Source organism: Floridaenema fluviatile BLCC-F154, from assembly GCF_041929135.1.
GTDB classification, from domain to species: Bacteria; Cyanobacteriota; Cyanobacteriia; order Cyanobacteriales; family Aerosakkonemataceae; genus Floridanema; species Floridanema fluviatile.
This window is the reverse complement of the sequence record NZ_JBHFNS010000018.1, coordinates 1-57,671: the sequence shown is the minus strand read 5'-3', so window position 1 is coordinate 57,671 and position 57,671 is coordinate 1. Positions and strand designations below refer to the sequence as shown.

At 39.6% G+C, this 57,671-nt stretch carries 43 protein-coding genes and 1 pseudogene (1 of these 44 running past the window's edge); 22 read left to right on the top strand and 22 right to left on the bottom strand.

Features of this window, described 5'->3' with window-relative positions; genetic code table 11:
- Together cbiD and guaA are read left to right on the top strand one after the other, a co-directional pair.
- Positions 1-1,041, top strand: partial view of a cobalt-precorrin-5B (C(1))-methyltransferase CbiD gene (gene cbiD, locus ACE1B6_RS03100; protein WP_413255769.1) — the 3' portion only. 195 nt of this gene lie to the left of the window's left edge; only the last 1,041 of its 1,236 coding nucleotides appear in the window; its start codon lies off the left edge, out of view; its stop codon occupies positions 1,039-1,041.
- A 268-nt stretch (positions 1,042-1,309) separates the two neighbouring features.
- Positions 1,310-2,857 carry a glutamine-hydrolyzing GMP synthase gene (gene guaA / locus ACE1B6_RS03095; RefSeq protein ID WP_413255973.1) on the top strand — a complete coding sequence of 516 codons (1,548 nt, stop codon included), beginning with the start codon at positions 1,310-1,312 and terminating at the stop codon, positions 2,855-2,857.
- 161 nt (positions 2,858-3,018) lie between these two features.
- On the opposite strand, the gene ACE1B6_RS03090 is transcribed toward guaA, so the two are convergent.
- From ACE1B6_RS03090 to sat, 6 genes are all read right to left on the bottom strand, one after another.
- Positions 3,019-3,255 carry a hypothetical protein gene (locus ACE1B6_RS03090; protein ID WP_413255768.1) on the bottom strand — a complete coding sequence of 79 codons (237 nt, stop codon included), beginning with the start codon at positions 3,253-3,255 and terminating at the stop codon, positions 3,019-3,021.
- Positions 3,256-3,712: 457 nt separating this feature from the next.
- The gene (locus tag ACE1B6_RS03085; RefSeq protein WP_413255767.1) at positions 3,713-4,012 is read right to left on the bottom strand and encodes a P-II family nitrogen regulator; all 300 of its coding nucleotides are present in this window, start codon (positions 4,010-4,012) and stop codon (positions 3,713-3,715) included.
- A gap of 394 nt (positions 4,013-4,406) precedes the next feature.
- Positions 4,407-5,369 (bottom strand): orange carotenoid protein N-terminal domain-containing protein, encoded by a 963-nt coding sequence (locus ACE1B6_RS03080; protein ID WP_413255766.1) that lies wholly within the window; start codon positions 5,367-5,369, stop codon positions 4,407-4,409.
- 546 nt (positions 5,370-5,915) lie between these two features.
- Positions 5,916-6,893, bottom strand: coding sequence for a tetratricopeptide repeat protein (locus tag ACE1B6_RS03075; RefSeq protein ID WP_413255765.1), 978 nt, complete (start codon positions 6,891-6,893; stop codon positions 5,916-5,918).
- A gap of 4 nt (positions 6,894-6,897) precedes the next feature.
- A complete protein-coding gene (locus tag ACE1B6_RS03070) occupies positions 6,898-9,198 on the bottom strand; it encodes a caspase family protein (RefSeq protein ID WP_413255764.1) in 2,301 nt (766 codons plus the stop codon).
- Positions 9,199-9,321: 123 nt separating this feature from the next.
- Positions 9,322-10,500: a sulfate adenylyltransferase gene (gene sat / locus ACE1B6_RS03065; RefSeq protein WP_413255763.1), complete on the bottom strand. Its 1,179-nt coding sequence runs from the start codon at positions 10,498-10,500 to the stop codon at positions 9,322-9,324.
- A gap of 360 nt (positions 10,501-10,860) precedes the next feature.
- Here sat and ACE1B6_RS03060 point away from each other — a divergent pair, with 360 nt between their 5' ends.
- Together ACE1B6_RS03060 and ACE1B6_RS03055 are read left to right on the top strand one after the other, a co-directional pair.
- Positions 10,861-11,169 carry an SH3 domain-containing protein gene (locus tag ACE1B6_RS03060; protein WP_459562963.1) on the top strand — a complete coding sequence of 103 codons (309 nt, stop codon included), beginning with the start codon at positions 10,861-10,863 and terminating at the stop codon, positions 11,167-11,169.
- A 1-nt stretch (position 11,170) separates the two neighbouring features.
- Positions 11,171-12,001 carry an Rpn family recombination-promoting nuclease/putative transposase gene (locus ACE1B6_RS03055; RefSeq protein ID WP_413255761.1) on the top strand — a complete coding sequence of 277 codons (831 nt, stop codon included), beginning with the start codon at positions 11,171-11,173 and terminating at the stop codon, positions 11,999-12,001.
- 213 nt (positions 12,002-12,214) lie between these two features.
- Here the strand turns inward: ACE1B6_RS03055 and mnmA are convergent, their stop codons facing one another.
- Positions 12,215-13,276 (bottom strand): tRNA 2-thiouridine(34) synthase MnmA, encoded by a 1,062-nt coding sequence (gene mnmA, locus ACE1B6_RS03050; RefSeq protein WP_413255760.1) that lies wholly within the window; start codon positions 13,274-13,276, stop codon positions 12,215-12,217.
- 314 nt (positions 13,277-13,590) lie between these two features.
- Between mnmA and ACE1B6_RS03045 the strand changes: the two genes are divergently transcribed.
- Together ACE1B6_RS03045 and ACE1B6_RS03040 are read left to right on the top strand one after the other, a co-directional pair.
- Positions 13,591-14,643, top strand: a complete 1,053-nt coding sequence (locus ACE1B6_RS03045; protein WP_413255759.1) for a hypothetical protein — start codon at positions 13,591-13,593, stop codon at positions 14,641-14,643.
- 36 nt (positions 14,644-14,679) lie between these two features.
- Positions 14,680-16,242 (top strand): NAD(P)H-hydrate dehydratase, encoded by a 1,563-nt coding sequence (locus ACE1B6_RS03040; protein ID WP_413255758.1) that lies wholly within the window; start codon positions 14,680-14,682, stop codon positions 16,240-16,242.
- Between the two features lie 93 nt (positions 16,243-16,335).
- Here the strand turns inward: ACE1B6_RS03040 and ACE1B6_RS03035 are convergent, their stop codons facing one another.
- The 10 genes from ACE1B6_RS03035 to ACE1B6_RS02990 form a co-directional block, all read right to left on the bottom strand.
- Positions 16,336-17,427 (bottom strand): hybrid sensor histidine kinase/response regulator, encoded by a 1,092-nt coding sequence (locus ACE1B6_RS03035; RefSeq protein ID WP_413255757.1) that lies wholly within the window; start codon positions 17,425-17,427, stop codon positions 16,336-16,338.
- A gap of 39 nt (positions 17,428-17,466) precedes the next feature.
- On the bottom strand, positions 17,467-19,263 hold the full coding sequence (locus tag ACE1B6_RS03030; RefSeq protein ID WP_413255756.1) for an EAL domain-containing response regulator: 1,797 nt from the start codon (positions 19,261-19,263) through the stop codon (positions 17,467-17,469).
- A complete protein-coding gene (locus tag ACE1B6_RS03025) occupies positions 19,196-19,936 on the bottom strand; it encodes an ATP-binding response regulator (RefSeq protein ID WP_413255755.1) in 741 nt (246 codons plus the stop codon). The genes ACE1B6_RS03030 and ACE1B6_RS03025 overlap by 68 nt, the downstream gene beginning before the upstream one ends.
- An 87-nt stretch (positions 19,937-20,023) precedes the next feature.
- Positions 20,024-21,121 (bottom strand): hybrid sensor histidine kinase/response regulator, encoded by a 1,098-nt coding sequence (locus ACE1B6_RS03020; protein WP_413255754.1) that lies wholly within the window; start codon positions 21,119-21,121, stop codon positions 20,024-20,026.
- Complete coding sequence (locus tag ACE1B6_RS03015; protein ID WP_413255753.1) at positions 21,118-26,874, bottom strand: PAS domain S-box protein; 5,757 nt, start codon at positions 26,872-26,874, stop codon at positions 21,118-21,120. The genes ACE1B6_RS03020 and ACE1B6_RS03015 overlap by 4 nt, the downstream gene beginning before the upstream one ends.
- A 66-nt stretch (positions 26,875-26,940) precedes the next feature.
- Positions 26,941-28,413, bottom strand: coding sequence for a PAS domain-containing sensor histidine kinase (locus ACE1B6_RS03010; protein WP_413255752.1), 1,473 nt, complete (start codon positions 28,411-28,413; stop codon positions 26,941-26,943).
- A gap of 485 nt (positions 28,414-28,898) precedes the next feature.
- Complete coding sequence (locus ACE1B6_RS03005) at positions 28,899-30,263, bottom strand: NAD(P)/FAD-dependent oxidoreductase (RefSeq protein ID WP_413255751.1); 1,365 nt, start codon at positions 30,261-30,263, stop codon at positions 28,899-28,901.
- A 212-nt stretch (positions 30,264-30,475) separates the two neighbouring features.
- Positions 30,476-31,561, bottom strand: coding sequence for a phosphate ABC transporter substrate-binding protein PstS (gene pstS, locus ACE1B6_RS03000; RefSeq protein ID WP_413255750.1), 1,086 nt, complete (start codon positions 31,559-31,561; stop codon positions 30,476-30,478).
- A gap of 153 nt (positions 31,562-31,714) precedes the next feature.
- The gene (gene ppc / locus ACE1B6_RS02995; RefSeq protein ID WP_413255749.1) at positions 31,715-34,795 is read right to left on the bottom strand and encodes a phosphoenolpyruvate carboxylase; all 3,081 of its coding nucleotides are present in this window, start codon (positions 34,793-34,795) and stop codon (positions 31,715-31,717) included.
- Between the two features lie 210 nt (positions 34,796-35,005).
- Positions 35,006-35,242, bottom strand: coding sequence for a hypothetical protein (locus ACE1B6_RS02990; protein ID WP_413255748.1), 237 nt, complete (start codon positions 35,240-35,242; stop codon positions 35,006-35,008).
- A 285-nt stretch (positions 35,243-35,527) separates the two neighbouring features.
- Between ACE1B6_RS02990 and ACE1B6_RS02985 the strand changes: the two genes are divergently transcribed.
- From ACE1B6_RS02985 to recR, 3 genes are all read left to right on the top strand, one after another.
- Positions 35,528-38,671 carry a hypothetical protein gene (locus ACE1B6_RS02985; RefSeq protein ID WP_413255747.1) on the top strand — a complete coding sequence of 1,048 codons (3,144 nt, stop codon included), beginning with the start codon at positions 35,528-35,530 and terminating at the stop codon, positions 38,669-38,671.
- A gap of 185 nt (positions 38,672-38,856) precedes the next feature.
- A complete protein-coding gene (locus ACE1B6_RS02980; RefSeq protein ID WP_413255746.1) occupies positions 38,857-40,374 on the top strand; it encodes an MBOAT family O-acyltransferase in 1,518 nt (505 codons plus the stop codon).
- Between the two features lie 255 nt (positions 40,375-40,629).
- Positions 40,630-41,226: a recombination mediator RecR gene (gene recR / locus ACE1B6_RS02975; RefSeq protein ID WP_413255745.1), complete on the top strand. Its 597-nt coding sequence runs from the start codon at positions 40,630-40,632 to the stop codon at positions 41,224-41,226.
- A 54-nt stretch (positions 41,227-41,280) separates the two neighbouring features.
- Here the strand turns inward: recR and ACE1B6_RS02970 are convergent, their stop codons facing one another.
- Positions 41,281-42,129: an Npun_R2479 family HD domain-containing metalloprotein gene (locus ACE1B6_RS02970; RefSeq protein ID WP_413255744.1), complete on the bottom strand. Its 849-nt coding sequence runs from the start codon at positions 42,127-42,129 to the stop codon at positions 41,281-41,283.
- 417 nt (positions 42,130-42,546) lie between these two features.
- Here ACE1B6_RS02970 and ACE1B6_RS02965 point away from each other — a divergent pair, with 417 nt between their 5' ends.
- Positions 42,547-44,409: an AAA-like domain-containing protein gene (locus ACE1B6_RS02965; RefSeq protein ID WP_413255743.1), complete on the top strand. Its 1,863-nt coding sequence runs from the start codon at positions 42,547-42,549 to the stop codon at positions 44,407-44,409.
- 94 nt (positions 44,410-44,503) lie between these two features.
- Complete coding sequence (locus ACE1B6_RS02960; RefSeq protein ID WP_413255742.1) at positions 44,504-47,956, top strand: GAF domain-containing protein; 3,453 nt, start codon at positions 44,504-44,506, stop codon at positions 47,954-47,956.
- Between the two features lie 69 nt (positions 47,957-48,025).
- Here ACE1B6_RS02960 and ACE1B6_RS02955 read toward each other — a convergent pair whose 3' ends face one another.
- Both ACE1B6_RS02955 and ACE1B6_RS02950 read right to left on the bottom strand, forming a co-directional pair.
- Complete coding sequence (locus ACE1B6_RS02955) at positions 48,026-48,262, bottom strand: hypothetical protein (protein ID WP_413255741.1); 237 nt, start codon at positions 48,260-48,262, stop codon at positions 48,026-48,028.
- Positions 48,263-48,541: 279 nt separating this feature from the next.
- Complete coding sequence (locus ACE1B6_RS02950) at positions 48,542-49,114, bottom strand: response regulator (protein ID WP_459562962.1); 573 nt, start codon at positions 49,112-49,114, stop codon at positions 48,542-48,544.
- Positions 49,115-49,247: 133 nt separating this feature from the next.
- Between ACE1B6_RS02950 and lipA the strand changes: the two genes are divergently transcribed.
- Together lipA and psaX are read left to right on the top strand one after the other, a co-directional pair.
- Positions 49,248-50,189 carry a lipoyl synthase gene (gene lipA, locus ACE1B6_RS02945; protein ID WP_413255739.1) on the top strand — a complete coding sequence of 314 codons (942 nt, stop codon included), beginning with the start codon at positions 49,248-49,250 and terminating at the stop codon, positions 50,187-50,189.
- A 566-nt stretch (positions 50,190-50,755) separates the two neighbouring features.
- Entirely contained in the window at positions 50,756-50,887 is a 132-nt protein-coding gene (psaX, locus tag ACE1B6_RS02940) for a photosystem I protein PsaX (RefSeq protein WP_413255738.1), read from the top strand.
- 46 nt (positions 50,888-50,933) lie between these two features.
- Here the strand turns inward: psaX and ACE1B6_RS02935 are convergent, their stop codons facing one another.
- Positions 50,934-51,806, bottom strand: a complete 873-nt coding sequence (locus ACE1B6_RS02935; RefSeq protein ID WP_413255737.1) for a branched-chain amino acid ABC transporter permease — start codon at positions 51,804-51,806, stop codon at positions 50,934-50,936.
- Positions 51,807-51,932: 126 nt separating this feature from the next.
- On the opposite strand from ACE1B6_RS02935, the gene cowN reads away from it, so the two are divergent.
- From cowN to ACE1B6_RS02920, 3 genes are read left to right on the top strand one after another with little or no spacing between them, the layout of a single operon-like run.
- On the top strand, positions 51,933-52,232 hold the full coding sequence (cowN, locus tag ACE1B6_RS02930) for a N(2)-fixation sustaining protein CowN (protein WP_413255736.1): 300 nt from the start codon (positions 51,933-51,935) through the stop codon (positions 52,230-52,232).
- 51 nt (positions 52,233-52,283) lie between these two features.
- Entirely contained in the window at positions 52,284-52,562 is a 279-nt protein-coding gene (locus tag ACE1B6_RS02925; protein ID WP_413255735.1) for a DUF305 domain-containing protein, read from the top strand.
- 53 nt (positions 52,563-52,615) lie between these two features.
- Complete coding sequence (locus ACE1B6_RS02920; protein ID WP_413255734.1) at positions 52,616-52,804, top strand: heavy-metal-associated domain-containing protein; 189 nt, start codon at positions 52,616-52,618, stop codon at positions 52,802-52,804.
- Positions 52,805-52,971: 167 nt separating this feature from the next.
- On the opposite strand, the pseudogene ACE1B6_RS02915 reads toward ACE1B6_RS02920, so the two are convergent.
- Positions 52,972-53,263, bottom strand: a pseudogene (locus ACE1B6_RS02915) (acetamidase/formamidase family protein); the annotation flags it as partial.
- 168 nt (positions 53,264-53,431) lie between these two features.
- Here ACE1B6_RS02915 and ACE1B6_RS02910 point away from each other — a divergent pair.
- From ACE1B6_RS02910 to ACE1B6_RS02885, 6 genes are all read left to right on the top strand, one after another.
- Entirely contained in the window at positions 53,432-54,304 is an 873-nt protein-coding gene (locus tag ACE1B6_RS02910; protein ID WP_413255733.1) for an urease accessory protein UreD, read from the top strand.
- Positions 54,305-54,440: 136 nt separating this feature from the next.
- Positions 54,441-54,743: an urease subunit gamma gene (gene ureA / locus ACE1B6_RS02905; RefSeq protein WP_413255732.1), complete on the top strand. Its 303-nt coding sequence runs from the start codon at positions 54,441-54,443 to the stop codon at positions 54,741-54,743.
- 39 nt (positions 54,744-54,782) lie between these two features.
- Positions 54,783-55,766, top strand: a complete 984-nt coding sequence (locus ACE1B6_RS02900) for an FkbM family methyltransferase (RefSeq protein WP_413255731.1) — start codon at positions 54,783-54,785, stop codon at positions 55,764-55,766.
- A 65-nt stretch (positions 55,767-55,831) separates the two neighbouring features.
- Positions 55,832-56,146: an urease subunit beta gene (locus ACE1B6_RS02895; protein WP_413255730.1), complete on the top strand. Its 315-nt coding sequence runs from the start codon at positions 55,832-55,834 to the stop codon at positions 56,144-56,146.
- Between the two features lie 24 nt (positions 56,147-56,170).
- A complete protein-coding gene (locus ACE1B6_RS02890; protein WP_413255729.1) occupies positions 56,171-56,845 on the top strand; it encodes a Coq4 family protein in 675 nt (224 codons plus the stop codon).
- A gap of 111 nt (positions 56,846-56,956) precedes the next feature.
- Positions 56,957-57,469, top strand: a complete 513-nt coding sequence (locus tag ACE1B6_RS02885; protein WP_413255728.1) for a hypothetical protein — start codon at positions 56,957-56,959, stop codon at positions 57,467-57,469.
- The last annotated feature ends 202 nt before the right edge of the window (positions 57,470-57,671 follow it).

Sequence of the window (57,671 nt, the reverse complement as noted above, 5' to 3'; positions counted from 1 at the left end):
ACCCGCAGCGACCCTGGAGATAACCTGGACATGACCAGAAATACACCTGTTTGGGCGCTGGTGGAGTTGAGCACAGGAGTAGGGAAGCAAGAAAACTCCTTAATTCAAAACTCAGTTCCTAACTCAAAACTCACTGGCGAGTTTCCAGCAACCCAGATTACTTTGAAGGGTGGGGAAGGAATTGGCAGAATAATTGAGGCTGAGGGAAAGGCGGCGATTTATGCTTATGCAAGGCAGCTTTTACAGGTGAATTTGACGCAGTTGCTTACACCAGAGGAGAAAATTACAGTTACGATTATTTTGCCAGAAGGAAGACAATTAGCCGATCGCACTTCCAACGCCGCTTTCGGAGTCGTCGAAGGACTCTCCCTACTAGGCACCAGCGGCATCTCTCACCCCCTAAGTGCCTCCAGTCAACTAGACCTTTCTTTAGAAGAACTCCGAGAAAAAATTAAAAAACTGAATAACTCCTCCCTGCCCCCCTGCCCCTCTGCCCCTCTGCCCCCTTGCCCCCCTGCCCTCGTCTTCTGCATTGGGGAAAATGGTTTACACTTTGCAACTAAGCTTGGCGTTTCACCAGAAAGATTAGTTAAGACAGCTAACTGGTTAGGGCCAATGTTGGTAGAAGCGGGAGCACAGGGAGTTAGGGAAATTTTGCTGTTTGGTTATCACGGTAAACTGATCAAGTTGGCAGGAGGAATTTTTCACACCCATCATTATTTGGCAGATGGGAGACAAGAAATTTTTACGGCTCATTGTGCCAAACTAGGTTTACCAACTTCAGAACTGCAAAGGGTTTTTGCTGAGTTAACGGCTGATGCAGCTTTGAATTATCTTCGGGATTGCGATCGCGAAAATGGCAGCAATTGGGTAGAACAGGTTTATCAGTCTCTGGCTCAAGCTATTGACGATCGCACCCAAACTTACATCTATAATCAGATTCAACAACAAGTGAGTGTTGGCTCAGTTTTGTTCGATCGTCAACGGCAAATTATCGTTAAAAGTAAAATTGGGACTAAACAACTCAATCAGCTATGTTAAATTGGTAAGAATATCTCTAAGATATTAGGTAAGATGTAATTTTTTGACATCAAGCTTGTAAAATCTATATACATTTTTAGGAATTTTTAACAAAGGTAAAAGAAGACAAACTTTCAGCTTTGTACCAAGGGAAGGAGGAAAGTTAAATACAAACCTTTTCCCTTTAACCTTTTCCCATCTCAACACTCTATCTTTTTGGATTTATTCAGTGACAGTACAGACATCTCAACCGCTTGCTACCGAATCTTTGGCTGAACTGAACCGCCAAATGATCGTAATTTTGGACTTTGGCTCTCAGTATTCCGAATTAATTGCACGTCGGATTCGTGAAACTCAAGTTTATTCCGAAGTTCTTTCCTATCGCACCAGCGTCGAACAACTCAAACAACTCAACCCCAAAGGGATCATTCTTTCCGGTGGCCCTAATTCAGTTTATGACCCAGGCGCACCTCATTGCGATCCCGGAATTTGGCAGTTAGGCATTCCAATTTTGGGAGTTTGCTACGGAATGCAGTTAATGGTGCAACAACTCGGTGGCGAAGTGAAACGCGCCGAAAGAGGTGAGTACGGCAAAGCATCACTAATTATTGACGATCCCACGGATTTGTTGACCAATGTCGAAGATGGTTCGACAATGTGGATGAGTCACGGAGATTCTTGCACAAGTTTGCCAGAAGGTTTTGAAATTTTGGCACACACGGCGAATACTCCTTGCGCTGCGATCGCCAATCACGAAAAACATCTCTACGGTGTACAATTCCACCCAGAAGTAGTTCACTCAGTTTGCGGTTTAGCTTTAATCCGTAACTTTGTTTATCACATTTGCGACTGCGAACCAACCTGGACAACTGCCGCTTTCGTAGAACAATCTGTGCGGGAAATTAGGGCGAAAGTTGGCGATAAACGAGTATTATTGGCGCTTTCTGGCGGTGTAGATTCTTCTACATTAGCTTTCTTGCTACACAGAGCGATCGAGGATCAGCTAACTTGTATGTTTATCGATCAAGGGTTCATGCGGAAATATGAGCCGGAAAGGTTGGTAAAATTGTTTCACGAACAATTCCACATTCCGGTAGAGTATGTTAACGCACGCGATCGCTTTTTACAAGCAATTGCCGGAGTTACCGATCCTGAAGAAAAACGCCGTCGCATCGGGCACGAATTTATTAGAGTATTTGAGGAAGAATCAAGAAAATTGGGTCCGTTTGATTACCTCGCCCAAGGTACACTTTATCCTGACGTAATCGAATCTGCTGATACTAACGTCGATCCCAAAACTGGGGAACGGGTAGCAGTGAAAATTAAGAGTCACCACAACGTCGGCGGTTTACCGAAAGATTTACGATTTAAGTTAATTGAACCATTGCGGAAACTGTTTAAAGACGAAGTGCGGAAAGTGGGAAGATCGATCGGTCTACCAGAAGAAATCGTCAACAGACATCCTTTCCCAGGTCCCGGACTAGCTATTCGCATTTTAGGCGAAGTTACTGACGAAAGGTTAGATATTCTCCGCGATGCAGATTTAATCGTCCGTCAAGAAATCAACCGTCACGAAATGTACGGCGAGTTATGGCAAGCTTTCGCCGTCCTCCTACCCATCCGTAGTGTCGGCGTAATGGGCGATCAACGGACTTATGCTTATCCGATCGTCCTCCGTTTCGTGAAAAGCGAAGATGGCATGACCGCAGACTGGGCAAGAGTACCTTACGATTTATTAGAACTAATTTCTAATCGGATTGTCAACGAAGTCTCTGGAGTTAACCGCGTAGTTTACGACATTACTTCTAAACCACCTGGGACGATCGAATGGGAATAAGCTAGCAGAGGGGCAGAGGAGCAGAGGGGCAGAGGGGCAGAGGGGCAGGGTAGAAAAATTCACCTTGTCCCCAGTACCCAGTACCCAGTACCCAGTACCCAGTCCCCAGTCCCCAGTCCCCAGTACCCAGTCCCCAGTCCCCAGTACCCAGTCCCCAGTCCCTAATACTCCCACTCCAGTTCCCCTGCACTAATTTTGCTGTAAATCATTGTGCGGCATAACTCCAGTTCTTCTGGGGTAATTTTGCCATCTGCCCACATCATGCCTTTAATTCTTTCGCACTCTGCTTTACTAACTCTGCCATTGGCAATTACTTGTTCGATCGCTTTTTTCAGTTTTTCTAAGTCTTGCAATTCTTCAGCAGTGGGTAGTTTCGAGTTTGGTCGTTCTATTTTCATAAGTAACACCTCCTGTAAATCAATACCAAGTAGCCTTCACAAGGGTTGTAACCGAATAAACAGAGGAGGAGATTTCATACCCAGATAATTATTTTTTGTCCACAACTGCTATTAGTATTTACCTTAAGAGTATCGCTTATAATTATAGTCATCAGTTTCACAATATACAAAATGTAGCCAAAGTTTGATAATTTACAAATAAACTTTAACTATTATTAGGATATTTGAAATAATGGTAAGTTTTGTATAAAAGCCTGCTACCATAAGCTGATAAATCTGGAGATACTTTAGCAATTAGTAATCAGTAAGAGAAGGTGATTTTTCGAGCAAGAAAAGTCAAATTTTTACTTAATAGCTAGGAGAAAGTATTTAGTAAAAATAGCTAAATCAAAAAATAAGATGTAGAGACATTTTATGAAATGTCTCTACGGTCTGCTGAATAAAAGTACAGCTATTTTTAATCAAACAAACCATCTACAGATTGCCGGAAAGCGATTAAAGCGTGGTTAGCCTGAAGTGGCCCCAAATCTAACAGTAATTGGTCTGATGTGGTTGCGGCAACGATAGTTTTGATCTCAATATTGGTGTTATACCCAGCCATATCACCCATTCGTCTGCCATGACTGCCTGAGCCTTGTGCTGGAATAATTGTGTAGCCCGAAACACCCAATTTTGTGAGCAGATGTATTAGCTGATCTTGCAATACAGCTTCACCAATAATAGTAACAAGAACACCGGAACTTAAGGAAAAAGACATACAAACTCCAACGTTATATTTAAAGTATTCAAAGAAACGGAATGGCTTAATAAGCTGTTTTGAATTTAAATTTGATGATTTGGGAACAGAAAAAATTGCTCTCACCCTTTCCCCTGCTCCCCGGCAACCTCAATAAGTAATTAAATGGTTGATAGCCTATTACCTATCATGTCTTTTGGGGTCTTTCTTTTGTTTCTTAGTTCCATCAGAAACTGCCTTTGGCTTTTTAGTTTCTCTATTGCCTTTTTGTTCCTTGGACATAACAATTCCTCAATTATTTTTGGAAAAAACTGGTTAAAAATGTTGTTGATTAACAGCCTAGACCCCTGCTTTGATAGTCCAGAAATTAAATATCAGTGCAAAGGTCTAGAGTTACAGGTCAGAAATTAACTTACTAACGGCGTACTAGGTTCAACAGTTCTTTTGGGGAAGCTAATAGATCGATCGCCACAAAGAAAATCTTACCTTCAGAATCAAGCAAAAACCGCCATGCAATGTTCATACCGACACTGCTACCAAACCAGGGAGTTTGAACTTTGCCTGTCACTTTGACGGGGGTGTAATCTTTTTCTGCTGTCTCAACAATGCCTCTTTCTGGCATCAGCTTAAGTCCCTGGCATTCTTCTCGCATATAGGCAAGAATTGCTTCACGACCAACGATCGCTTTTTGGAAGGGGGGTTGTAGAGCACCATTGGGTACAAAGAGGTTAACCGCCGCTTCAAAATCGTTGGCATTCATGTTGTTGATGTAGCTTAAAACCGTTTGATCGCTCACTCCTTCAATTTTGACTTGAGTTCGATTTGCCATCTCAGTAGGAACAACCACAGGATCTGCAACTTTTTTAGGTTGGTCTGAATCTTTGGAGTTAAACCCCATGTTCAGTACTATATTGCGGAGGATAGTGATTTGCTGTCCTGAATCGGCTTTTTTGATGGATGTTAGCACTGCACTGGCATCGGGAGAAAGCTGATAGCCGCTAGGAATGGGGGCGACAATTCCCTGTTCCATCCATTCTCCCAGCTGATTCCAGAAGCCGAGCTTGATATTCATGCTCAAGGAGGCATAGGATCGGCAAATCGGTGTGTCAGTATGATTTGCTAAATCGCACATGACTTGGGTTTGATCCCCAGGAGACATCTGTTTAATTTCGTTGAGAATGCCTTGAGCAAAGATCATATTGGCGGCTCCTGGCGCTGCAATAGTAATGGTTTTGCCCATTTCAGTAAAGGCAAACCAGATTAACGCCAGTTGATCTTCGGCTGTAAGTTTGTTGAATTGTTCGATCGTGTTTGGAACAATCGTAGCAATCTGAGTATCAGGAAAGATAGACTGAGCAGATTCGGTAGTAAAAGACATAGATAAGAAAACTCCTAAGTTTGAATTGTTTTGAATTACTCAGCAGCGACAGATTGATGCGATTTTCCTAGAACAGAAAATATAATTGCATCAATGTCAAACTCGATTGCTGATAGTTAAAGCTGTCTCGATCGCAATTAGCAAAACTGTATTGTTCAATTGAACAGCTTGTATTCCTTAACAATGAAGGCAAAAGTATTAGTGCGACAAGAAACTATCCTAGTTTCTGTCACCAGGAAAACATATTGCTGTTGTTGTTTTGGTAAAGGATACTCTGATGGATATATATCAGGCTGAATTGCGTTTTTATTGATAAGTCCTTGTTGATCTATGGTGTAGCTAACTGCCTTTGCAGTGTCAATCCATTAACCCCGATCGTGGGGAATATGGGCTTGAACTTCACCTGAGATCACTTTGGACTTTTACTTCAAAGGTTTTCATTGACTTTGAGGGTTTTCCCTTGTGTTTTGCTGTAGCTCATGGGATGCCTCATGTAAACTTTATAATTTTATTATAGTCTATTTAAAGAATTAATGGAAGTTTTTGTCAATCATTAATTAATTGTTGAAATTGCTCATCATTGCGAATATAATCAAAAGCTGGGTCAGTTTGGGCAATTTCTTTGTATTGAGGATCGAGATCGATCGCCCATTGCAAATTACCAAGGGCGGGATTTATACTACCTCTTAAAGCATAAGCTTTAGCATTTTGATATCTAATTTCTGGTGAATTACGCTCTATTTTCAAAGCTGCATTGTAAGCATCAATAGCGTCTTGATAGCGACTTTTTGCCAAATAAGTATTACCTAAATTCACATAATACTCAATAGTTAAATCTTGAGTTTGGCTATTGTCTAATTCAGAGGTTACAGTTAGCTCATTTGGATCTATGCTAGAGATTTCCTCTTGATCTTGTGCCATTAAAGTATGAGTTTCACCGGGAATAAAATGGTGATTTTCCGAATTAATAAAATGCGTATTTTCCGGGGTTTCGCTGACATAATTATCGGCAATTCCCGAATGAGAATTTGCCCAAGCTTGCAGCTGCGAGAAATAAGAAACATATTCTCCTTGTAACTGAGTGATTTCCTGTTTGAAAGTAGCAGCTTGCTGGGCAACTTCTGTTTCTAATTCCTGTTTAACTTCGGCAATTAATTGATTTTTGATACTCCGACGCAACCACCAAAGCGCCAAACCAAGAGATAGGGGAAATAAAACGATCGCAAATAAAAGAAAATTGATTAAACTAGTAGTGCGATTAAAAGCGCGATCGACTTCTGCTTGCACCAAGTTGCGAATTTCTTTTTCTCGCTGAATACTTTGCTTTTCCTGCTGAACACTTTGCCTTTCTTGGCGCAATATTTGCAGTTCTCGACGTTCGCGATCGGATAAATTTTGGGCGATAATTTGGGGAGAAGTAACTGTTAGCGAAACTAGCTGTAATTTTGGTTGTGCAGTGGCATCAACTGGAAACAGCGTCATTCCTAGAACAGCGAGTTTAGTGAGAAATAGATGATTTTTCATCTTGTTAAACTACTTGGTAGATAAAGCTGAGAGTTGCCCAATTATTGACATCCAAAACCCAGGTATCTGGTGCCGCAGCGATCGCTTCTGCCATCTTACCACTAGCTTGATGTAAATCTTCTAAAATTGACCGAGCTACATCCAACGAATTTGGTAAAGTAGTTAAACGACCAAAAGCGGAAATTTTCGCATCTTCCAAAGTTGCTAAAGTTTGGGAAAAAGGCGCACGACTGAAGATTAATTGAATTTCTACCACGCCACGAGGCCCTTGAACAACCCATTTAAACGGACTATTATTAGCGGGAATAATGGTAGTTTCGCCAGGGATAATTACTTCAGTAGCAAAAGATTTGCTACCTTCTTCATTAAGATTATTTGTCGATCTAGCAGGAAGGAGAGCGATCGGGCTACCATTAGCATCAATTCCTAACAAAATAAAGTAAATTGGTGCATCGCCGTAATTATGTATTTTGTACTGAATAGAACTGCTAATCGGTAATTGAGCGATTCCTTCTTTGGGTGCAGTTGATGATAAACTAACTTTAGGAGTAGGCCAAGGTGCTCTAACTGTACTTCGCTGCATTAAGACTTCTTGGGTAGGCTCAATTGTTTCTAAAACCGCTTGCACTCCCAAGCGTGAAGAACCCTCATTTGCAGTTAAGCGTAACAACTTCGCTGCCAACAAAGTTTGCAATTTCGGCACCAAACGATTAACCGCTGTTTTGACTGCTTCTCCAGCTTCTCCAGAAGTATTAGGAATTGGCGACAAACCCGGAGAAAATAAACCATAACTACTCTTAGGTAAAGGCAGAGATATTCCCACAACTGACTCTGACTCTGCACGCGCCAACACCGACTCAGTAGTAGAAACTCTACCAAATAAACAATCAGCAGATTGTTCTCCTGCCACAATTGAGGTTACATGAGGAACACCAGAAAAAGCACTAGTAGCATCTACTCTTTCAATCCTTGCCAAACAACTATCTAAAGCCACAGTCAAATTAACATTATGAGGCAAAACTCTGACTACTTCTTGTACTAATTCCCCAACTTGCAGTTTACTAGTTTCATTAACAGTAGAAGAATTAACCCTTGCCTTAGCCTTTAAACCTTCATGAGAACGAATAGCTAGTTGTAAAGGAGGGGTAACTTGATTCGGCAAATTTGGAGTTTTTACCGTAGTAAACAAAGAATTAATGCTATATTGTAAGACTTTGGCAGGTAATCCAGCTAACCATAATTGGGCAGTTTTCCCATACTCTTCGACTGCAATTACTACGCCATCAGCACCTAATACTTCTGGGGATAAAACATGATAAGTGAGTAAACTTTGTTGCGGATTACTGGCAGCACAAATTTCCGGTTGTTGTTTATTTCCGACTAATTGTGCCACAGTTCCTGCCACTCGATTTAAGCTAACTTGGACAGTAGTAGCCGGAGTAGCTTGCCAAAGGTGTTGAGTTAAAGCATAAGTAAAAAATCCACTACTAAAACCATCCAATTGCCCTTCTGTCGCCACTTGTTTTGGTTTCGCTGCGATTAAAACCAGTCCCGGATCTGGGCTAATTATTTCAGAATTTTGTTTAAGTTGGTCTTGCAAAGCCAACTCTTCTGTAGTAATTTCTCCTGTGAGAATTGATGGTCTAGACCTAACGCGGAGATTGCCTTGTAAAATAATCCCACCGTCAGTATAACTAGTATCTAAAACCGAAGTTACTAACTTAGTTGGCAGCGATCGCAACAACAACCACAAAGTATCTTCCATCAAAGCATTAGCCACAGGTTGATTTTTAATTTGAATAATCCCATCAACAGGCAATAACAAATTAGTTACCGAAGATGATTGTTTTTGTTTCTCTAAACTTTCACTTTCCTGTACTACTGCTTTCTGAAAACGACTACCATAACCGCTAAAGTGAAAAACCACTACATCACCGGATTTGGCTTGCTTAGTCAGATGTTCCAAAAAAGCGGTTTCAATATTTTCCCGTGTAGCTTGTTGATCTGTAATAGTGAGGATATCGCTAGGATGGAAACCGAAACGGTGAATTAAAAGTTCCCGTTGTAGTTCCACATCAGTCACACAACCTGTTAATGGTGTACCGAATAAATATTGATTAACCCCAACTAGCAAAGCCAACTTGCGAGGACTAGACTGTGCTAAAGCTTGCGAGTAGCGATCGCTAAACAACGACAATCCAGCCTGACTCAAACCCAACGCAGCCAGCACTATACCAGATTTTTGGAAAAAAGTCCTGCGCTTCATCATGTTATTAATTATTTGATTTGTTACACGCAACGACATTATTTAGTAATTGGTAGTTGGTAATTAGTAATGGGAAAAGATTCAATCCCTGAACCAAAAAGTATTGTACCCACTACCCACTACCCACTACCCACTACCCACTACCGATTACCTAACAACCAATTAAGCTTCTACTGGCACTCGCATTGCCTTTGCCAATTCCGCTGCTACCTCTGGACGGGAAAATTCCGGTGGTGGAAGTTCACCCTTACGCAGTAATTCCCGGACTTTAGTTCCTGAGAGGTGAACCCGCTGTTCCGGCGTACTCGGACTCGTTTTCGTCGTTGCCATACCTTGAGTCACAGTGCAGTAAAAAGCGTGTTCAAACTTCATTGGCACAATGCCCAATTCCCCAGGCTCAAACTCATCAAAGATATACTGAGCATCGTAAGTGCCGTAATAATCGCCCACACCAGCATGATCTCGTCCCACAATAAAGTGAGTACAGCCATAGTTTTTCCGAACTAAGGCGTGAAAAATCGCTTCCCTTGGCCCAGCATAACGCATTGAAGACGGATTAATTGCCAAAATTACGCGGTCTTTCGGGAAATAATGTTCCAGCATAATTTCATAACAGCGCATCCGCACATCAGCCGGAATATCATCTTCTTTAGTTGCGCCCACCAAAGGATGCAAGAATAACCCATCAACTACTTCTAAAGCACATTTTTGAATATACTCATGAGCCCGATGGATGGGGTTACGAGTTTGGAAACCTACTATTGTTTTCCAACCTTTTTCTTGAAACAATCTGCGAGATTCTGCTGGGTCAATTTGGTATTTGGGGAAATTAGGATGGGCATCGCGTTCTAATAACCAAATTGGGCCAGCTAAATTAATCGCTCCTTGATTATAAACAACTTGTACGCCTGGGTGTTTAATATCATCAGTGCGATAAACATTAGTCGCTTCATGGGCTTTGTTGTAGCGATATTTTTGAGTTAATTCCAATACACCCACAAACCGCCCGTTAGGATCGTCCAAACGCACCCAATTTCCTTCTTTCAAAGGTTCTGCGACTGCTTCTGATACGGACAAGGTGACAGGAATTGACCAAGGTAATCCATTTACCAAGCGCATATCAGTAACGACTTGTTCGTAGTCTGCTTGCTGCATGAAACCATTCAGGGGACTAAAACCACCAATGGCAATCATTACTAGGTCGCTGTAGCTACGTTCGTCAAGTTGAACGCGAGGTAAAACATCAGCTTGGGCGAGAAATTCTGCTTTTTCCTGTGCTGTAGCAATGCGATTGATTAAATGACCACCGTGAGGGGCTATGCCATCGGTCGTATGACTCATAATTGATTTAGGTTTTCCGATTGTTGCTCTAAGAATTGATCCTACCAAGGATTGCTCATATTTTGAGCAATTGAGATACTTCTTGCTGGTGGGGAAAATTTTCCGGCTTTCTATACCAATGTGGTTTATTAGTGGCATTGGAACAAGTATAGTCGGCTGATGGTTTTTGTTTTCTGTTAGGAAAAAGCTGGAATTAATAATTTTATTTTTTGTCTCTTTCTCACTCAAATGAAAGTTAAAATTGGGAAATTTGAACTATTTAATTTCTGTAAACCTTTGGGCGTAATTTGGAATTTTTTGTTATAAAATAGGCAAAGATAAACTTAAGTATTATCTCCAGAAAAACAATTAAAATAAAGTTTGAGTTTTATGAAAAGAATAGTACTGGTTTTAGCAACAATTACAGTTTGCCTGTGTAGTTCTACGCTAACGACAAAAGCTGAGACTATTTGTAAAGTTACCGATCCGACTGGGACTCCGCTAAATGTTCGCGATCGCCCAAATGGTAAAGTGATCAACACTTTAAGAAATGGCAGACAAATCCGTATCGATCAACTTGCTGAAGACGAAAAAGGTCGCACCTGGGCTAAGGTAGGCAGCTTTGAAAATGGTAAATATAGAGTGTGGGGTTGGGTAATCAGAGAATTTGTTAGCTGCTATAACCGCTAATATGGCATACGACAATCTTTGTAAATATTTAGCGGAAACTTATGCCGCAAATTTTGTCCGTTGGTTGCTGGATATTAATCCGACTAACGTTCGCGTCCTAAAAACTGAAATCATTCCCGAACCAATTCGTTCTGATGCTTTGATTCTGTTACAAACAGATAATCAAATTTTACACTTAGAATTCCAAACTTTACCCTATTCTGAGCCTCCCCTTCCTTATCGGATGCTCAAATATTGGGTGCTTTTGTATGGACAATACAATTGTGATATTGAGCAAGTGGTAATCTTTCTCAAAGAAACTGCATCAGAACAAGTTTTTCTCGATCGATTTGAGAGGCGTAATACTCGACACAGTTATCGAATAATTCGCTTATGGGAACAAGATCCTACACCTTTTTTATCTGAACCAGCTTTATTACCTTTAGCACCTTTAACCCGCAGCAATAATCCCACCAATTTATTAGAACAAGTTGCCCAACAAGTCGCTATGCTAGAAGAGCCAGCACAAAAGCAAAGTCTAGCAGCGGCAGCTGAAATTCTGGCGGGTTTACGATTTGAAAAAAACTTAATTCGTCGATTATTTCGGGAGGAACTGATGCAAGAATCTGTAATTTACCAAGATATTCTGGAGAAAGGATTACAAAGAGGATTACAGCGAGGGGAAGCGATCGCACTTCTCCGCATCCTAACACGACGCTTTGGAGAAATCCCCCTAGAATTAGCCGAAAAAATTCGCAGTCTATCAATTCCCCAATTAGAATCCTTAATCGATGCCCAAATCGACTTTTCCAGTTTAGATGACTTAATACCTTGGCTAGAAAATCAAACTTAAATAGGACTTACGCAACTAGCATAATTAGTAGGGTGTGTCAGAAGCTAAAACCCTGATGTTGTCAATCAGATTTATGGTCTGACGCACCCTACAACTAGCATAATTAGTAGGGTGCGTCAGAAGCTAAAACCCTGATGTTGTCAATCAGATTTATGGTCTGACGCACCCTACAACTCAAAACTCAAAACTCAAACCTCCCCCAGTCCCCAATCCCTAGTCCCCAATACCCTTCTCAATAACTCCCCCGCCTAACACCATATCTCCGTCGTACCAAACCGCAGCTTGTCCGGGAGTGATGCTAAATTGAGGTTCGTCAAAAACTAATTTGACGCGGGAATTTTCCAGGGGAATTACTGTTACTGGAGTTGCCGAAGAACGGTAACGAATTTGCACTTCGGCGCGAATCGGTGCAGAGGGTTCAGTAATCGAAACCCAATTGACTTTTTGTACAGTGCATTCTGTTTTGTGAGCACTGTCACGAGTACCGACAATTACCCGATTTCGTACTGCATCTAAACCGATAACATACAAAGGTTCTGCCGCTGCAATTCCTAAACCTCGGCGTTGTCCAATTGTATAGTGATGTACGCCATCATGCTGTCCTAAAACTTTGCCGGATTCGTCAACAATTTCTCCTTTTTGGGGTGTAATGTACTTATCCAAAAATGCCCGCATGGAACCATTGCTTTCTACTAAGCATAAGTCCATACTTTCCGGTTTACTAGCAGTTTTTAAACCGTATTCTGCGGCAATTTTTCTGGTTTCTGTTTTCAGTTTGTCGCCCAAAGGAAAAATAACAGCTGCTAACAATTCTTGGGGTAGGTCATACAAAAAGTATGATTGATCTTTGCTTAAATCAACTGCCCTTCGTAACTGATAGCGATCGATTTTTTCATCGTAAGTAATCCTGGCATAGTGACCTGTGGCAACTTTATTAATGCCCAACTTTTCTTGAGCATATTGCAACATCGGGCCAAACTTCACTGCTTTGTTGCACTGAGAACAGGGTAGAGGGGTAATCCCGTCGCTGTACCCTGTTACCAAATAATCAACAATATAGGCTTGAAAAACTTCGCGACTATCGACAATATGGTGAGGAATGCCTAGCTGTTCGCAGATGAAAGCAGCATCGACCATCCCCTCAGAACAACATTGACCCTTACCTTTCATTAACCACAGGGTCAACCCTGCTACTTCATATCCTTGATTATGAAGCAGGGTTGCTGCAACAGAACTATCTACACCACCGGAGAGGCCAACTACTACTTTGTTCATAAGCATACTAAAACTTTGCCCAAATTTTTCGGGGCTTTCTCTAAGGTAACATTCAAACAAAAATCTTTCTATTACGGATTTCAGGGGAGGCAGAGGGGCCCTGGGGCAGAGGGGCAGGGGGGCAGGGGGGCAGGGGAGAATATTTATTAGGTTTGGTTGTTCATGAAAAGTTTAATGGTTATTGTTGGTGTAATTTAACAAATTTGTTAATAACTATTTTAGTTAGTAATAAATGTTATATCCTCAAAGTGAGATTAATTATTATGTTTTCGGCTAGGGTGCGGTAAAGCAAAGCAAGAGGAGTAAAAACTGGTATGAAGGGAAGTCGGAGAAATAAGTTTTGGTCTTTGGGTAATCTGAGGTTGAGCAATTTTTCGGCGCTGTTATCTCTTTTACCTTTGTTGATTGGGGGATTTTTGGTGGTAGTTACTGAAGGGAAAGCTGAAGGAAGCCACAGACCAAGATATACTGAAGAATGTTGTGTGGTGGCGCAAACTTTTCCGCCTGGTTATGAGTATGAGGGGCCATTTCCTGATAGGTTTTCCGATCGCACTTCCGAAGTATACGAAGTATTTGTTCCTACCTATAGCCCCGATTTACTAGATTTTGTGCGAAACAATATAGATGGCAGAGCACGATTCGATCGGAGAGGACAAAGAGCAGTAATTACACTGGGTACTTATGATTTAAATGGGGCAAGGCGACGAGTTAGACAACTGACACGCCAAGGTATTACCGCAGAAATGGTTGCTAGGAATCGCGGTTCTAATAATTCGGATTTTTCTTGGGAAAACTCTCGTTATGTTGTCTATCTGTCAGTGGGAAGAAGAACTTATATAGAAGATACTTTATACAGAGTTCAGGGGGTTGTGCCTGATGCTTCGGTTTGGCAATATCAAGGCAGAAATGTGATTCTTTTGGGGCAATTTGCCGATCGATCGGAAGCATTAGCGTTTCGGAATGAATTAAGAAGACAGGGCATTTGGGCACTTTTTGCTCGGAATCCAATTACACCTGTAGTTCCGCGAATTTCTAGCAATGAAACTAATTTGGTTTCTTTAGAAAATCCTCGCGAAAATCGCTTTGCTGCTTTGGAAAATCCAGTGGTAGTAGACAATAATAATGTGCCGGAAAATTCTTATAGGGTGGTAATTCCGACGCGGCGAGAAGAGTTAGCGGCAATTGAAGGGCAAGTGAGACAAATGGCGATCGATCTGGGTATGCAAGATGATGTTTTGATTGAAATAGATCGAGAGCGATCGCAATTAATTGTCGGCCCATTCTCCGAATCACAAACAGCCCAAGATTGGCGCAGTTATTTGGCAGAATATGGCATGATTAACGCCAGAGTTATTAATAGCAGATAACATTTTTTGTGGGTGTCGATTTCAAAGTTAAAGCCAATGAACAGGAATCAAAAAATTCAGCAAATCGCTGTTACCGCTGCCCAAATGCGGGAAATTGAAGGGCGCATTTTTGCGGCAGGAATGCCTGTTGCGGCTTTAATGGAAAAAGTGGCTGGGTTAATTTCTCACAGAATTAAGTCACTTTTTCCTATTTCTTCTTTTTCGGGAAAAGTTGGTGTTTTAGTTGGGCCAGGTCATAATGGTGGAGATGCGCTAGTTGTGGCGCGAGAGTTACATTTTAGCGGTTATCAAGTTAAGATTTATCGGGTTTTTCCTAAGTTAAAAGAGTTGACGGCGCAACACGATTTATATGCCCAAAGTTTAGGGATTTGTTATGTAAATGAACTTGCTGATTTAGAAGATTGCGAGCTAATTATTGATGGGTTATTTGGGTTTGGGTTAGAAAGGGAAATTAAAGACGATCTGGCAGCGAAAATTAATCAGTTAAATCAATGGTGTAAAACTGTTGTCAGTATCGATTTACCTTCGGGTTTACATACAGATTCGGGAGAGGTTCTAGGCACAGCAATTAAAGCTAATTATACTCTTTGTTTGGGTTTGTGGAAGTTAGGATTATTGCAAGATCTAGCTTTAGAATATGTGGGGAAGGCAGAGTTAATTGATTTTGAGATTCCTTTAACAGATATTACGGCAATTTTGGGAGAAATGCCGTTAATTCAGCGAGTAACTAAAGAGTTTGTTCAGCAACATTTGCCGCTACCTCGTCCGGCAGTTACGCATAAGTATAAACAAGGACATTTGTTGTTAATTTGTGGTTCGCGGAAGTATTCTGGGGGGGCAATTTTAACTGGTTTAGGTGCTAGAGGAAGTGGTGTAGGAATGCTTTCGATCGCTGTTCCTGAGTCTTTAAAACCTTTGTTGGTTTCCCATTTGCCGGAAGCGTTAATTATTGGTTGTGAGGAAACGGAAAATGGAGCTATTGCTAGTTTACCAGATGCGGTGGATTTGGGGGGGTATGATGCGATCGCCTGTGGCCCCGGTATCACTACGGAAGCAACTAACATTTTAGAGGGAATTTTAGCTAACAATAAACCTGTAATTTTAGATGCTGATGGTTTAAATATTTTAGCACAATTGGGAACTATTTCTACTTTGAAAAATCGTCAAGAAATAACTGTTTTAACTCCTCATGCTGGGGAATTTAAAAGGTTGTTTCCTGACATTGAAAATGTGCAACAAAGTCGAGTTGAGGCGGTGAAAAAAGCAGCGGAATTAACCCAAGCAATTGTATTATTGAAAGGAGCTAGAACGGCGATCGCAAATGCTACGAGTAAGGTTTGGATTGTGCCTGAAAGTACGCCAGCTTTGGCGCGTGGTGGCAGCGGAGATGTGTTAACTGGGTTGATTGGTGGATTGTTGGCGCAAGGGGTTGCTGCTAATATTAATTCTCTGGTTGAAAGGGTGGTAATTGCGGCTTGGTGGCACGCACAAGCTGGTATTTTGGCAGCGAAAGAAAGGACGGAATTAGGTGTTGATGCTTTTACTTTGACGCAATTTTTAAGTTCTGTATTGTTACATCATTTCTCTAGTTCGTTGTGAGGACTTTAGTCCTGCTGTGTGAAAAGGAAACGACTAAAGTCGCTACTACGAACTTTACGACTGAAGTCGCTACTACGAACTTAATTAGCGGAATTAGCTGGTGGGGAGGGTAATTTGAATTTTGGTTTGTCGATCGGGAATACTTTCAATAGTTAAACTTCCTCCGTGTAGTTCAATTATTCGTTTAGCTATTACTAAACCTAATCCCGATCCTTGTTGTTCATAAAGTCTACGTTCAAACTGCATATAAGCACCCAAATTTTCAATTTGTTCGGGTTTCATTCCTCTACCTTTGTCAGTTATAGATAAAATAAATGAGTTGTTTTTTACCTGACTGATGATATTAATTGGAGTTCCCGGAACCGAGAATTTACAAGCGTTATCTACTAATTCTTCCACGACTTTTTTCAAGCGTGCGGGAGAAATATTTAGTTGAGCATCTTCTAGCTGCAAGTGTAAATCAGCTTCCCTTTGCAATTGTTTTGCTTGCTGAGTTGCTTGTTCGGAAATTAAAGAATTAACAAGATCTGTCTGGTGACTTCTTAGTGCTTTGATTCGTTCGGGATTAGTGGCGATTAGTTCTAATTCGGCATATAATAAAAAGTTTTGAATTAGCCGATATAAGCGTTTACCTGATGTTTGAATTTGCTCGACCATTTCCTTAATTTCTTCTGGTTCTAGGGTGTCTAGTTCGGTTAACAGAAGTTCGGAAAAGCCTAAAATTCCATTCAGAGGGGTTCTGAGTTCGTGAGGTAAGGAGAAGGTAATGCTACTGCGTAATTCTTCTAATTTTTGGCTTTGTTGTTGATGAATAGCTGCTTGTTTTTTTAGGCGGGTGTCGATCGCATTTAACAATTCAACAGGTCTGCAAGGTTTAGTAATATAATCATCTGCGCCTAGTTCCATTCCCTTTCTATTATTAGCTTTGTCGGCTAAAGCTGTGAGGAAAATGAAGGGAATCATTGCTGTAGTTGGTTCGCTTCTTAATGCTTGTAAAACACCGTAGCCATCTAATTCTGGCATGGATATATCACAAATAATTAAATCGGGGGTTTTTTCTTTAGCTAGTTGTACGCCTTTGCAACCATTTTCTACAGCAATGGCTTCAAAATTTTCTCCGTTTAGGAGTTCTAAAATATTCTCTCTGATTCCTTCTTCGTCTTCAATAATTAAAATCTTAGTCATGGCTAATCCATCCTATTTAAACTGTACTTTATTTCCGAACTATTGAGGTAAAGTTAAGGTTTTTTCCGATTTTAACAAATTGGTAAAATCTTTAACGCTGAGAGGTTGGCTAAAGAAAAATCCTTGGATTTGATCGCACTTAGTTTGACATAAAAAATCTAATTCTGTTTTGGTTTCAACTCCCTCTGCTACTAAGTTTAATTTAAGATCGTGTCCCATTTGAATAATAGAGTTAGTAATGGTTTTAGTTTTGGGGTTCTTGTTTAATTGACGAATAAAAGATTTGTCAATTTTTAAAGTATCAAAGGGGAACTGTTGCAGATAGCTTAAGGAAGAATAGCCTGTTCCGAAATCATCGATCGCAATTTGCACACCCAACTCTCGAAAAGCAGTTAATCTCTGATTACAGATTTCTATATTCTCCATGAGTACGGTTTCAGTTAACTCTAATTCCAAATACTCCGCAGCCAAGTCAGTTTCTTCTAATGTTTGAACTAGTCGAGAGTGAAAGTTACTGTGATTGAACTGGCGACCTGATAAGTTGACGGCTATTTTTAATTCGGGGAAATCGGAATTTTGCCAGAGTTTTGTTTGCTGACAAGCCGTTTTTAAAACCCATTCACCCAACGGAATAATTAAGTTTGTTTCTTCAGCTATGGGAATAAATTTAATGGGGGAAATTATTCCTTGTTCTGGATGAAACCATCTTAAAAGAGCTTCTGCACCAACTATTTTACCAGTTTTTAGGCTGACTTTTGGTTGGTAATAAATCTCAAATTCTTTTCTTTCTAAAGCATAGCTTAAACTGGTTTCTAAAGTTAAGCGATCGCAACTTGTAACATTAAGAGTTGGTTGATAAAAAGCATAACTATTTCCTCCCTGTTGTTTAACATAGTTCATTGCTTTATGAGCTAAGTGCAGCATTTTTTCGAGTTCACTACCATCCCCAGGACATAAAGAAATTCCGATACTAGCTGTAATCAAAACTTCATTATTGTTTTCTAAAATAATCGGTTTTGCCAAAGTATCTAAAAGCTGTTCTACAAATTCAATAACATTTTTTTTCTGATTATCCGTCACCATAATTAGGGCGAATTCCTCAGTTCCTAACCTAGCTATAGTATGGTAACTGCTGCTGTAAGTTTGTAAACGTTCAGCTACAGTTTGAAGTAAATTATCCGCTTGATAAAGTCCTAAAACTTCCACAATGCGGTTGAATCTATCTAAACTGAGATACAGAATTGATAGCAGTTGCTCTAAGTTAGATTTGCGCTTATTTAAAGCTAAATAATTCAGAGTTTGTTTGAACTTTTCTTTTAACAATAACCGATTGGGTAAATTAGTTAGACTGTCATAGTGCAATGATTTATTCAGTTGTTGAGATGCTTGTTTTAAAGCGATAGTGTAAGGGGCAGTAATAGCTGTTTTTTTATTTAATCTTACAGCGATCGCCTTTAACAATTCTATAGGTTTGCAAGGCTTAGTAATATAGTCATCTGCGCCTAATTCCATGCCTTTGCGATGGCGATCGCGATCGGCTAAAGCCGTCAGAAAAATAAAAGGAATTACAGCTGTTAAAGGATCTTGGCGTAACTCTTCCAGCACAGCATAACCATCTAATTCCGGCATCATAATGTCGCAAATAATTAAATCAGGAATAACTTTTTGCGCCAAACGGATACCCAAGCGACCATTTTTTGCACCGATCGCTCTAATGTTTTGTCCTGTTAAAATTTCTAAAATGTTTTCGCGAATATTTTCATCATCTTCAATTACTAGAATTTTCGTCTGGGGTTCGATCGAGGGAAGATTTAAAACGTTGTAAGAGTTTGGCATTTTCTGGTACTAAAAATTCTTGGAGGTTAGATATTTGATTAATAATCGCTATTTCACGAGCACATTCCTGTTGCAAAATTTTCAGATAATGAGCGCGTGCTGCTTCTGTAGGTGCTAGCTTCAGCATTTGAATTGCCATCGTGATATTAGACAAAGGATCGCGCAATTCTTGAGTAAGTCTTTGCAACAAATCGGCGCGATTTTTGCTTAAATTTTGCAGTTCTTTAACTCTGGCTTGTAATCCTTTAGCTTTGCTACGCTCAGTTTGAAACTGCTGATTATAAGTAGCTTGTTTTTTCAATCTACTGGCAATTGCACTGAGTAACTCAGTCACCGTACAGGGTTTAGTAATATAGTCATCTGCGCCTAATTCCATAGCTAAACGTAAGTCGTCTCGATCGGCTTTGGCTGTCAAAAAAATGAATGGAATAATAGCAGTTAAAGAGTCTTCTTGTAATTCGCTCAACACAGTATAACCATCCATGTCAGGCATCATAATGTCGCACAGGATCAGATCGGGAAGTTGATTTTTCGCCTCTTGAATTCCTGTTTGACCATTATTTGCGCCGATCGCTTCAAAATCTTCAGATTCTAAGATTTCTAGGATATTAGCTCGGACAGACTCTTCATCCTCAATTACCAGAATTTTTATTTGTGAATTGTTTAATTGCATAAGTAACCAAACCTAAATTTATGTAAGCTACTTGATTTTACTTCACTCCTTCCAGATATTTTTCACTCGGATCTCTGTTAAACTTTGTTACTCCAATTTCATTGGTAAAACCACAGTAAATGTAGTTCCTACTCTTATTTCGCTATGTACTGTAATTGTCCCTCCATGTAAATCTACAGACCTTTTCACAATTGCTAAACCTAGTCCAGTTCCGGGAATTGAACCGACATTAGTTGCGCGATGAAAAGCATCAAATAGCCGTTGTTGGTCTTCTACAGGAATGCCAATTCCTGAATCTTTAATCTCGAAGATAATTTTATTTTCTTGGCAGGCAACAGAAAAACTAACTGGGGTATTTTCGGGAGAATATTTAGTAGCGTTGGTGAGTAAATTAACTAGGATGTGACGCAGCAATTTATCATCTATGTTAACTTCGCTCAATGCACCCTGGATATTGAAGTTTAGGGGATGCTGATTTTTATCAGCGGTTTGGATATCTTCTATTAATTCCCGGCAGAATTTTTCCAGATCGAGTGGATGGGGGTTGAAATCTAGTTTTCCGGCTTCGGCTTTGCCAATTACTAATATATCATCTAACATTTCAATCATGCGTTGAATAGCTGATTGAATTCTCCGTAAATGGAGCATTTTTTTCTCTTCGGGCCATTGATTAATATACATTTCTAAGAGGTCAGTTGAGAATAAAATTGTGGACATTGGGGTGCGAAATTCATGGGAAACCATTGAGACAAAACGAGATTTTAGTTCGTTGAGTTCTCGTTCTTTTTCTAAAGCTTTACGGATTTCTGATTCGGCTTTACACCTAGCCAAAGCAATTTCTACTGTGGTGTGTAAATCTTTTTCTTGGAAAGGTTTAACAATATAACCAAAAGGCTGTGTTTCTTTAGCACGTTGTAAGGTAGTGTGGTCGGTATGAGCAGTGAGGAAGACTACAGGTAAATTCAGCTGAGTGCGAATTTTTTCGGCGGCTTCTACACCATCGATCGCACCTTTTAACATAATATCCATCAAAATTAAATCAGGTTTAATTGTGGCAGCTTTTTCAATGGCTTTTTCGCCAGTAGCCACAACCGCAGGGACGTTATAGCCTAATTTTTTTAAGCTGTTTTTAATATCCATACCAATAATTACTTCATCTTCAACAACTAAAATTGTCGCTGTCATTTTTCTTTCACGCTCCGATTAGTAAATGTAATTGTAAATTTAGCACCTCGATCGGAATTAATCTCCATTTCCCCATTTAATTGTTCGGTTAAATTGTAGACTAGTTGCAATCCTAATGATTCCAGTTCTGTAATATCAAAATTTGGTGGTAAACCAATTCCGTTATCACTGATTAATAAAGTAACTTTGCTAGTTCCTTCTTGATAAAATAGATTAATATATAACTCTCCTTTTCCTTGGTTAACAAAAGCATATTTTAGGGAATTAGAAACTAATTCGTTAATAATTAATCCGCAAGGAATTGCTGTATCAATATCCAATTCTATATGTTCAACTCGCAGATGTAATTCAATTGTATTTGTTGCTACATTATAAGAGCGAAATAAGTTATCTGTAAGGTCACGAATGTAATCAACAGCATCAATTCTCGCTAAACCTTTGGATTGATATAATTTTTCGTGAATTAGTGCCATTGACCTGACACGGTTGTAACTTTCTGTGAACAAAGCTAAGGCTTCTTCATCTTTAATGTAGCTAGATTGCAGTTTAAGTAAGCTAGAAATTACCTGCAAGTTATTTTTAACTCGGTGGTGAATTTCTTTGAGTAAAAGTTCCTTTTCTTTAAGTGATGTTATCATTTCAGTTTCGGCTGTTTTACGCTCGGTGATATCTCGATACATCCATAAATAACCTTTGTAGTTTCCTTGGACAAAAATTGGCGCATAATCTCGTTCTAAAATTCGACCATCTGCCATTGTAATTTCTTCGTTCGTTGTTGCTGTTTGGGATTCTAAGATCTCGTTATGGCGTTGAATAACTTGTGCGGGATTAGTAAAACAATGCTGATAAGTTTCTAAAAAATCGGAAAAATCAGCGCCGATTAAAGCAGCAGGGACAATGGGAATATTGAATATATCGCAGAATGCTTGATTGAGTAAAACAACTAGATCGGATTCATCTTTTACTAAGATACCGAGTTGTAAATTTTCGATCAATGTTGAGAGGCGGGAAGTTGTTGCACGCAGTTCTTCTTCTGCTTGCTTGCGTTCAGTAATATCAATTTGAATCCCAATAAAGTGAGTTAGAACACCACGATCGTCGTAAATTGGTGAAATGCTTAATTCATTCCAGAATAAGCTACCATCTTTGCGATAGTTACGTATGACAACTGTACAATTTTCTCCTTGACGAATTGCCGTCCGCAGTCGTTCTAATTCTCCTTGTTTAGTTTCCTTACCTTGGAGAAAACGACAATTTTTTCCTAATACTTCAGCAGCCGAGTATCCCGTCATTTGCTCGAAAGCTGGATTAACATAAATAATTGGTTTATTAGGTATTCTCGCATCGGTAATAATAATGCCGTTGTTGCTCGCTGCGATCGCTCGATTTCTTAATCTTAAACTTTCTTCTATTCCCTTGCGTTCGGTAATATCACGACATACACAAATTAATCCGCCATCTGGAGTTAAAGTCAAAGAAAGTTCTTCAGTAAAAGTTGTGCCATCGCGCTTTTTAGCAGTTGCTTCTCCTTGCCATTTTCCTTTTTGTCCAACAATGGGAATTACTTCCTGTTCGATTCGTTTAAGCTCTTCGTCATTGTACAAAACTTGCCAAGTTTTCCCGATTAATTCATCGGCGTTTTCGTAGCCGAAAATCTTCACATGAGATTCATTAATATAAATATATTCTCCGGCGGCGTTAACAATAGCAATGCCATCAGTTGCGGCTTCTACAGCAGCGATTTGTCGCCGCATTTTTTGTTCTATTTCTTTACTTTCGGTGATGTCACGGCAAACTCCAACTAAGCCTATTGGTTCGCCTTCGGATGAAAGATATGGTGATTTAGTAGAAAGAAACGTATATTTTTTGCCCTTAACTTCTCCTAACTCTTCAAAAGTCCAAGCAATTCCACTCATCATAATTTTGTGATCAAGTTCCCAAATTTTACTACCTAATTCTGGAGTGAATAATTCATCATCTCGCTTACCTAAAATTTCTTCTACTGAACGCTCTAAAATTTCGGCTCCAACACGATTAATAAATAGATAACGACCTTCTTTATCTTTCAAAAATATGGAATCATTACTGCTTTCGACAATGGTGCGGAGTTTATATTCACTGTCGCGCAATGCTACTTCTGCTTGTCTGCGTTCAGTGATGTCCATTACTACACCACTCATACCGAGAGTTTGTCCTAATTGATTACAAATTACATCACCTTTACCAGCAATCCAACGAATTGAGCCGTCAGACAAAATTATGCGATGTTCAACGTTATATGGAATTTTTTGTTCTATGGCGCGAGAAATTTCTGTGGTGAGATAGTGACGATCGCTAGGGTGAATCAAATTAAGATAAGCTTGATAATTCCCTGGAAAAGTGCCAGGAGTATGACCAAAAATTATTTCCGTTTGCTCAGACCAAGTTATTTTACTAGTTGGAATTTCCCAATCCCAAGTACCCATATTCGCAGCATTCAGAGCGATTCTTAACCGTCTTTCACTTTCGCTTAAGGCTGCTTCTGTGAGTTTGCGATCGCTAATATCAATAAACAAACCATCCCATAAAATATCGCCATTCTCTTGTTTTTCAGGACGAGAAATTCCTTGCACCCATTTCAATTTACCTGATGGTGTAATCAGCCGTCCTTCCCATTGCCAAGGTTGTAAACTTTGAGCCGAAATTTTCGTTGACTCAACGATAGATGGTAAATCTTCAGGATGAATAATATCAAAAGCAAGCTGAGGATTTGATTGCATTTCTTCCGGTTCTAATTCCCAAATTTTACTGCAACCAGGGCTAACATAAGGAAAGGCATGGGAACCATCAGGATGGAGAATATACTGATAAATCATTCCTGGTACACTGGCAGCTAATTTTTGTAATTTGGCTTGACTTTCTTGCAGTGCTTTTTCGGCTTGTTTGCGATCGGTAATATCAGTAGAAATTCCACAAACAGCATAAATTTTACCATTGGTATTTCTTAAAGGGAATTTAACAGTAATGTAAGTATGTAACCCATCTTCATGAGGAGCAATTTCTTCAGTATGTACCGATATTCCTTGTTCCCTTACTAGGCGATTATTCGTGGAAAATATATCGGCAATTTCTTTAGGCCAAAAATCATATACAGTTTGACTGATAATTTCTTCTTTCGTCACATTAAATAAAGTTTCATACTGACGATTAATTAGTAAATATCTGTCTTCAGTATCGTATACATACATAACTGCTGGTAAATTATCCAAAATAGCTTGTAATTGTGATTGACTTTCTCGTAATGAAGCTTCTGCAAGTTTGCGTTCTGTAATATCTCGATCGATCCCCCGATAACCTTTAAATAATCCCCTTTCATCGAAAATGGGAACTCCACTAGTTTCTAATACAACCGAATTACCATTTTTGTGAACGTGAGCATTCTCCAAACAGTTAAATGGTTGTTGCATCGCCACCAAAGATGCAAAGATCTTAGTAATACGCTGGACTTCTTCAGCTGGTACGAAATCAAAAATTGATTTGCCTAAAACTTCTTCTGGCTCATAACCTAAAATTTCTTTGATTTGCGGACTAACATAAGTGTAAAAAGCATTTTCATTGACCTCCCAAACTAAATCGCTGCTAGTTTCAACTAAGTTACGGAATCGTTTTTCACTTTCTTTAAGTGCAGCTTCTGTGTTTTTGTGCTGGACAATTTCCTTTGCTAGTCCCCTAATAATTTGATTTAATTGTTCGGTGCGTTCTGCTACTTTAACTTCTAATAAAGAGTTAAGTTTTTGCAATGCTGTTTCAGCAACTTTGCGTTCGGTAATATCAGTTGCTACACCCAATACTTGAATATTTTGACCATCTGAAGATAATATGGGTTTTTTTACTGTTTGCAACCAGCGCACTTCACCTGTAACTTTAGTCAGCGATTCTTCGGGAATAAATTTAGTTTTGCGGGTGGTTATCACTTCTCGATCGTCATAATTAAATTGCTCAGCTTCCCCTGATTCGGGATTTAATTCTGCATCAGTTTTACCAAGCATTTGCTCAACATTTATGCCTAAAATATCTGCACAAGCTTGATTAGCTAAAACGAATTTACCTTGGCAATCTTTAACAAAAATCAAATTGGGATTAGTATCAATAATATCTTGGAGAAATTGCTTTTGTTCTCTTAAGGCTACTTCGGCTTTTTGCCTTTCTTGCAGTTCAGTTTGTAATTGTTGGTATAGTTTGGCTTGATGAATAGCGATCGCACAATGGTCAGCAATTGCTTTCACAAAAGCTACTTCATCTTCTGTCCATTCTCTTTGGCGATCGCATTGATGTAAACTAATTCCGCCAATATAATTTTGCTGATAAATCAATGGCATAATCATAATGGCGCGAATTTTACACCCTTGAGCAGCTTCCTGAATTTCCGTGGGAGTAGCAGAATTTATTTCCGATAAAATTAGCGGTTTACCTTGACTTAATTGCGCGTCATAAAGTTGGTAAAAATTGCAGGTTACACCAATTAAACTGTTACCTTCGGAAGTAGCTTCGGAAACATGATGAATTGCTAATCGATAGTCACTATTTGGGCGAAAAATTAAGCAGCGACTAACCTTTAAAGCTTCATGTAATTGATTAACTGTAGTTTGAAATATTTCATCTAATACCAAAGTTCCCCGCATGGCTTGGGTAATTTGGTTAATTAGTTTTGCTTGCTGCACTTGTTGCTTTAGTTTTTCCGATTCTTGGCGCAGTTGTTCGGTTTGTTGTTGTACTTGTGCAGTTAATTCCGCATTACGACGAGACAAAAGTTGTGCTTTTTCAACTTGTAGTTGTTGCACAAATTGTTGAGTACGTTTGAGCCGTCGATAAATCTGTATTGGTTCTAGCGATCGCAATAATTCCATTGTCGTAATTATTCCCCATTGCCCACCAGAAAATTCGCTTTGACTCGGAGAAACTAAGAGTGTATCCATGCGATCGCTTTGCATTTGTTGATAAGCATAAAGCAGCGAATTTGTCGGATTTAATTCCTCTCCCATCCTCCGCATAATTAACGATGCTGGAGTTTGCTTTATATCCATTCCTAGCGCCCAAGCTTGGGCAATTTGGCGTTCGGTAACTACTCCGATCGGAACTATATTTTCTGATTTTCTGACATCAGTAATTACTAGAGAATTTACTTGATTTTCTCTCATTAATTGGGCAAGTTTTTCGACGGATGTAGTGCGATCGGTACTGAGTATTTCTGTATTCATCACCTCTCCCACTGTGCCGAGTTTAAATAAGTTCGTTAGTTTTAACCCTTGCAGAATCGTCGTAGGAGTAACAATTCCTAACAACTCTTGTTCGTCATTAACTATTGGCAAATAACAAGTTTGATATCGCTGAAAAAACGATAGCGGAGTAAAAATATTTTCTGACTCACAAAAGCGCAAAGTAACGGGTGGTTTAGTAATTAAATTAGCAATTGTAATTTGACGATCTAATTGAAATCCAGATGCAATTAACTCTACCAGATTGCGTTCAGTAAACACGCCCAAAATCCGGTTATTTTCCATAACTACAACATAATTACAACTGAGATTTCGTAAACCCTCAGCTTGTTCATTTTCTTCTACCCACTCGCCACCAGTAACAACACTTTGATTGCCTGATAAGCCCATCAGAGATAACACATCTACCAACAGCGTATCAGCAGCTATCAGCGTAGGACGACGGTTAATAGCCTGCTCTAATTTAGGTAAGTTTAAACATGAATCGTTAAATTGCATAAGTTAGTTTATCTATAAAAAGGCTCGATCCTAATCAAAAGGATAGCAAGCAATTTCTCAGTCAGGCTAGGAACTGAAAAAAACGTTACTTTTCTGAGGGAAAGTAATGCGGAAAAGTATTCCAGATTGGGAATCAATTTCTATATTTCCTTCTAACTGATCGATCAGATTATTTACTAGTTGTAAACCTAAAGTTTCGCTTCCTTCAATATCGAAATTTGCTGGTAATCCAATGCCGTTATCAGCAACTTCTAACAAAATAAGTTGATTTTTAACCACTGCTAACTTAATAGCGATTTTTCCTAATGCTCGATCGGGAAAAGCATATTTTAAAGCATTGCAAATTAACTCGTTAATAATTAATCCGCAGGGAATAGCCGTATCTAAATCAAAAAATATTGGCTCAATCTGGATATCTAAATCTATTCTTTCTGAGACTTGCCCAGAGGAAGAAACTAAGTTATGGGCTAAACTCTTAATATAATCCGCGGCATCAATTCGATCGAGCCCTTGAGATTGGTAAAGTTTTTCATGAATTAATGCCATTGACCTAACTCGGTTGTAACTATCACTCAAAAGTGAAACTATTTCCCCCTCCTTATCCCTCATATATTCAGATTGCAATTTTAATAAACTAGAAATAACTTGGAGATTATTTTTAACTCGGTGGTGAATTTCCTTTAGTAATACTTCCTTTTCTCGTAAGGAAGCTTTGAGTTGTTGTTCCGCTTGCTTTTGTTCAGTAATATCAATTCCTACGGCTACAGCAGCTTGACCTTGCTGATACTTTTGGGCAGCAATTAAGTAATTCCGAGTTGTTTCATTGATTGTTGTGTCAATGACTCGACGAGCAAATTCTTGAGAACTACACATAAAAGATCTCATAAAATCAGCAAAATCAAAACTACTTTTTAAAAAACCTAATTCTTGACCAATAAAAGTTTCTTGAGGTTGGTTAAAAGTAGTACACAGATGTTGATTGACACCGATATATTTTAAATCAGAATTAATCCAAGAAACTAAGCCAGGGACAGCATCCAAAACTGCTTGTAGTTGATCGTTGGTTTGTTGTAACGCCGCCTCTGCTTGTTGCCGTTCTTGGATTTCTCCTAGCGTCTTATCTCTCATTTTGCGGTAGTCTTGAACTCTTTGGGTAAGCTTAGTAACATCTTGAATAGAGAGTAAAGCATAGTAACCTCCATCCGGTGCAGGTTCAGCAGTAACGGTGGTATGTTCAACTCGCAATTTTCCGTTAGGTAAGTAAGCTGGAATTAGATGTTTGTGGAGTTGTGAGGAGAAAATTGTTGACGATTTCCCGGCAAAAATTTTTTGAAGACGGTTAGCATATTTCGGTTGACCTAAATGAGGAAAATAGGTAGTAATCTTAGTACCAAGAATTTCCTGTTTGGTAATCTTTGTCCACTTTGCTAAACAACTATTCCAATAAATTACGACCAAATCTTCTCGGAGTACGCAAATACCAATGGGTATGCGATCGAGAATGGTAAAATTTTCCCCTGATTTTTCAATGCTGTTCATGGCTAATTACAGCTTATTTTCTAAGGCTACTTTAATCACTTGATAACCTAATTTATTATCCTGCAAATTAGTTTTAACATAGTTACTTTGATTAACCTTGAGTGAGATTACTTTACTCAATCTATTACTTTTAAGTGTTACTACTGAGATTATTTAATCCTCCACCGAAAGGCTAAGAAACTATATTTTGTTTGTCCTATAAAATGAATTAAGGTGTAAAGAAGCTACAGGTCAACTGAGATCTTGCACCAGCCCCAAAATCCGCCTGGGACTAGTGCAAGATCTCAGTCAAGAAGGCGAATTTGACCAAGGGCAGAATTTACAGCAGCCAAAACTTTTAATTATAGCATTAAAGCCAGGAAATATCATTACTAGCTTCAGTAAGGGGAGTACTGAGTCTAGTAATAATACGGTTCTTTGCATTCAATCTCTACGCAAACGCCGTTAAATTAAATGCTTCGCCTTATTTCCACTTTATTAAATCATTAAACTTCTAAAGGAGATTTCTTTGCTGGCGGGACATAATACTCGCCTTTTTCATCAACTCCCACTACCCCCAAAGATTCATTTCCAGTAATTAAACGAGCGCCACCTTTGCGAGTAAAATAATTCCAAGCCCACTGAATCATCACCACTAACTTATTATCAAACTCGATTAAATAGTAAATGTGAACAAACACCCAAGTTAGCCAAGCTAAGAAACCAGATAACTTCACAAAACCCAAATCTACAACAGCGTAATTACGCCCAATAACCGCTAAACTTCCCACATCAATGTAACGGAAAGGAAAAGCATTTTCACTACCTTTTAACCGTTGTTGAATTAACTTAGCAACATATTCTCCTTCCTGCATTGCGACAGGTGCAACTCCCGGTAAAGGTTTACCATCTTGATGGGAATAATTAGCTAAATCACCAATCACAAAAATATCGGGATAACCCTTAACAGTTAAATTTGGTTCAACAACAACTCTCCCGACTCTATCTAATTCTACTCTTGTGCGTTCTGCCAAAAGTTTGCCCACAGGAGAAGCTTTTACACCCGCTGCCCATAAAATTGTTTTAGCAGCAATTTGTGATTCTTGTTCGCCTTGTTTCATTGTGACTACATCGCCATCAATGTTAGTAACTAAAGTCTTAGTTAAGATAGTTACGCCTAATTTGTTTAAAGACTTTTCCGCTTTAGCAGAAAGTTCTGGTTTATAGGGAGGCAAAATTCTATCCATGCCTTCCAACAAGTAAATTTTAGCCTCAGAGGTATCGATACTACGGAATTCTTTTCTTAATGTAGCAAAGGCTAAATCTGCGATCGCACCAGCCAACTCCACCCCAGTTGGACCCCCACCCACAATCACAAAAGTCAACCAAGCACGCCGTTTTTCTAAATCAGTTTCCTTTTCCGCCGCCTCAAACGCCAAGAAAATTCGCCGCCGCATTTCCAAAGCATTTTCCACAGTTTTTAAACCCGGTGCTGCTGTTTCCCAATGTTCATTGCCAAAATAGTGATGCTTCACACCAGTAGCAATAATTAAAGTATCATAATCAACTTCACCACTATTTAAAAATAGCTTCTTTTCTTCAGGATCGATATCCTGCATTTCGGCTAACAAAACTTGCGTATTTTGGTTATCACTTAACACAGCCCGCAGCGGAGAAGAAATATCCGCCGGAGATAAACTTCCCGTAGCTACCTGATACAAAAGCGGCTGAAACAAATGAAAATTCCGTTTATCAACCAAAGTCACTTTTACAGGAGCCCGCCCCAAAGCTTTCGCCGCATACAACCCGCCAAAGCCGCCACCAACAATTACTACACGATGAGGAGATTGATTAGTTACTGCATCTATCATTAGACTGACCCCCTTAGTAAAATTTGCTAGCGTTAATTTACGCAAACATTTCTTTATATTAACTAAGCTTTCTTTTTAATGCGGAATCAGCCAAATATAGGTAGTAAAAACTACAAAACTTTAGATACCCGACTTCTTGAAGAATTCGGGTATCTGAAGACACAATTGATTTCTTTTAGTAGCGAGCTTTAGCACTAGTGCAAAAAGCAAATTTACTTAATAGAATTAACTGCTGCTTGGGCTCTAGATACAACATTGGGTGGCAAAGGAATATATCCTAAATCATCTGATACTTGTTGTCCTGTTGTTAATCCATAATTCAAAGCTTGTTTGAGTGCTCTGGATTTATTTTGATCCGGGTAATTCTTGTAAGCCATGATCCAAGAGTAAGTCACAATTGGATAGGCATTTGCTCCCGGAGGGTCTGGAACAAAAGCACGTAAGTTTGCGGGTAACTGCACTGATGCTAAAGCAGCACTAGAATTACCCGGTGTTGGTGCGACGAAATTTCCGGCTTTATTTTGTAATGTTGCTACAGGAATTTTGTTAGTTTTAGCATAGCCATATTCCAAGTAGCCGATCGATCCTGGACTTTGTTTAATTTGAGCCGTTACACCTTCATTACCTTTAGCACCTTGTCCCACAGGCCAAGATACAGATTTACCTGACCCAACTCTACTTTTCCATGCAGAACTAATGGCGCTTAAATGATCGGTAAAAATCGCAGTTGTACCGCTACCATCAGCACGATAGACAACACTAATAGGTCTATTTGGTAGCTTGACTCCAGGGTTATCTTTGGCAATTCTGGGGTCGTTCCAAGTCTTAATTTCACCCAAAAATATGGCAGGTAATGTACTACGAGAAAGTTTTAAAGAATTAACACCAGGTAAGTTATGACCCACAACTACACTGCCTGCGGTCATGGGAATTAACACTACACCTCTGGAAACTTTTGCCATTTCTGGGTCAGTCATGGCGACATCACTGGCACCAAAGTCTACGGTTCCATTAATTAACTGTTGTACACCCGCACCGCTACCAACTGATTGATAGCTAACTTGAACGCTGGGATTTTTTTTATTGAAATCTGAGAACCAACGTTGATACAAAGGGGCTGGGAAAGATGCACCAGCACCAGTTAAACGCACGTTACCTTGTGCTAAAAGCAATGAGGAATTGTTAGCCGTAGCACTTTGAGGACGGAAGTGATTGGAAGCGATACTGGCAACAACGAAGGCTGAAAGAAACAGAAAAACCAGCAGATTTCTCCGCTTTAATTGAACTCTAACCGACATAATTTAAAAATCTACTTAAGCTGTCGAGTATCGACAGTAAAGTTAAGTGATAAAGCTCAGGTTAAGGAGTGTGTTTTAGAATACTAAACTATACAAACTTTTACAAAAAATGGGGCAGGCAGGATGCCCACCCCACAAGAATCAAGTAATAGATCAACCTGTGTTTCTCATTCCGGCGGCGATACCGTTGATTGTTAATAATGCGCCTCGGAGGAGTTCGCCGCGACTGTGACGGGAGTCTATTACTCCGGTGAGGCTTTGGGATTTGCTTTGACGCAGGCGTTTTAAGAGGGAAACTTGTAAGAATCCCAAGGGTACAATGTTACCGTTGCGGATTTGGACCGATCGCTGCAAGTCAGGATCGCCATCTAACAAACGTTTGTGATCGGTGATGTTTAATACTAACTCGCGAGTTAAATGATATTCCTCAGCGATTTGAGCAAACAACTTTTCAAATCTGGGCAAATCTTCTGGTTTAGACAATTCTTTCATGTAGTAGTGAGCGATTTGTAAATCGACTTTGGATAAAGTCATTTCTACTTTAGAAATCACTACTTTGAAGAAAGGCCATTTGTAGTAAAAGTAGCGTAACAACTTCAAGTTTTCTTGGGGATTTTCCTGCAAAAATTGATTAAGTGCGCTTCCAACTCCATACCAAGCTGGCAGTAAAAAGCGGCTTTGTGTCCAACTAAATACCCAAGGAATTGCCCGTAATGTGCTTAAATCTTTTTTCCCGGCGCTACGTCTGGCGGGACGAGAACTAATTTGTAATTGGCTAATTTCTTCAATTGGTGTTACTTGCATGAAGAAATCGATAAAATCTGGTTGTTCGTAAATCAAAGCGCGATAATGTTCGCGAGATTTACTAGACAATTCTTCCATGATTTCGTTCCAAGGTTCAATATTATCGAACCCAGTTCTGAGCAAGCTAGCTTGAATTACCGCTGTGGTGACTGTTTCTAAATTATACAAAGCTAAGTCAGGCCAGGAATATTTAGAAGCTAAGACTTCGCCTTGTTCGGTAATTTTAATTCTGCCGTTGATCGTATGTCCTGGTTGGGCTAAAATTGCCTCGTAGGAAGGGCCGCCGCCACGTCCCACAGAACCGCCTCGTCCGTGGAAAATGCGGAGGGAAACGCCGTATTTACAGGCGATCGCTTCCAAGGCTTTTTGGGCTTTATGAATTTCCCAGTTACTACTTAAGAAACCGGAATCTTTGTTGCTGTCAGAATAACCCAACATTACCTCTTGTAATGAAGAAGGTAAAGGAGTAACAGAAGTTACACTATTACTGACTTGCTTTTGCTTTTCTAGTTCATACTTTTGATAACCACCTGCTAGTAAAGCGCGATAAAATGGCAACTCAAACAGAGTTTGCATGATTGAAGGAGCTTTTTTCAAATCTTCCACTGTTTCAAATAGTGGTACTACTTGCAGCGTTCCTTCGCCTGTAGATGGATCGTAAAGTCCGGCTTCTTTAGCTAACAGTAAAACTTCTAACAAATCGCTGACATCATGACTCATGCTGATAATATAAGTTTGGCAGATGTCTACACCAAACTCTCGTTGCATTTGCCTGACTATGCGTAATGTTTCGATCGTTTCGCCAGTTTGAGGACTAAAGGGTAATTCATTCGGAACTAAAGGTCGTCTAGTTTGCAGTTCCGAAACTAACCATTTAATCTTTTCATCTTCAGTTAATTCATTATATTCACAAGGTAAAACTTGCAGATAATTAACTATTTCGTTGATTGTCTCTGAATGTCTGGTGCTTTCTTGGCGGACATCTAAGGATGCTAAAGAAAATCCGTAAACTTCTACCTGACAAATTAGGTGTTCTAAGTCGCGACAAATTAACCCAGTTTCTTGTAGGTTACGTTGAATTAATTGCAGTTGGGCTAAAAATTCTTCTGCTGTTTTATAGATAGGATCTTGCGGTTTTTGTTGCAGAGATTCTATTTGTAATGCTTCCCCTTTGTAGAGTCGCCAGTTGCGATCGCGTGTATACTCCAACCGCTTTTTCACATAAGACAACTTTAACCGATAAGGTTCTTGACGATAGCGAATCGACAACTCTTCATAAACATCCGGCATTTGCAACCGATTTTGTTCCAGAGATTCTAACAACTCTGGCAACACATCGCACCAGTGTAAAGACAAACTTAACCGATTAATTAATTTGTCTACTGAACCAATGTATTTCTCCAAAACTAAATGTCTTTGGTAACAAGCTGTTTGCCAACTAACTGCTGGCGTAACAAAGGGATTACCATCTCTATCTGACCCTACCCAAGAACCGAATTTACAAAAATTATGTCTGGGAGGACGCAGATTTGCCCACACACTTTTCAAGCCATTTTCTAACCTGTGATAAAGTTGGGGAATGGCTTCAAATAAAACTTCTTGAAAGTAGTGCAAAGCATAATCTACTTCATCCAAAACCGCAGGTTTAAACTGATGTAATTCATCAGTGCGCCACCACAAGCGAATTTCTTCGGTTAACTTCTCTTTCAGTACCTTACCTTCCCAAGAATTTTCCGCTTCTTCGATCGGATTACTTGCTTCTTCTAAATTATCCAGTTCTTGAAGAATCTTAGCAATGTGGCGCTGTTTATCTCTAATTGTATGCCGAACAATTTCCGTAGGGTGGGCCGTAAATACTAAGCGAATGTCCAAATTATCAATTAATCTTTGGACAGCTTGGGGTGGCATATTCAACTTTCGCAAATAGGGAAATAACCATTGAAAAGTTCCCTTTTCTTTGCGCGACCAATTTGCTGCTTGCCAACTTTTTTCTAAGGAATCTGTTCCCGGAATACATTCTTTAGATTCATCATCTAATTTAGTAAATGCTTGCAATGCTGGGTCGGGAACTTCTTGCTTAAACGCCATGCGTAAAGCTTGTTGTTGTGCTCTTTGGTCGTAATGTTGTTCGACAATATTAATTAGTTGAAAGTAAAGAGCAAAAGCACGCGCTGCCCGAATTGCGTCATTGATTTCTAAACTTTGAATGATCCGAAAAACTTCCTCTTCTTGAAGGCTATCACCAGTTGCTTGTCCTTCTGGGGAACATAGCGATCGCAAGTAATTACACAAATCTACTAGTTCTTGACCGCATTCGGAACGAAGAACATATTCCCATAAGTCCTCTACGACTTTAAGGCGATGTCGCAAAAATAGGTCTGATGGGGAAGCGAGATGAACTGCCTGATCGGATTGTAGTGTGGGACTCATAGGTGTGTTGTTCTATTCCAAGCAATAATAATCAACAAATTTTAGGCGGCTTATTAGGCTAGATTAGTGTCAAATTCCACCAATCTAGATTGACCTAGAAAAACTTTTCTACAATTGTGCTATTCTTTTTAGATTTGGGAATTTGCTCTGACATCTTTCAGTAGCCTGGTATGGGGAAATCAAGAGATTTTTGTCCCCATGCCACAAGTTTTAATCTCCTTCAGATTCAACTTTGGGAAATTGCAGCACTGGTAAGCGATCGCCCCTAAATACCTCTTCGCTTGCTTCCCCTAGTGCTTGGAGAAACTTTAGTGAAGCCTTTCCACATAATACACCGAGAAGTAAAGGGCCTGTAGCCAAACTAACTATTATTTCCACAGGAAACTTTGATTCAGAAGTTTGGGCTGATTCTGTTTCTAGCTGGTTGATTTGATTGGAGTCCATCATTTACCTCGATAATATAACCAAATTACGCCATCTTCTTCCCCAAGAGGAAAGTTTTTGGCAAAACTGGAAAACTGTAAAATCGATTACTTTTTTTTCGCCAGCAGATCGATGACTTATTCAATAATCATTGTGCAATATTTGTCAAAGATCCCGATCGAATGATTGTATTTTGACCAGAGCAGGATATAATGCCACTCGTAATTTGATTTAGCGAGAACCAAGGTCTGCATCTAGAAAACCAGCGTTAGACCTCAGTTTCTTCCTCGGTCTTTATTTAGCGCCCTAATGTTGAACATAGAAGCACGCCAAATTACATCTGACCCGATCGACCTAAATCAGTGGGTTGAAAGAGAACTACTGCTTGCGGGGATGCAGGTACGAGTCCGGGTACGAGAGAATACTTTGCATATTCTCTGGGAAGGTCGAGATTGTCCCAACAGGCAACAAGCTAAAGAGCGAGTGACACAAGCTCTGCAAGCGACTAAACTAGAAAACCTGTTGCCAGGGGAACATCTACCCATTAATCGGGTGTTTCTTTACGGTCGGGTGTTGGGGGAAAAACGACCCAACTGGACAGAAGCACTAGATCTACCAGCACCACAAGTTAATCAGAGTCAAGAGTTATCTATGAATCCGGTGAGTGAGGGGACAGCAGAAGAAACAGCTAGTACTCAGGTAGTTGAGGTTGATGATGGTGAGTATTGGAAAAGTCAAGCGCGTCAAGGTCGTCCAGATGCGATCGCTCGCTATTTAACTAAGCATCTGAGTCATTTGGGGGTGACGGTGAAAGTAATCACCAAAACCCTACCTGTGAAAGCAAAAAGTAAACACCGGGAAAATCCTTTTCACGGTCAAGATTTAGCCGCACCGAAGCAACGGTTGTGGGTATTCTGCGAAAGTGGTTACAGTCCCGATCCCTCTTTGTTAGCGTCGCCTGTAGCGCAACAATTACGGGAGTTAAATTTGCAAGGTTTCCAAGATGCGGTGATTCTCAGTCAAGTGACTGGGGAAGAGTCTCCTGATTGGATGCTGCGGGTGGATTTAACGCCGCCAGAAGAGATGCTGCGGGAGTGGGCGCAGTGGGGGGACGAGGTGGCGATCGAACGGTTGCTAAATCGCCCTCAAGAACATGGCATGGAAATTTCGGTGGTGATTAAGGAATCAACCCTGCATATTTCCTGTACTACGCCAAATTGGGAGAGAATTAAGCAATTCCACCGGGGAAATTACCACGTTCGCCCGGATATTGTACCGGATAAGCATAAGGCGATCGCCATTCTCACCCCAATTTTAAGAACCTTGGCTCCCCAAGGCATGAAAGCGGCGATTATTTACGGTCACGAACATTTAGACGAAACTCCAATTTGGGTAGAATGGTTAGATTTACCCGGAAATAATCATCCCCAATTAGCCCATTCTGCTTTGTCTTTAGCAGCGAATGGCAATGAAGAAGCCCTAGAATTTTTATTAGGGCAATTATTAAATACAGATATTGATTGGCGGTTAGCAACAGGCGGAATTCGCATTCAAGTACGACGGCGCGAAGATTTGTTGTATGTGATGACGGATGCGCTGATTTGTCCGCTGCAACAACAAGTAGGTTCGCCCGTGGTTCAGTTGATTGGCGAACTACAAATTCCGGGAATTGCCGGAGTTAGAGTCTACGGTAGACGGGCGGGAGAAAAACAGCCGAGTTGGTCTTACGGAAGAGATTTTACCCCTCGTGGTGTGGTAGTTCCCGAAAGTACGCCAGAATTCGCCACTGCCGAACATTATGCAACGGAAAAAGTTGCCGATGAAGCAGAAGAAGAACTTTTAAAAAGTGCCACACCTGAGACCGAAGATTTACCTCCGGGTTGGCTAGAATCGCAAGTTGAAAAAGCTCAAAAAGGAATTAATAAATTTGGGCAATCTTGCTATTTGAGTTTAACGCGATCGCAAATTTGCACCCCCAGCGAAACCAATCAAAATTTCTTAGCTTTACCCGGAAATGCTAACTACAGCGGCGCAAAAGTAGCCTTGGTTTGGGGTACTTTGGGAATCATGCTGGCTTTAAGTACAGATTTAATTGTCGGTAGTGTCCTGAAAATTCCCGACAATCCTCAGCCAAACGCATTAATATTAAACGATCCGGCTTTCCGAGAAAGATATGAAAATCTCACCCCGGAACAACAAGCAGTCGCTAACAGAGAATTAGTTCAGGAAGATACCAAAAGAAACCGAAAAACTCGCCGCCGAACCCGCCGTAAACCAGAAGATATTTTTGACACTACAGGATTTACCAAACCAGGAAATACTGAGGTCAAAGTAGATCCCACTGGGGAAAATGCCACCTTAAAAGTTAAAGAGTTAGATTTCCCCAGTTTTGACAATCCTCAGTTCGATGAAAAACTGGCAATTTACAAAAAACAAGTGGAGAAACAAGGGCCACCTGATATATTAATTGTCGGTAGTTCGCGGGCAATGCGTGGGATCGATCCGGCAATTTTGCAAAAAACTTTAGCAGATGAAGGTTACGGCAAAGTAGAAATTTTTAACTTTGGGATTAATGGTGGAACTGCTCAAATTGCTAATCTATTAGTTCGCCGCATTCTCACCCCAGATCAAATGCCGAAAATGATTATTTGGGCAGATGGTTCTAGGGCTGTAAATAGCGGCAGATTTGATTTAACTTATAGTAAACTGGCAGCATCTCCAGGTTACAAAGAAGTGGCAAATGGAACATTTCATAAACCCAAAGAAGTAGAAAATCCAACTTCCGAAAATCAGCAAGAACCTCCACCAATTGTGGCAGAATTATCAGGAAATATCGCAGAAATCAAAGCTCAAGATGTGGATAATTTGTTAAATGAAAAATTGGGTGGAGTTTCGGCAAGTTATGAAGAACGCGATCGCCTAAATAAAAAATTGCGCGATTGGTTTGCAAATACTTTTGGGCAACCGGAGACAGCTGAGATAGAGCGATCGAGCAATCAAGAAATAGAAGAACGCCCCCTAAATTGGGATGGTTTCTTACCAATTTCTCTCCGCTTCGATCCCAATACCTACTACGAAAACCACACCAGAGTCAAAGGCGATTATGATACAGACTACAAAGATTTCTATTTAGGAGGCCCACAAAATGCCGCCTTAGAATCTTTAGTTGAGTATACCCAATCCCTAAATATTCCCCTAGTTTTCATCAATTTACCCCTAACTGAAGAATACCTAGATTCCCACAGGCGACAATACGAAAAAGAATTTGAAATGTATATGTTGCGCCTATCCTTAAGAAAAGGCTTTGTCTTCCGCAATTGGAATCAATTATGGCCTGAGAAAAATGATTACTTCTCCGATCCTAGTCACTTAAATCGCTATGGCGCAGCCGCTGTAGCAAAAAGACTAGCACAAGATCCCCTGATTCCTTGGCCCAAAAATAATAATCAGTAGAGGCAGAGGGGCAGAGGGGCGGAGGGGCGGAGGGGCAGAGGAGATAAATTAAAAACATTCCCCTACCTCCCCAGTCCCCAGTCCCCAGTCCCTAGTCCCCAGTCCCCAGTCCCCAGTCCCCAGTCCCCAGTCCCCAGTCCCCAGTCCCCAGTCCCCAGTCCCCAGTCCCTAAATCAATCACAAAAATGACTTTTGTTTCGCTTTTATACGGTGTATTCCTGTTAGGTGTCCTAGCAATTTACTGGTTGATTCAAAGTCAGTGGTTGCGGTTATGGATACTGTTACTTGCTAGCGTGATCTTTTACGCTTCGATTCAAATTTATTATATTCCTTTACTTTTTGCCCTGACGTTTTTCAACTTTCGTTTGGGATTAATTTTAGGAAAGCGATCGCTATTAAGATTAAATTCTAAAGATTGGCGAATGTCGAATCAAGAATGGCAAGCAGTACAAGAAAATTGGAGTAAAAAACGGTTACGCTTTTTGTGGCTAGGAATTTTCTTGAACGTTGTCTTACTGTTTGGCTTTAAGTATATACCGTTCTTTTTAAATTCGATCGCTGCCCTATTTAACTTACCAGTAATCAAAGAACAAGCAACTTGGCTGAATTTGCAACTAATTGCCCCCTTGGGAATCTCCTTTTTCTGTTTTGAATGTATCTCCTATTTAATAGATGTTTATCGCGGTGCCCCAGCTACCGGAAACTTCCTGAAATTTTCCACCTACAAACTCTTCTTTCCCAAACTAATTTCCGGGCCAATTACCCGTTACCATCACTTAGCCGCCCAACTAAATACCCTGCGATTTCCCAGCACCAATCAAATAGTAGAAGGACTTTGGTTAATCGCTTGTGGCGCAGTAAAAAAAGCCTTAATTGCTGACAGAATTGGCATTTTAGTCGGAGTTAGTTTCGATAATTTAGAACGTGCTGGCAGCGGGGATTTATGGTTAGCAACCTTTGCTTATGGATTACAACTGTATCTCGATTTTAGTGGCTATGTTGATATTGCCTTGGGTACAGCATTGTTAATGGGATTAAACTTACCGCCAAACTTCGATTTTCCCTATTTTACTACTAGCATTGCCGAATTTTGGCGACGCTGGCACATTACATTAGGAGATTGGTTGCGGAATTATCTTTACTTCCCCCTTGGTGGTTCGCGACAAGGTTTAAAACGCACCTGTTTAAACTTATTAATTGTCATGTTAATCGCCGGAATTTGGCATGGTGCAGCTTGGGGTTTTGTCGCTTGGGGCGCATATCACGGCATAGCATTAGTAGTTCACCGCTTAACAGAAACTCTATCCGATAACGTTCCTGTTCTGAAAAAATGGTGGCAAACTATTCCCGGTATAGTAGTAGCTTGGGCAGTTACTCAATTAATGGTATTTACTTCTTGGATCTTTTTCCGCTTACCTAATTTAAAAGATGCTACTTGGGTATTTACGCATTTGTGGGGACATAAAGCTGATATTCAGTTTGCCCAAAAGGTATACTTAGAAGCGATCGGACTTCAAAGAGCTGAAATCGCTTTATTACTGTGGGCAATAGTTGGCATCATGGCAATAATTTTCGCCCTACATCGCGGTTTAAAACTACAATTAAATTGGCCGATCAAAATCATGTTAGTTCCCCTCAGTTTGTACGCAGTTTGGATGCTAGCCCCCAAACAAGGTTTACCTTACATCTACTTTGACTTCTAAACTTGTTAGCCTCTAAGGTGTGTTAGCGACAGCGTAATATCGAATACCCAAATGTTTGCTACAAATGCTTGAGAAAGGGCAGGTTTTGACTTCAACATTTATTACTGAGTATCCCAATTTTTTAGCTAAACCCGCCCCTACACTATTTGTATTAATCATTTGTGTAAACCATATAACGCACCGTGAGCCAAAGTTGTTAACATTTGAATGCTGAGCCGAAAATTCTGATTCAGTACTCAGCATTCATTACAAAAAATGGTATACACACGCCCCTTAGCTCGTTTGATTGAACAATTACAACGTTTACCAGGAGTTGGCCCAAAAACAGCACAACGCTTGGCTTTACATATTTTGAAACGTTCCGAAGATGAAGTCCAAGCACTTGCCCAAGCTTTAATCGAAGCAAAACAGCAAGTAGGTTTATGTTCCGTTTGTTTTCACTTATCAGCTGAACCAGTTTGCGAAATTTGCCGCAACCCAAACCGGGATAGCAATACTATTTGTGTAGTCGCCGACTCTCGCGATGTGATTGCCTTAGAAAAAACCCGAGAATTTAGTGGTAAATATCACGTTTTAGGTGGTGTAATTTCCCCAATGGATGGCATTGGCCCGGAACAATTAAATGTTTCCCCATTAGTGAGAAGAGTAAGTCAACAAAAGCCAAAAGAAGTGATTTTAGCAATTACTCCTAGCGTCGAAGGTGAGACAACAACTCTTTATGTAGGTCACTTATTAAAACCTTTTACTAGAGTAACGCGAATTGCTTTTGGTTTACCAGTAGGCGGAGATTTAGAATACGCCGATGAAGTAACATTAGCTCGTGCTTTGGAAGGTAGAAGAGAAATAGATTAGCAAATATTAGTTATGGGTAAATTGGGGATTTTTCGGATCTCCAAATCCCATTTCTTACAAATTTTCTTGTTGTTTAGAATGTTCCATCCGAAATACAGTGGAATATAAATTTGCCAAAATTTGCTTTCCGTAAAGGGTGACATCGAGAAATTCTAAAGCTGGTTCAATAAAAGGGTAAACTACTCCCCAATAAAATTTGGGGTAGTTTTTACGTAAGTCATTGGGGTTTTTATAACCCAAAGTTTTATTGGTTCCAGTTTCTTCAAATTCATAGAACAAAGCACTGATTTTTTGTAAGTAGCGAGGGTCACTTAATTGACCAATTAAATCTCCGGCGCGAACTAACCCAGGATATTCTTTAGTATCTTGGTGGTCTTCATCATTTGGTACGGGAAAACGGGTTAGTTCAATATTCTTTTTAATTACATTGGCGTTAATGATCTTGTGACAACCAAAACGTTCTTGAATAAACAATTTTCCGCGGTCTACATGATAGTTATTCAGACTCGCATCAGTACAACCAAAGGGTAGTGTAATCATCACATCATCTATCCCTGTAGCGTATTTTCTTTCTGATGGTCTGTCAGTTCGGCAAACGCCTTTAACAAATCCAATATCATGGCACAATAGGGAAATGATACAGTGAAGCCAATCTTCACAAGTTACTCCACCTTCACGGATATGTTTACCCCAAAGAATTTCCTGTCCTACTAAAGTGACATAAATTGTGTGTTCAACGTTGTGGTACAAAGCATCGCTGTTGGCAATGTTTTCTAGCGCCATGTTAGCCGCCCAGCCAATAATGTCGGCGTAGTCAGGTTTCAAACCTCCGTAGTTGCGACGGTAGCCAGCTTGTAAGTTTTCCACAAAACCATCGATCATATATTTTGTAGGATTGTACATTGTTCCCCCCTGGAAGTATTTTCAATTGGTTGTTTGGGTAAGTATTAGGCGGCTTTATTAGTATTTTGGTAATCTCTCCCTGAGAAAAGTGCGGGAGTGTTAACTGTTTTGTCTTAGAGTTCAAAATAGACCCTTATTAGGCTTTAATAGTAGTTATAGCAAGATTTTAATAAATAGCAAACCAGGAAACTACATATATAAAAAAATCCAGAATATATTTAATTTTACGGAGATCAGGAAAAGTCTGTAAACTTAAATTACTTGGTTCGTAATTATTCAGTAAAACTCTGGAAAACTCAGCGTTTTAGTATTTATGGACAATAATTCTAAATTTTTGTTATACTAATCCTGATTGCTCAGGGTGGACTTAGATTATAAAATTTAACCAAGTAGCAGCGTAGGAACTAAGTTAGTTGTATGGACGTTGAGCAAGCCTTGGAATTTGTAGATAAGTTAGTCTACGATGATGCGGGAAAGTATCTGAGTGATTTAGAGAGAAAGGTTTTTATTGGTTCTTGGCAAGGATTAACTTACGAAAAAATTCATCCAGAACATAGGGAATACGTAGAAAAGGATGTAGCTTTTAGACTATGGAAAAAGTTGTCTAAGGTTTTGGGTGAAGAGGTCAAGAAAAAAAATTTACAAGGTGCAATAACTAGGGCATATAAAGCGAGAAATTCGCCATCCGAAGATAACTCTTTTGTAGCAAGAATAGGCACAAGTAAAAGTTTTTTTATTAGTTACCATCATCAACAACCGGACGCTAGTTTAGTTAGAGATTTAGAGCGATCGATCGCTGAATTAGGCGGACAATCATACAAGTTTCCTCTCAATTTTAATAATGCTGTTGCCCTAAATTCTGATTCTTACCAAGCGGAAGCAGATTGGTTTGCAGAGATTAATCAGAAATTGCAACAATCTGATTATTTTTTGCTACTTTTATCTCCTGAATCAGCTGTAAGTGAAATGGTGATTGAAATTTTACGACGGGTGCGGGAGTTGCGCGATCGACAACAAAATAATCAACTAACATTATTAACGATTCGGGTAAATTGCCCAACTAATACTATTTTAAATCATGATTTACGTGGCTACTTAGAGGAAGTGAGACAGCGGGAATGGAATTCTCCTGCTGATACGCCTTGTTTGCTGGAAGAAATCAATAGTTTATTCTCAGGAAAAACAGTCAAATGGGAAAACTCTCCATCTCTATCTAATTACAAAGTTACACCAGGAATTCCTTTACCAGTAGCCGAACCAGAAATTCCTAGCGGACAAGTACGCCTAGCTTCAGCTTTTTATGTAGAAAGAGTTCCTTGTGAAAATCAGTGTTATTCAGCTATTTCTCAACCTGGGGCGTTAATTCGGGTTAAAGCACCCAGACAAATGGGCAAAACATCTTTAATGGCGAGAGTTTTGTATCATGCGGAAGAAAAGTTAAGTTATCGTACAGTTCCCTTAAGTTTCCAGTTAGCAGATACGGAAGTTTTTACGGATTTAAATCAACTTTTAAGATGGTTTTGTGCCATAATTTCCCGCAAACTGGGTTTAGCTTCTCAGCTAGATAAATTTTGGACTGATACTTATGGTAGTAAGGACAATTGCACGATTTATTTTGAAGATTATTTGTTACCAGCTGCCAATAGTGCGTTAGTTTTAGGTTTGGATGAAGTCGATCGGGTTTTCCAATACCCAAAAATTGCTGATGATTTTTTTGGGTTGTTACGTGCTTGGTTTGAAGAAGCGGGATATGGTAGCGGTGACAGCAATCTTTGGGGAAAATTGCGTTTAGTAGTCGTACATTCCACAGAAGTTTATATACCTTTAAATGTTAATCAATCGCCGTTTAATGTGGGTTTGCCTATTGAATTGCCAGAGTTTAACTTTGAGCAAGTGCAAGTTTTAATTGAGCGACATCAATTAAATTGGCAGACCAGTAAAATTGAACAATTAATGGCTTTGGTTGGCGGACATCCTTATTTAATTAGGTTAGCACTTTATCGCATTGCTCAACAGGAAATTACTTTAGAAAAGCTGTTAGAAACTGCCCCGACAGAGGCGGGTCTTTATAATGACCATTTGCGAAGGCATTTATGGAGTTTGCAACAACATCCCGAATTAGCAGATGCTTTTGCTCAAGTAGTGACGGCGGACACACCTATAGAATTGGAATCTGTGCCAGCATTTAAATTACATAGCATGGGATTGGTGAAATTCCAGGGAAATCAAGTAATTCCCCGATTCAATTTGTATCGGATTTATTTTCGCGATCGCCTCTGAACAAAAATTAAATATCGATCGGTAGAATGGTGCGTTATGTTAGCACTAATTTACTTGACAGTAAGCGGTGTTCTCTACTCATTAATAAACCAGAATGATTACTACGGCAAACTCAACCTACACTTATAAAGTTGGCGGACATTTACCTTTAGATGCACCGAGTTATGTTGTACGACAAGCCGATCGAGAACTTTATGAAGGTTTAAAAGCTGGTGATTTCTGTTATGTTTTGAATTCCCGACAGATGGGAAAAACTAGCTTGAGAGTGCGAACAATGCACAAGTTGCAAGCGAAAGGTTTTGCTTGTGTAGCGATTGATTTAAATAAAATTGGGAGTCAGGATATCACGCCGGATCAATGGTATGCGGGAATTATGCGGCGGCTATTAACTAGCTTTCAACTAACAGAAAATATTCATTTACAAAGTTGGTTGCGCGATCGGGCTTTTCTCACTCCTGTACATCGCTTAAGTGAATTTATTGAACAAATACTTTTAGAATATGTTAAACAAAAAGTCATTATTTTTATTGACGAAATTGATAGCGTATTGAGCCTAAATTTTCCCACAGACAATTTTTTTGCTTATATTCGTTCTTGCAATGAACCAGACAACCGCATTACTTTTGCTTTACTAGGTGTAGCTACTCCATCGGATTTAATTCAAGACAAAAAAACGACACCTTTTAATATTGGACGTGCCATTGAATTACATGGCTTTCAAATAGAAGAAGTGCAGCCTTTAGCTGAAGGTTTATCTCATAAAGTATGTCGTCCTCAAGCAATATTAGAAGCTGTGTTAGATTGGACGGGGGGACAACCATTTCTTACCCAAAAATTGTGCAATTTAATTTATAGTTTGGAAGCTGATATTCCTACAGGTGAAGAAGAAGAATTTGTCAAAATGTTGGTGCGATCGCGATTAATTGAAAATTGGGAAGCCGGAGATGAACCACCACATTTAAAAACTATTAGAGATCGGTTATTGACAATTAGTAAAAGGTCGCGATCGCTACTCAACATTTATCAAAAAGTTTTGCAGCAAGAAGAAGTTATAGCCGATGAAAGTACAGAACAAATAGAATTACGTCTTTCCGGTTTGGTAGTTAAACAACAGGGAAAATTAAAAATTTGCAACCGCATTTATGCCGAAGTATTTCACCATATTTGGGTAAGTAAAACTTTAGCAGAATTGCAAGCAGACTTTATCCAGGTTGTTGAGGCTCAAGAACAAAAGTTACTTTCTATGTTAGATGCAATGGAAGGTAAAGCTTTTGAATTTATTCTTAAAGAAATACTTGGCTCAATTACCAAAAAATTAGGTGAATTAATGAATGCCGATCGCACTAGAATTTTCTTCATTGATGAAGAGAATCAAGAACTTTGGTCAATTACTGCGACCGATCGATGTGGTCAGCAACCAGAATTAGAAATTAAGGTCAACAAACAAACAGAAAGCATAGTTATTAACTTCAAAAAACTTATTAATCAGCCCTTTAAATTTGGCGATGATGATATTAATTTTACCGCAGATTCATCCAAAGATAAAACTTTTTATCCCATATACAATAGATTAGTTTTACCCTTGTTTAATGAACAAAAAGAAGTAGTTACTGTTGTCCAATTAATTAATAAACTGAAGCGACATAATCATCCCCGCACCTCATTATCAGAAAGAATCGATCATCAAGGTTTTACAGAAGGAGATGAAAGACAATTTGCAGAATACGCACCCAAAATTCGCCAAATTTTACAAAAGTGCCAATTATTTTATAAACAAACTCAAAAAGTCCAAGCATTAAAAGCCTTAACCGAAGCTACAGTCTCTCTTTCACAAAGTAGTTTAGACTCAGAAGCTACTTTAACTAGAGTCATGGAAGAGGCAAAAAAATTAATGAATGCCGATCGCAGTACCCTCTGGCTTTTAGATCGAGAAAAAAACCAACTTTGGACAAAAATACCCTTTGAAAATGGCGAAATTAAAGAACTTAAAGTCCAGGTTGGACAAGGTTTTGCTGGCAAAGTTGCTCAAACAGCTGAACCTTTAAATATTCCTTTCGATCTTTACAAAAATCCCGATTCTGCCACCGCACAAAACACAGATCAAAAAACTGGATATCGAACTTGTAGTTTGCTATGTATGCCAGTTTTTAGCCCAGATGGAGAATTACTTGGGGTCACTCAATTAGTTAATAAAAAAAGATTGGGTGACTTTCCTAAATATAACCCAAATGATTGGCCTAAAGCACCAGAATGTTTTCAAGCCAGCTTCGATTCTCAAGATTTAAAATCGATGAAAACATTTAACGAACAAGCTGGTGTAGCTTTGCATAATGCCAAGAAATTTGAAGCCTTAAAAGAAGAGTTAAAAAATCAGCCAAATAACGTGGTAACGCAAGCTTTAGCGGTACTTACTAGCGTTATGGATATTCAAGGCTGTGATGAAATTATCGATTCTATCTTGCGAAGAATTACCTTAAAAATGGGGAAATCTTTAAATGCCGATCGCACAAGTATCTTCCTATTAGATGAGGAAAAAAACGAATTTTGGTCAATTGTTGCCGAATCAGATAGCGATGATTTTCTAGAAATTCGCATTCCCACTAATAAAGGTATTCTCGGTGAAGTAGCAGCTTCTAAAAATGTGATTAATATTCCCTTCGATTTTTATGAAGATACTCGCTCAATTACAGCTAAAGAACAAGACAAAAAAAATAACTATCGTACCTATACAATGTTAACTTCACCGCTTTTAAATGAGCAGGGAAATTTAGTAGCCGTTGTCCAATTACTGAACAAATTAAAGCCGGGAGTTTCTAAAAATAAACCTTTAGCCGAAAAGATCGATCGCCAAGGTTTTACTATTGCTGATGAACAACGCTTAATGAAGGATTCCCAAGAAATTAAAATAGTTTTAGAAAGCTTCCGTTCCTATCATAAAACAGCCCGCGGTCAAAGAGTAGCTGCCGCTTTAATAGCTGCCACCCGCACTGTTAGTAACGGTAGCATGGAAATCAAAGAAATTCTCCAAAGGGTAATGGAAGAAGCGAAAAAACTTACCAATGCCGATCGCAGCACCCTCTGGTTATTAGATAATGACGAACGAGAACTATGGACAGAAATTTTGTTTGACGATGGTTCCTTTAAAGAAATCAAAATTAAAGTTGGACAAGGTTACGCTGGTAAAGTTGCCGAAACCAAAAAAGTATTAAATATTCCCTTTGATTTGTACAATCACCCAAACTCAGAAACCGCCAGAAAAACCGATCGACAAACAGGTTATCGCACTTGTAGTTTACTCTGTATGCCCGTATTTAACCCTGATGGAGATTTGATTGCTGTCACCCAACTAATTAACAAAAGAAAGACCGGAGATTTTTCCGAATTCTCCCTAGCTCATGATTTAGAAGTACCAAATCAATTTCAAACCAGTTTTGATGAAAGTGATGAGAAATATATGCAAATTTTCAATAATCAAGTGGGAGTAACCTTGCAAAATTCTAAGCTTTTAGAAAAACTAAAAGGTTATTTAGCACAAAATCATGCTTAAACTTTGTGAGGAAAAGAGGAGAAAAATCGCTCATTTTCTCCCCTGTTCCCCTGATCCCCTGCTCGTAGCTTACTGAGGTATGCGACTCATAATTCTTCTTTGACGTTCAGCCGCTTTCTCATCATTTTCTGGTTCAGAATGAAGCGGAACAGCGGCAATAATATCCGAGAAATGGTTAATATCTTGTTCGATTCCTGCTAGATTAAGCTCAACATAATCAGGATTTGCCGGATCGGAAGCAACTTTAGAGTCAAGAAAACCAGAATCTTCAAAATTTGCGGCTGATTTATGAGAATTTAATACCATTTTCTTGCCTCCATTTAAATGGAAAAACTACTATCAATACTGCTGAGTTAAAGTGGTTTAATTCGGTGAAAAAGACTGTATGGAAAAGCTACACAACCGGGAAAAAATTACTCAAGTATTACTCTGACAACCCAACTTTGATTATATAACTATCTTGCGGGAACTTATCTGGTTTAGCGATCGCTAAAACCGAGGAAATAATTAAATTAATCAAAAAACTAAGTCTAGCAGCGTCCCATGACCGCTAGACTCAGGGAAATAATTATTTAACAATGGCTGCTACTTTAATTTTTGCTTAATAAAAGCCATAATTTGAGCCTGTTGTTTCTTCAAAGCTTCTATCTCAGCGTGCAACTTAGCAACTTGCTGTTTCAAAGCTTGAATTTCCCCTGCACCAGCACCATCGCCAGTGGCAGCGGCTGTGGCAGCGGCGGGTGCTGCTTTGGCGGCGGGTGCTGCGGCGACTCTCAGCTTTACCTTTTCCATAGAACTTTTTAAAGCCGCCATTAGTTGCTTTTGATCGAAGGGCTTAACAAGAAATTCGACAAATTTAAAAGAAGCATCGGGAATTTTAGATGTTACTTCTTCCTTACGCCCTGACATTACTACTAAGGGAATCTTGCGAAGTTCTGGTTGTTTTTCCAACTCTTGATAAACATCCCAGCCACTCATTTTCGGCAAGATGAAATCTAACATAATCCAATTTGGGCGTTCCTTCTTGGCAAGGTTGAGTCCTTCTACACCATCTTTGGCTTCTACAATCTCAAACTTACCCGCAGGTAACATATCTCTTACCGTTTTACGGATCACTCCGCTGTCATCAATAACTAAGATTTTGTTTGGCACGACCAATTCCTCTAATAGGGACTATATTACGTTTGACGAAACTTGCCTCTTAATCATAATGCCAGTTTAGCCAAAGCTCTACAATGTGCGTCATGCTATTTATTAAGAGTTCTGTTAACCTTTAATTCTTCCATTAATCATGCCTTTTGAAGCTGACCCAACAGTTGTATCTAATTTTGTCAGTTCGGAAATGCGATCGGAAATTGCAGCAATGCCTCCTTGGTTAAGACAGCGAGGCATTGGCAAAGCTAGCGAAATTTCCACAGTACAACGAATCATTAAACAAAGACAGATTCATACTATTTGCGAAGAAGGGCGTTGTCCAAACCGTGGCGAGTGCTATTCGCAAAAAACCGCAACTTTTCTGTTAATGGGGCCAACCTGCACCAGAGCTTGTGCCTTTTGTCAAGTAGATAAAGGACACGCCCCCATGCCTCTCGATCCCCAAGAACCGCAAAAAGTTGCGGAATCAGTGCAATTGTTAGGGTTACGTTACGTGGTGCTGACTTCAGTTGCTAGAGATGATTTGCCCGATGGTGGTGCAGGTTGGTTTGTCGCCACAATGGAAGCAATTCGCCAACTCAACCCAGCAACGCAAATCGAAGTATTAACCCCTGATTTTGGGGGAGGACAAGGGGATTCCGAAATTTCGCCTGAAGAAAAGCAATATCGGCGAGTTGCCACTGTAGTTAAGGCAAAACCCGCTTGTTACAACCACAATATTGAAACAGTGCGACGGTTGCAAAACCCTGTACGTCGGGGGGCAAAATACGATCGCAGTCTCCAAGTTCTCAGAATCGTCAAAAATCTTGACCAAAACATCCCGACAAAATCAGGATTGATGTTAGGACATGGGGAAACCGAAGCAGAAATTATGGAAGCAATGACCGATTTAAGGGCAGTAGGTTGCGATCGAATTACTCTCGGTCAATATCTCCGCCCTTCCTTAGAACACCTACCCGTACAGAAATATTGGACACCAGAAGAGTTTGCGCGACTAGGTGCGATCGCCCAAGAACTCGGCTTTTCCCACGTCCGTTCCGGCCCCTTAGTGCGAAGTTCCTACCACGCTGGGGAGTAGGGGAGATGGGGTAAGAGAGTTTGATGATTTTCCTTTGTTTGCCTGACAATAAATTAGCCTTGCCCTGCTCCCGATCTCTTCCTCCCAGTCCCCAGTTCCCAGTCCCCTTTGTTAAGAGACGAAAAGATTTATATCGGTTTGTACCAAAGAGTAAGTTTCTTTGGTATTGTAAAACTTTCCTTGATTTATAGTCTCTGATTCAGACTATTGTATTTGCTTATTAACTTATTTATGGCTCTTTTACAGGGTCGATGATCTGATTTACAAGGTTCACCCCATAAGGTCAGTAAGCTACCTCTGACTTCATAAGAACTTAAGTTAAAGCCTCTATGAGACCTTTAAATTGATGGGTAAATCAGGGAGATAACTAAATAATAAAAGGCCAATAAGTAAGTGAAAGCAGGGAAGGAAAGAAAAGCAGTCCCAAAAATCATCAGGATGATGGGATAGAGGGTAAGTAGCTACCCATTTAGGTACAACCTAATCAAGCTAAGACCTGAGATATTTGTCTATGGTTTTAGTAGCTATTCCTTTATAGAAGTCTCATCTTTTAGGAGCTAAACCAGATGGCTAGCAAAACAACTGATGCTGTAACTAAAACTGGCAAACCACCTTACCCATTTCGTACAGGTTGGGCGCTATTCCTGTTGGCAGTTAACTTTCTAGTAGCTGCCTATTATTTCCACATTATTGAGTAACGCAGTTTTGGTTTTTTGAACTGATAAAATCGATCGTCAGTGCTGCTTATAGCGTGCCTTTGAATAAACCTTGGGGACGAATCAGCAGTACGACGATCATCATTAAAAGTGCTACACCTAATTTGTACTCGCTACCCAAGAAAGGAACGCTGAGTTCTTGAACTAAACCGATAACTAGGGCACCTGCGATCGCGCCGTAAGGGTTGCCAATACCGCCCAAAATTACCGAAGCAAACATCGGCAAAATCAAAAACCAACCCATATTCGGGCGCACAGCGGTAATTAAACCATACATTCCCCCGCCCAAAGCCGTTAAACTACCAGCAATTACCCAAGTCCAAATTACAACTCGCTCTACATTAATGCCTGTAACGCGAGCTAAGTCAACATTATCGGCAACTGCTCGCATTGCTTTGCCAATTTTGGTATTTTGCAGGAGCAAATGTAACGCCACAATTGCTAAAATTGCCAAAATTATTACCAAGATGCGATAAAAAGCAATTCTGATCCCAAAAAGATTAACTGCGGAAACCACAGGCAAAGCGTAAGATTGATTGCTACCGCCCCAAATAAAAATGATGCCGTTGCGGATAAATAAAGCTAGCCCGATCGAAATAATAATTAAGGTAGTGGAAGTGGCACGGCGATCGCGCATTGGCGACCAAATCACTTTTTCCGAAACTAACATTGCTGCCACTGTACCGATCGCTCCTAACATCATCGACAGCCAGATATTGATTCCAGCCGCAGTATTTGCTAACCAAGTAAAATAAGCCCCCAGCGTCATAAAGTCGCCATGAGCAAAATTGGAAAGTCGTAAAATTCCGTAAGTTAACGTTAACCCAACTGCTGCTAGGGCAATGACGCTACCCACAGCAATTCCATTGACAAATAATTGTGCAGTTTGTTGCAGATCCATAATTTAAAGTGAAATACCCTAACAAAAATTTCGGGAGTGTTTGCTGATCATGCCTGAAATTGGCTATTACTTTCGCATCATCATGTAATGTACTACAATTTTCAGCGAAATAGATATTCCTACGCTATGTCATCCACGAATCAACAACCAGATAGATACGTTTCCTTTGAAGGCATTGATTGTTATCAGAATGCCTATAATGTGTTGGAGCGTGTTTTGAATATTGTGCAAGACTCCAATAAGTCGAATAAGTTCTGGGAAATCTTTGTCCAGAAAATCCCAGAAGCTTATTACAACAAAACTCACACTGAAGAATTAATTTATCTAGTTTGCTCTCATATTTATTACATTGAAGAACTGTTTGAAAATAATCACGACAGCGTAGGCTTAGAAATGCTGAAAAAAGCCGAATTTGAATGCTGCTGAGAAAGATTACCAAATTATGGCTATCAAAATACCAAAGTAACCTATCATCCAATGATGCGGGATTTAAATAATCTCAAAGGTGATGATTTAGATCGAGCATTTTTAGAAGATATGCGAATGCACCACATGGGCGCAGTTATGATGTCTCATCAGCTATTAGGAAATAATTTAGCTAAACATAATGAAGTCAATCAACTAGCGTCAAAAATTAGTATTAGCCAACGGCAAGAAATTCATCAAATGCAAGCTTGGCTAAGAAGTTGGTTTAATGCTGGTGGTATGGGCATGATGGGTGGAGGAAATCCGCGTTTTGGTGGACGTTGGATGTAATATTAAACAGTTAGATTAAGTAACTGAAGACCTGAAACAGGAGTAATTTGAAGATGGAATTAAAAGTTCCCAGCATGGCTTGTTCTGCTTGTGGTGATACTATTACCAAAGCGATTAAAACAGTCGATCCTAACGCTGTGGTACAAGCCGATCCGAAAACTAAGTTAGTGAATGTAACAACAGAAAAACCAGAGACAGAAATTCGGGAAGCGATCGCCGCTGCTGGCTATCCAGTTAGCTAAAAACTAAATTTATTACAACAAAAAAGAGGTTATTGTTAACCTCTTTCTTATTTCTTAAGTTTGTAGTAGCGACTTTAGTCGTACATTCCTCGCCTAAAACGACTAAAGTCCTGACAACGTACCTTTTTTTTAATGCCCAATCATCCAAGGTCGATCGTGATGATGATTAAAGTTCCCACATCTAAAATGTCAACAATCAGAATATCTCCGGGTTGAGCACCGTTGACATGAATTGGCCCACTTAATACATGAACTACCGTTAAATCAACATCTTTGACATCGTTGGGATTGTCATTATTGCCAATCTGTCCATCTGTCCAATCTTTACTTCTATGCGAAATACAGCCCCCGGATTAACAGAAACTATTGCCGGAATATCAGGATGCCAACGATTATGTCCGACTAAGCTTGTTCGGTAAATGGCTTGTTCAAGTCTACTTTGAAGAGAACTTCAGGCATAGTATTCCCCTGACTGGTTAAACTTTTTTCTTGCTATTTGTCCCGCAGATTGGCTGATTAATTTTGCCTTTTAGCTGCCCTTAAGTTAAAGATAACTATACTCGACATACTGTTGTTTTATGTTAATATTTAAATTCTGGTAAAATTCTCAATACTGATTAATATAAAGTGGACAATAACACTACTGAGAAAATAGCTGGTTCTTTATCTTCTGGATGGCAGGGAAAAGTTAATTTAGTTTATGCCGATCGCCAAAACACTACCCAACTAATTCACAATTTAGCGATCGCACCGCTAAAAGTACAAAGACCTTTTTATCCCGAAGGTACAGATTTTTGTCACAGCGTAATTTTGCACACTGCGGGGGGAATGGTGGGAGGCGATCGGCTTTTTTTCGATGTTCAATTACAACCAAATGCTAAAGCTTTAATTACCACTGCTGCTGCGAGCAAAATTTATCGCAGCAACGGCTTACAAGCGAAACAAAATATCCAAATTAAAGTAGATTCTGGCGCTTATTTAGAATGGCTACCCCAAGAAAGTATTATTTTTAATGGGGCAAATTATCGGCAAGATTTGCGCGTCGAATTAGCACCGAAAGCCACTTGGTTAAGTTGGGAAATTACCCGCTTTGGACGTAGCGCCAGAGGTGAAAAATTCTTAACTGGAGAATGGCGCAGTTACACAGAAATTTGGCGACAAAGAAAACCTTTGTGGATAGATAGACAATGGCTACCAGCAGGGGAAGAAATTATTAATAGTCCTCATGGTTTAGCCGGACAACCAATAGTTGCTAGTTTGGTTTGGGTAGGCGAAAAAGTCTCACCGGAAATAGTGGAAAAAGTACGAGAACTTTGGCAAAATCAACCTATTTTTTCCAATAAGGGAGAAGCAGGAGTTACCCAATTAACGGAAGGTTTATTATGTCGATATCGAGGTGCTTCCAGTATTGAAGTGAAACATTGGTTTAAACAAGTTTGGCATTTGTTGCGACTGCATTTTTGCGATCGTCCCAGTTGTCCACCCAGAGTTTGGCAGTAAAAAATGATGAGGTACTTTGTGGCGCTTCAGCGATCCGATCGAGGTCTGAAGATTTCATGAAAATTAATTCAGAATGATTGCTAATTCTGCTACATTCTAAAAAGTACTATTGAAAAATTCTCACCAGAGTTTAACCATGCAACTGACCCCACAAGAAAAAGATAAACTGTTAATTTTCACCGCCGCCTTGTTAGCAGAACGCCGCAAAGAAAGAGGGTTAAAATTAAACTATCCCGAAGCAGTCGCCTACATTTCTGCTGCTATTTTAGAAGGTGCTAGAGATGGTCGTACTGTAGCAGAATTAATGAGTTATGGTACAACCATACTCAGCAAAGAAGATGTCATGGAAGGAGTAGCAGAAATGGTGCATGAAGTACAAGTGGAAGCTACCTTTCTTGATGGAACAAAATTGGTGACTGTGCATCACCCAATCCAATAACTAATACTCAGAATTTATTCATCATTCGGAAGTAAGATTATGTCAACTTTTCTCGCCAGTTTAAAAAGGAGTGGTCATTTAGATGACATGACCATGACTATTTTTAATGTTGGTTCTCGGAAAGTCAGCAGTCAAGATGATTATGGTAGTCAAGATTGGGGAATTTTTGCCCCTAATCTCACCATTTATGCTTTTGATGCTGATGCTGATGCTTGCAATATTGCTAATGCAGATTTAGCATCTCGACAAGTAAATTGGACAGAAAAACATATTCCTTTAGCCTTAAGTGACACTGAAGGAGAAGCAACTCTTTATGTTACTAATCATCCCATGTGTAGTTCGCTATTTCCCCCAAATGAAGCTTATATTAGTCGGTTTAGCGAGTTAATAGAATACATGAGTTTGGATTTTAGTATAGATATTGAAACGACAACTATTGATGCTTTTTGTCAGGCAGAAGGAATTACAGAAATTGATTTTTTAAAAGTGGATGTGCAAGGAGCAGATTTAAAAGTTTTACAAGGAGCAAAAGAAGTATTAGAAAGTAGTGTTTCCGTAATTCAAGCGGAAGTGTTATTTTGCGAATTATACCAAAATCAACCTTTATTTAGCGATATAGATAGGTTTTTGCGAGAAAGAGAATTTACCCTTTTTAGTTTACCTGTAGCTTTTCGTCATCGCCAAATTTCGCCAATTGTTTCTGAAGTTAATCCCGGACAATTACTTTGGGGAGATGCTCTTTATATTCGAGATTCACTGGAAGAAAGAGTGAATAAAAGTTTAAAAGAACCGGATAAAATCCTAAAATTAGCTTGCATTGCTGATATTTTGAATTTTCCTGATTATGCCTTAGAATTGCTGGAATATTTAACTTTAAATTTTGGAAAAAACCCGAAGTATAATTGTGCTAATAATATTCTAGAAAGTTTGAGTCAATTTCCAGAGTTAGTTCAACAAGGTTTAGATTCCTTACCTGCGATCGCCAAAATTCAAGATTATTTAAGTCCTGAAAATAGAAATTAATTTGCGATCGCTCAATCCAAAAAAACTTCCCAAACTAACATATTTATTAATTTGAGGAGAAGAAAATGATTCCCGGAGAAATCATCACACCAGAAGGTGAAATCGAACTAAATGCAGGTCGTTATACTCGAAGAATGTTGGTAGCAAATAAAGGCGATCGACCCATTCAAGTTGGTTCACATTTCCACTTTTATGAAGTCAATGAATTTCTGGAATTCGATCGAGAACAAACTAAAGGAATGCACCTGGATATTCCTGCGGGTACAGCAGTACGCTTTGAGCCTGGAGACGAAAAAGAAGTAGTGTTAGTACCTTATGTTGGAAGTCGGGAAGTATATGGTTTTAACGGCAAAATTAATGGGAGTCTACCAACAACATAAAACTAGCAAATCAAAGGATTTTTTATGTTTCTCAAAGATAGACAACGCCGCAATATTGACTACTTGCAAACTTTAAAAGGAGTAGTTGCTCTTTTAAGAGATCCCGGACAAACTGATTCGGTGTACGATGTTGAAGAAGGTCTACGTAATATTAAAGCGGTGCAACTATCTGTCGATTTTGTTAAATCAAAACCAGAAGTAGCCGCAATCATTGAAGAACGTTATCTAGCACCTGAACCAGATATGGAAGCACTCCTAAAATTACCTGAAGAATCATTAGGATATGCTTACGCCTCCTATCTAAAAGAAGCAGGATTTGACCCTAATTTTTATCGGAAATTAGAAGTAGTAGATGATGCCAGCTATATGTTTTTAAGAATTCGCCAAAGTCATGATATTTGGCATATAGTTACAGGCATGAACACTGATGTAATTGGGGAATTAGGATTAAAAGCATTTGAATTAGCCCAAACTCGTAGACCAATGTCACTTGTGTTATTAACTGGTGGTTTAATGCGAACATTGTTAAGTTCCCCAGAAGATTTGGATCTTTTATTAGATCGGATTGCTGTCGGCTATAGAATGGGAGCCAAAGCTAAACCTTTTCTGGCGCAAAAATGGGAAGAAAATTGGGAAAAACCTTTAGCAGAATGGCAAGCAGAATTAGGTGTTGAACCAACTCCTGTTTATGTTCCTTAATATATTTTGGGTGGGCATTTAGCCCACTCTTTACCAAGTAAAAACTAACCTAGTATCAGTGGTATAATTCTGAAATTATCATCAATCCTGAAAGGTAATTAGGATAACAAAATGAGTAATAACCTTCGGAATTTACTAATTGGTGCTGGTGTGGCTGCTGTTGGTGGCATTGGCACTAAACTAGCAGTAGATTATTTTCGTAATCGTGGTCAAGAAGAACCCGCCCCAGAAGGAAATGAAGATGTAAAACCTTCTTCAGCACAAGAAGTGGCTTACGCTACTGTAGAACCTGGATCGGTTCAAGGTTTTTTAGATGCTAGTTTTGGTAAACCTGGTCGTTACGTTCCCACTCGCCCACCAAAAGTTTTTGAATATCAAGACCAACAATACATGGTAATTTGGGCTTACGATAACGATAAGAGCAAAAATCAATTGTTAGCCTTTAAATACACCGATCAAGGTCGGAAAATGGTTGCTAGTGTGGGATATACTGCTAATGCTACTGACTACAATATTAGTTTAGATGGCACAAATTTAGCGATCGAAGTTAATGGCAAACAAATCACATCAGGTCAAGGTCAAACTGATGGAACTGACGAAGTTGATTTAGTGCCCGCTGGTTAATTAATACAAAAGGTACGTTGTGGGGGGGTGTGGGGCCCAAAACACAGGCCCCCGACAACACCCCCACACAACAACCCACCCAACCCAACACTAACAAGTCACCAAACACTCTTCTGAATTGTTTCTCTGTGGGTGTGTGGGCGTTGGCGCGTTTCTCTCCCCCCCACCCCCCCCACAACGTACCTTTTGTATTAATTAACCA

Bases quoted from the DNA above. Each gene is read 5' to 3' on its own strand.
- guaA (WP_413255973.1), top strand. From the start codon at position 1,310: ATGATCGTAATTTTGGACTTTGGCTCTCAGTATTCCGAATTAATTGCA.
- ACE1B6_RS03090 (WP_413255768.1), bottom strand. From the start codon at position 3,255: ATGAAAATAGAACGACCAAACTCGAAACTACCCACTGCTGAAGAATTG.
- ACE1B6_RS03085 (WP_413255767.1), bottom strand. From the start codon at position 4,012: ATGTCTTTTTCCTTAAGTTCCGGTGTTCTTGTTACTATTATTGGTGAA.
- ACE1B6_RS03080 (WP_413255766.1), bottom strand. From the start codon at position 5,369: ATGTCTTTTACTACCGAATCTGCTCAGTCTATCTTTCCTGATACTCAG.
- ACE1B6_RS03075 (WP_413255765.1), bottom strand. From the start codon at position 6,893: ATGAAAAATCATCTATTTCTCACTAAACTCGCTGTTCTAGGAATGACG.
- ACE1B6_RS03070 (WP_413255764.1), bottom strand. From the start codon at position 9,198: ATGTCGTTGCGTGTAACAAATCAAATAATTAATAACATGATGAAGCGC.
- sat (WP_413255763.1), bottom strand. From the start codon at position 10,500: ATGAGTCATACGACCGATGGCATAGCCCCTCACGGTGGTCATTTAATC.
- ACE1B6_RS03055 (WP_413255761.1), top strand. From the start codon at position 11,171: ATGGCATACGACAATCTTTGTAAATATTTAGCGGAAACTTATGCCGCA.
- mnmA (WP_413255760.1), bottom strand. From the start codon at position 13,276: ATGAACAAAGTAGTAGTTGGCCTCTCCGGTGGTGTAGATAGTTCTGTT.
- ACE1B6_RS03045 (WP_413255759.1), top strand. From the start codon at position 13,591: ATGAAGGGAAGTCGGAGAAATAAGTTTTGGTCTTTGGGTAATCTGAGG.
- ACE1B6_RS03040 (WP_413255758.1), top strand. From the start codon at position 14,680: ATGAACAGGAATCAAAAAATTCAGCAAATCGCTGTTACCGCTGCCCAA.
- ACE1B6_RS03035 (WP_413255757.1), bottom strand. From the start codon at position 17,427: ATGACTAAGATTTTAATTATTGAAGACGAAGAAGGAATCAGAGAGAAT.
- ACE1B6_RS03030 (WP_413255756.1), bottom strand. From the start codon at position 19,263: ATGCCAAACTCTTACAACGTTTTAAATCTTCCCTCGATCGAACCCCAG.
- ACE1B6_RS03025 (WP_413255755.1), bottom strand. From the start codon at position 19,936: ATGCAATTAAACAATTCACAAATAAAAATTCTGGTAATTGAGGATGAA.
- ACE1B6_RS03020 (WP_413255754.1), bottom strand. From the start codon at position 21,121: ATGACAGCGACAATTTTAGTTGTTGAAGATGAAGTAATTATTGGTATG.
- ACE1B6_RS03015 (WP_413255753.1), bottom strand. From the start codon at position 26,874: ATGCAATTTAACGATTCATGTTTAAACTTACCTAAATTAGAGCAGGCT.
- ACE1B6_RS03010 (WP_413255752.1), bottom strand. From the start codon at position 28,413: ATGAACAGCATTGAAAAATCAGGGGAAAATTTTACCATTCTCGATCGC.
- ACE1B6_RS03005 (WP_413255751.1), bottom strand. From the start codon at position 30,263: ATGATAGATGCAGTAACTAATCAATCTCCTCATCGTGTAGTAATTGTT.
- pstS (WP_413255750.1), bottom strand. From the start codon at position 31,561: ATGTCGGTTAGAGTTCAATTAAAGCGGAGAAATCTGCTGGTTTTTCTG.
- ppc (WP_413255749.1), bottom strand. From the start codon at position 34,795: ATGAGTCCCACACTACAATCCGATCAGGCAGTTCATCTCGCTTCCCCA.
- ACE1B6_RS02990 (WP_413255748.1), bottom strand. From the start codon at position 35,242: ATGATGGACTCCAATCAAATCAACCAGCTAGAAACAGAATCAGCCCAA.
- ACE1B6_RS02985 (WP_413255747.1), top strand. From the start codon at position 35,528: ATGTTGAACATAGAAGCACGCCAAATTACATCTGACCCGATCGACCTA.
- ACE1B6_RS02980 (WP_413255746.1), top strand. From the start codon at position 38,857: ATGACTTTTGTTTCGCTTTTATACGGTGTATTCCTGTTAGGTGTCCTA.
- recR (WP_413255745.1), top strand. From the start codon at position 40,630: ATGGTATACACACGCCCCTTAGCTCGTTTGATTGAACAATTACAACGT.
- ACE1B6_RS02970 (WP_413255744.1), bottom strand. From the start codon at position 42,129: ATGTACAATCCTACAAAATATATGATCGATGGTTTTGTGGAAAACTTA.
- ACE1B6_RS02965 (WP_413255743.1), top strand. From the start codon at position 42,547: ATGGACGTTGAGCAAGCCTTGGAATTTGTAGATAAGTTAGTCTACGAT.
- ACE1B6_RS02960 (WP_413255742.1), top strand. From the start codon at position 44,504: ATGATTACTACGGCAAACTCAACCTACACTTATAAAGTTGGCGGACAT.
- ACE1B6_RS02955 (WP_413255741.1), bottom strand. From the start codon at position 48,262: ATGGTATTAAATTCTCATAAATCAGCCGCAAATTTTGAAGATTCTGGT.
- lipA (WP_413255739.1), top strand. From the start codon at position 49,248: ATGCCTTTTGAAGCTGACCCAACAGTTGTATCTAATTTTGTCAGTTCG.
- psaX (WP_413255738.1), top strand. From the start codon at position 50,756: ATGGCTAGCAAAACAACTGATGCTGTAACTAAAACTGGCAAACCACCT.
- ACE1B6_RS02935 (WP_413255737.1), bottom strand. From the start codon at position 51,806: ATGGATCTGCAACAAACTGCACAATTATTTGTCAATGGAATTGCTGTG.
- cowN (WP_413255736.1), top strand. From the start codon at position 51,933: ATGTCATCCACGAATCAACAACCAGATAGATACGTTTCCTTTGAAGGC.
- ACE1B6_RS02925 (WP_413255735.1), top strand. From the start codon at position 52,284: ATGATGCGGGATTTAAATAATCTCAAAGGTGATGATTTAGATCGAGCA.
- ACE1B6_RS02920 (WP_413255734.1), top strand. From the start codon at position 52,616: ATGGAATTAAAAGTTCCCAGCATGGCTTGTTCTGCTTGTGGTGATACT.
- ureA (WP_413255732.1), top strand. From the start codon at position 54,441: ATGCAACTGACCCCACAAGAAAAAGATAAACTGTTAATTTTCACCGCC.
- ACE1B6_RS02900 (WP_413255731.1), top strand. From the start codon at position 54,783: ATGTCAACTTTTCTCGCCAGTTTAAAAAGGAGTGGTCATTTAGATGAC.
- ACE1B6_RS02895 (WP_413255730.1), top strand. From the start codon at position 55,832: ATGATTCCCGGAGAAATCATCACACCAGAAGGTGAAATCGAACTAAAT.
- ACE1B6_RS02890 (WP_413255729.1), top strand. From the start codon at position 56,171: ATGTTTCTCAAAGATAGACAACGCCGCAATATTGACTACTTGCAAACT.
- ACE1B6_RS02885 (WP_413255728.1), top strand. From the start codon at position 56,957: ATGAGTAATAACCTTCGGAATTTACTAATTGGTGCTGGTGTGGCTGCT.